This window comes from Bradyrhizobium sp. USDA 3397, from assembly GCF_054060965.1.
Map to the genome: position 1 here is coordinate 5471387 of NZ_JBSSDS010000001.1, position 55596 is coordinate 5526982.

General features: G+C 64.6%; 54 protein-coding genes (2 of these 54 only partly in view). 33 read left to right on the forward strand and 21 right to left on the reverse strand.

Going from position 1 to position 55596, the window contains the following annotated elements:
• The 7 genes from ACVWYQ_RS25210 to ACVWYQ_RS25240 all read left to right on the forward strand — a co-directional run.
• Positions 1-883, forward strand: the 3' portion of a protein-coding gene (locus ACVWYQ_RS25210; protein ID WP_456726502.1) for an ABC transporter permease. It extends 131 nt beyond the left edge of the window; the window shows 883 of its 1014 coding nt (coding positions 132-1014); its start codon lies off the left edge, out of view; its stop codon occupies positions 881-883.
• A 212-nt stretch (positions 884-1095) separates the two neighbouring features.
• Complete coding sequence (locus tag ACVWYQ_RS25215) at positions 1096-1995, forward strand: ABC transporter permease (RefSeq protein ID WP_036020304.1); 900 nt, start codon at positions 1096-1098, stop codon at positions 1993-1995.
• A gap of 94 nt (positions 1996-2089) precedes the next feature.
• Positions 2090-3940, forward strand: coding sequence for a dipeptide ABC transporter ATP-binding protein (locus tag ACVWYQ_RS25220; protein ID WP_456726503.1), 1851 nt, complete (start codon positions 2090-2092; stop codon positions 3938-3940).
• A gap of 26 nt (positions 3941-3966) precedes the next feature.
• On the forward strand, positions 3967-4146 hold the full coding sequence (locus tag ACVWYQ_RS25225; RefSeq protein ID WP_036001861.1) for a DUF4089 domain-containing protein: 180 nt from the start codon (positions 3967-3969) through the stop codon (positions 4144-4146).
• A gap of 7 nt (positions 4147-4153) precedes the next feature.
• Positions 4154-5548 carry an AtzE family amidohydrolase gene (locus tag ACVWYQ_RS25230; RefSeq protein WP_404654620.1) on the forward strand — a complete coding sequence of 465 codons (1395 nt, stop codon included), beginning with the start codon at positions 4154-4156 and terminating at the stop codon, positions 5546-5548.
• A gap of 1 nt (position 5549) precedes the next feature.
• On the forward strand, positions 5550-5945 hold the full coding sequence (gene hpxZ, locus ACVWYQ_RS25235; protein WP_157286601.1) for an oxalurate catabolism protein HpxZ: 396 nt from the start codon (positions 5550-5552) through the stop codon (positions 5943-5945).
• The gene (locus ACVWYQ_RS25240) at positions 5942-6664 is read left to right on the forward strand and encodes a GntR family transcriptional regulator (protein WP_271546426.1); all 723 of its coding nucleotides are present in this window, start codon (positions 5942-5944) and stop codon (positions 6662-6664) included. The genes hpxZ and ACVWYQ_RS25240 overlap by 4 nt, the downstream gene beginning before the upstream one ends.
• Before the next feature lie 111 nt (positions 6665-6775).
• Here ACVWYQ_RS25240 and atzF read toward each other — a convergent pair whose 3' ends face one another.
• Complete coding sequence (gene atzF, locus ACVWYQ_RS25245) at positions 6776-8584, reverse strand: allophanate hydrolase (protein ID WP_456726504.1); 1809 nt, start codon at positions 8582-8584, stop codon at positions 6776-6778.
• A gap of 185 nt (positions 8585-8769) precedes the next feature.
• A complete protein-coding gene (locus tag ACVWYQ_RS25250) occupies positions 8770-9276 on the reverse strand; it encodes a MarR family winged helix-turn-helix transcriptional regulator (RefSeq protein ID WP_456726505.1) in 507 nt (168 codons plus the stop codon).
• A 152-nt stretch (positions 9277-9428) separates the two neighbouring features.
• Between ACVWYQ_RS25250 and ACVWYQ_RS25255 the strand changes: the two genes are divergently transcribed.
• Positions 9429-11276: a feruloyl-CoA synthase gene (locus tag ACVWYQ_RS25255; protein WP_456726506.1), complete on the forward strand. Its 1848-nt coding sequence runs from the start codon at positions 9429-9431 to the stop codon at positions 11274-11276.
• Between the two features lie 338 nt (positions 11277-11614).
• Here ACVWYQ_RS25255 and ACVWYQ_RS25260 read toward each other — a convergent pair whose 3' ends face one another.
• Entirely contained in the window at positions 11615-12121 is a 507-nt protein-coding gene (locus ACVWYQ_RS25260; RefSeq protein WP_271546419.1) for a MarR family winged helix-turn-helix transcriptional regulator, read from the reverse strand.
• A gap of 83 nt (positions 12122-12204) precedes the next feature.
• Between ACVWYQ_RS25260 and ACVWYQ_RS25265 the strand changes: the two genes are divergently transcribed.
• Genes ACVWYQ_RS25265 through ACVWYQ_RS25275 form a run of 3 tightly spaced genes read left to right on the forward strand, consistent with a single transcriptional unit; the run spans position 12205 to position 15011 of the window.
• The gene (locus ACVWYQ_RS25265) at positions 12205-13413 is read left to right on the forward strand and encodes a cytochrome P450 (protein WP_456726507.1); all 1209 of its coding nucleotides are present in this window, start codon (positions 12205-12207) and stop codon (positions 13411-13413) included.
• A gap of 11 nt (positions 13414-13424) precedes the next feature.
• Positions 13425-13748 carry a 2Fe-2S iron-sulfur cluster-binding protein gene (locus ACVWYQ_RS25270; RefSeq protein ID WP_456726508.1) on the forward strand — a complete coding sequence of 108 codons (324 nt, stop codon included), beginning with the start codon at positions 13425-13427 and terminating at the stop codon, positions 13746-13748.
• A 51-nt stretch (positions 13749-13799) separates the two neighbouring features.
• A complete protein-coding gene (locus ACVWYQ_RS25275; RefSeq protein WP_456726509.1) occupies positions 13800-15011 on the forward strand; it encodes an ABC transporter substrate-binding protein in 1212 nt (403 codons plus the stop codon).
• A gap of 88 nt (positions 15012-15099) precedes the next feature.
• Here the strand turns inward: ACVWYQ_RS25275 and ACVWYQ_RS25280 are convergent, their stop codons facing one another.
• Positions 15100-16362: an NAD(P)/FAD-dependent oxidoreductase gene (locus ACVWYQ_RS25280; RefSeq protein ID WP_456726510.1), complete on the reverse strand. Its 1263-nt coding sequence runs from the start codon at positions 16360-16362 to the stop codon at positions 15100-15102.
• Between the two features lie 322 nt (positions 16363-16684).
• Here ACVWYQ_RS25280 and ACVWYQ_RS25285 point away from each other — a divergent pair, with 322 nt between their 5' ends.
• Positions 16685-17857, forward strand: coding sequence for an ABC transporter substrate-binding protein (locus ACVWYQ_RS25285; RefSeq protein WP_271546408.1), 1173 nt, complete (start codon positions 16685-16687; stop codon positions 17855-17857).
• Positions 17858-18140: 283 nt separating this feature from the next.
• Here ACVWYQ_RS25285 and ACVWYQ_RS25290 read toward each other — a convergent pair whose 3' ends face one another.
• From ACVWYQ_RS25290 to ACVWYQ_RS25335, 10 genes are all read right to left on the reverse strand, one after another.
• Complete coding sequence (locus ACVWYQ_RS25290) at positions 18141-20012, reverse strand: bifunctional sugar phosphate isomerase/epimerase/4-hydroxyphenylpyruvate dioxygenase family protein (protein ID WP_271546406.1); 1872 nt, start codon at positions 20010-20012, stop codon at positions 18141-18143.
• The gene (locus ACVWYQ_RS25295; RefSeq protein WP_456726511.1) at positions 20009-21067 is read right to left on the reverse strand and encodes a Gfo/Idh/MocA family protein; all 1059 of its coding nucleotides are present in this window, start codon (positions 21065-21067) and stop codon (positions 20009-20011) included. Before ACVWYQ_RS25295 ends, ACVWYQ_RS25290 begins: the two co-directional genes overlap by 4 nt.
• A complete protein-coding gene (locus tag ACVWYQ_RS25300) occupies positions 21064-21801 on the reverse strand; it encodes an ABC transporter ATP-binding protein (protein WP_271546402.1) in 738 nt (245 codons plus the stop codon). The genes ACVWYQ_RS25295 and ACVWYQ_RS25300 overlap by 4 nt, the downstream gene beginning before the upstream one ends.
• 9 nt (positions 21802-21810) lie before the next feature.
• A complete protein-coding gene (locus ACVWYQ_RS25305; RefSeq protein ID WP_036001814.1) occupies positions 21811-22554 on the reverse strand; it encodes an ABC transporter ATP-binding protein in 744 nt (247 codons plus the stop codon).
• On the reverse strand, positions 22551-23549 hold the full coding sequence (locus tag ACVWYQ_RS25310) for a branched-chain amino acid ABC transporter permease (protein ID WP_456726512.1): 999 nt from the start codon (positions 23547-23549) through the stop codon (positions 22551-22553). Before ACVWYQ_RS25310 ends, ACVWYQ_RS25305 begins: the two co-directional genes overlap by 4 nt.
• A complete protein-coding gene (locus ACVWYQ_RS25315) occupies positions 23546-24421 on the reverse strand; it encodes a branched-chain amino acid ABC transporter permease (protein ID WP_271546399.1) in 876 nt (291 codons plus the stop codon). The genes ACVWYQ_RS25310 and ACVWYQ_RS25315 overlap by 4 nt, the downstream gene beginning before the upstream one ends.
• Positions 24422-24638: 217 nt before the next feature.
• Positions 24639-25769, reverse strand: coding sequence for an ABC transporter substrate-binding protein (locus ACVWYQ_RS25320; RefSeq protein ID WP_456726513.1), 1131 nt, complete (start codon positions 25767-25769; stop codon positions 24639-24641).
• A gap of 56 nt (positions 25770-25825) precedes the next feature.
• Positions 25826-26701: a shikimate dehydrogenase gene (locus tag ACVWYQ_RS25325; protein ID WP_456726514.1), complete on the reverse strand. Its 876-nt coding sequence runs from the start codon at positions 26699-26701 to the stop codon at positions 25826-25828.
• Positions 26702-26833: 132 nt separating this feature from the next.
• Entirely contained in the window at positions 26834-27772 is a 939-nt protein-coding gene (locus ACVWYQ_RS25330; protein WP_036042797.1) for a LysR family transcriptional regulator, read from the reverse strand.
• Between the two features lie 799 nt (positions 27773-28571).
• Positions 28572-28748, reverse strand: a complete 177-nt coding sequence (locus tag ACVWYQ_RS25335; RefSeq protein ID WP_157286587.1) for a hypothetical protein — start codon at positions 28746-28748, stop codon at positions 28572-28574.
• Between the two features lie 165 nt (positions 28749-28913).
• On the opposite strand from ACVWYQ_RS25335, the gene ACVWYQ_RS25340 reads away from it, so the two are divergent.
• From ACVWYQ_RS25340 to ACVWYQ_RS25370, 7 genes are all read left to right on the forward strand, one after another.
• Positions 28914-29642, forward strand: coding sequence for a helix-turn-helix transcriptional regulator (locus tag ACVWYQ_RS25340; protein WP_456726515.1), 729 nt, complete (start codon positions 28914-28916; stop codon positions 29640-29642).
• Between the two features lie 83 nt (positions 29643-29725).
• Positions 29726-30385, forward strand: coding sequence for an acyl-homoserine-lactone synthase (locus tag ACVWYQ_RS25345; protein WP_275501391.1), 660 nt, complete (start codon positions 29726-29728; stop codon positions 30383-30385).
• A gap of 1 nt (position 30386) precedes the next feature.
• On the forward strand, positions 30387-30605 hold the full coding sequence (locus tag ACVWYQ_RS25350) for a hypothetical protein (RefSeq protein ID WP_271546392.1): 219 nt from the start codon (positions 30387-30389) through the stop codon (positions 30603-30605).
• 303 nt (positions 30606-30908) lie between these two features.
• Positions 30909-31826 carry a branched-chain amino acid ABC transporter permease gene (locus tag ACVWYQ_RS25355; RefSeq protein ID WP_036001780.1) on the forward strand — a complete coding sequence of 306 codons (918 nt, stop codon included), beginning with the start codon at positions 30909-30911 and terminating at the stop codon, positions 31824-31826.
• Positions 31823-32767, forward strand: a complete 945-nt coding sequence (locus ACVWYQ_RS25360; RefSeq protein ID WP_109142170.1) for a branched-chain amino acid ABC transporter permease — start codon at positions 31823-31825, stop codon at positions 32765-32767. The genes ACVWYQ_RS25355 and ACVWYQ_RS25360 overlap by 4 nt, the downstream gene beginning before the upstream one ends.
• Complete coding sequence (locus tag ACVWYQ_RS25365) at positions 32760-33527, forward strand: ABC transporter ATP-binding protein (RefSeq protein WP_036001772.1); 768 nt, start codon at positions 32760-32762, stop codon at positions 33525-33527. The genes ACVWYQ_RS25360 and ACVWYQ_RS25365 overlap by 8 nt, the downstream gene beginning before the upstream one ends.
• Positions 33520-34233, forward strand: coding sequence for an ABC transporter ATP-binding protein (locus ACVWYQ_RS25370; protein WP_275501390.1), 714 nt, complete (start codon positions 33520-33522; stop codon positions 34231-34233). The genes ACVWYQ_RS25365 and ACVWYQ_RS25370 overlap by 8 nt, the downstream gene beginning before the upstream one ends.
• A 117-nt stretch (positions 34234-34350) precedes the next feature.
• Here ACVWYQ_RS25370 and ACVWYQ_RS25375 read toward each other — a convergent pair whose 3' ends face one another.
• Positions 34351-34701 (reverse strand): hypothetical protein, encoded by a 351-nt coding sequence (locus ACVWYQ_RS25375; protein ID WP_404545385.1) that lies wholly within the window; start codon positions 34699-34701, stop codon positions 34351-34353.
• Between the two features lie 670 nt (positions 34702-35371).
• Here ACVWYQ_RS25375 and ACVWYQ_RS25380 point away from each other — a divergent pair.
• Entirely contained in the window at positions 35372-35704 is a 333-nt protein-coding gene (locus ACVWYQ_RS25380) for a PRC-barrel domain-containing protein (protein ID WP_271546387.1), read from the forward strand.
• Between the two features lie 47 nt (positions 35705-35751).
• On the opposite strand, the gene ACVWYQ_RS25385 is transcribed toward ACVWYQ_RS25380, so the two are convergent.
• From ACVWYQ_RS25385 to ACVWYQ_RS25400, 4 genes are all read right to left on the reverse strand, one after another.
• Complete coding sequence (locus tag ACVWYQ_RS25385; protein ID WP_404545387.1) at positions 35752-36186, reverse strand: VOC family protein; 435 nt, start codon at positions 36184-36186, stop codon at positions 35752-35754.
• 140 nt (positions 36187-36326) lie between these two features.
• Positions 36327-37154, reverse strand: a complete 828-nt coding sequence (locus ACVWYQ_RS25390; protein WP_404546417.1) for a helix-turn-helix domain-containing protein — start codon at positions 37152-37154, stop codon at positions 36327-36329.
• A 148-nt stretch (positions 37155-37302) separates the two neighbouring features.
• On the reverse strand, positions 37303-37698 hold the full coding sequence (locus ACVWYQ_RS25395) for a group II truncated hemoglobin (protein WP_404545389.1): 396 nt from the start codon (positions 37696-37698) through the stop codon (positions 37303-37305).
• 254 nt (positions 37699-37952) lie between these two features.
• Complete coding sequence (locus ACVWYQ_RS25400; RefSeq protein WP_157286579.1) at positions 37953-38861, reverse strand: helix-turn-helix transcriptional regulator; 909 nt, start codon at positions 38859-38861, stop codon at positions 37953-37955.
• A 121-nt stretch (positions 38862-38982) separates the two neighbouring features.
• Between ACVWYQ_RS25400 and ACVWYQ_RS25405 the strand changes: the two genes are divergently transcribed.
• The 10 genes from ACVWYQ_RS25405 (at position 38983) to ACVWYQ_RS25450 (ending at position 50772) form a co-directional block, all read left to right on the forward strand.
• Entirely contained in the window at positions 38983-40524 is a 1542-nt protein-coding gene (locus tag ACVWYQ_RS25405) for a benzoate-CoA ligase family protein (protein WP_404545391.1), read from the forward strand.
• Positions 40525-40773: 249 nt separating this feature from the next.
• On the forward strand, positions 40774-41586 hold the full coding sequence (locus ACVWYQ_RS25410; protein ID WP_404545393.1) for an alpha/beta fold hydrolase: 813 nt from the start codon (positions 40774-40776) through the stop codon (positions 41584-41586).
• Positions 41587-41712: 126 nt separating this feature from the next.
• Positions 41713-43401 (forward strand): 2,3-epoxybenzoyl-CoA dihydrolase, encoded by a 1689-nt coding sequence (gene boxC / locus ACVWYQ_RS25415; protein ID WP_404545394.1) that lies wholly within the window; start codon positions 41713-41715, stop codon positions 43399-43401.
• A 100-nt stretch (positions 43402-43501) separates the two neighbouring features.
• On the forward strand, positions 43502-44953 hold the full coding sequence (gene boxB / locus ACVWYQ_RS25420) for a benzoyl-CoA 2,3-epoxidase subunit BoxB (protein ID WP_157286575.1): 1452 nt from the start codon (positions 43502-43504) through the stop codon (positions 44951-44953).
• A 329-nt stretch (positions 44954-45282) separates the two neighbouring features.
• Complete coding sequence (locus ACVWYQ_RS25425) at positions 45283-45981, forward strand: GntR family transcriptional regulator (protein ID WP_271546369.1); 699 nt, start codon at positions 45283-45285, stop codon at positions 45979-45981.
• Between the two features lie 145 nt (positions 45982-46126).
• Positions 46127-46993 (forward strand): ABC transporter substrate-binding protein, encoded by an 867-nt coding sequence (locus ACVWYQ_RS25430; RefSeq protein ID WP_271546367.1) that lies wholly within the window; start codon positions 46127-46129, stop codon positions 46991-46993.
• A gap of 11 nt (positions 46994-47004) precedes the next feature.
• Positions 47005-47898, forward strand: coding sequence for an amino acid ABC transporter permease (locus ACVWYQ_RS25435; RefSeq protein ID WP_404545396.1), 894 nt, complete (start codon positions 47005-47007; stop codon positions 47896-47898).
• Complete coding sequence (locus ACVWYQ_RS25440) at positions 47895-48659, forward strand: amino acid ABC transporter ATP-binding protein (RefSeq protein WP_271546363.1); 765 nt, start codon at positions 47895-47897, stop codon at positions 48657-48659. Before ACVWYQ_RS25435 ends, ACVWYQ_RS25440 begins: the two co-directional genes overlap by 4 nt.
• 92 nt (positions 48660-48751) lie before the next feature.
• Complete coding sequence (locus ACVWYQ_RS25445) at positions 48752-49483, forward strand: HAD-IA family hydrolase (protein ID WP_271546361.1); 732 nt, start codon at positions 48752-48754, stop codon at positions 49481-49483.
• A 68-nt stretch (positions 49484-49551) separates the two neighbouring features.
• Complete coding sequence (locus tag ACVWYQ_RS25450) at positions 49552-50772, forward strand: pyridoxal phosphate-dependent aminotransferase (RefSeq protein WP_271546359.1); 1221 nt, start codon at positions 49552-49554, stop codon at positions 50770-50772.
• A gap of 473 nt (positions 50773-51245) precedes the next feature.
• On the opposite strand, the gene ACVWYQ_RS25455 is transcribed toward ACVWYQ_RS25450, so the two are convergent.
• Both ACVWYQ_RS25455 and ACVWYQ_RS25460 read right to left on the reverse strand, forming a co-directional pair.
• A complete protein-coding gene (locus ACVWYQ_RS25455; protein WP_271546357.1) occupies positions 51246-52058 on the reverse strand; it encodes an SDR family oxidoreductase in 813 nt (270 codons plus the stop codon).
• Between the two features lie 91 nt (positions 52059-52149).
• Complete coding sequence (locus ACVWYQ_RS25460) at positions 52150-53208, reverse strand: polysaccharide deacetylase family protein (protein WP_456726516.1); 1059 nt, start codon at positions 53206-53208, stop codon at positions 52150-52152.
• Positions 53209-53371: 163 nt separating this feature from the next.
• Here ACVWYQ_RS25460 and ACVWYQ_RS25465 point away from each other — a divergent pair, with 163 nt between their 5' ends.
• The 3 genes from ACVWYQ_RS25465 to ACVWYQ_RS25475 all read left to right on the forward strand — a co-directional run.
• The gene (locus ACVWYQ_RS25465) at positions 53372-54766 is read left to right on the forward strand and encodes an OmpA family protein (protein ID WP_456726517.1); all 1395 of its coding nucleotides are present in this window, start codon (positions 53372-53374) and stop codon (positions 54764-54766) included.
• 2 nt (positions 54767-54768) lie between these two features.
• Positions 54769-55071, forward strand: a complete 303-nt coding sequence (locus tag ACVWYQ_RS25470; protein WP_157285723.1) for a hypothetical protein — start codon at positions 54769-54771, stop codon at positions 55069-55071.
• A 447-nt stretch (positions 55072-55518) separates the two neighbouring features.
• A protein-coding gene (locus ACVWYQ_RS25475; protein ID WP_456726518.1) for a lysylphosphatidylglycerol synthase domain-containing protein crosses the window boundary here: on the forward strand, positions 55519-55596 show its beginning. 978 nt of this gene lie beyond the right edge of the window; only the first 78 of its 1056 coding nucleotides appear in the window; the start codon lies at positions 55519-55521; its stop codon lies beyond the right edge, outside the window.

A 55596-nucleotide genomic window follows, 5' to 3' on the forward strand; every position in this document is an offset into this window, starting at 1 on the left:
CAAGGAAGCCGTCGAGCAGATCCGGAAAAAACTCGGCTTCGACAAGCCGCTGATCGAACAGTTCTTCCGCTATGCTAACGATCTCGCGCACGGCGATTTCGGCAACTCGCTGACGACGGGCCAGCCGGTCGCCACCGAGATCCGCAACCGCCTGCCGGCGTCAGCCGAGCTGACGCTGCTCGGCCTGTTCGTGTCCGTTGCGATCGCCATTCCGCTCGGCGTGCTGGCGGCAACGCGTCCGGGATCGTGGATCGACCATCTCTGCCGGATCACGACCACGGCCGGCGTGTCGCTGCCGGTGTTCTTCACCGGCCTCGTGCTGGTCTATGTCTTCTACTTCCGGCTCGGCTGGTCGCCGGCGCCGCTCGGCCGTCTCGACGTGTTCTACAGCGCGCCGCCGACGGTAACAGGCTTCTATCTGATCGATACCCTGATCGCGCGCGATGTCGAGGCGTTCCGGTCGGCGTTGAGCCAGCTCATTCTTCCGGCAACGACGCTCGCGATCTTCTCGCTGGCACCGATCGCGCGCATGACGCGCGCCTCCATGCTCGCGGTGCTCGCATCCGATTTCGTCCGCACCGCGCGCGCCAGCGGCCTGTCGCCAGCAACCGTGATCGTCACCTACGCGTTCCGCAACGCGATGCTGCCGGTCATCACCACGCTCAGCATGGTGTTCTCGTTCCTGCTGGGCGCCAACGTGCTCGTCGAGAAAGTGTTCGCCTGGCCCGGCATCGGCTCCTACGCGGTGGAAGCGCTGATCTCCTCGGACTTCGCGCCGGTGCAGGGTTTCGTGCTGACCATGGCGGTGATGTACGTGCTGCTCAATCTGATCATCGACATCTTGTACGGCGTGATCGACCCGCGCGTGCGGTTGGAGGGGTAGATGATCGCATCCGAAGCCACGCGAACGGTCCGCTCCCTCCCCCGCTTGCGGGGGAGGGTTGGGGAGAGGGCTTCTTCAGCGGTCGAGAACCCCCAAGAGGAGAGAGCCCTCACCCGCGCTTTCAGCGCGACCTCTCCCGCAAGCGGGAGAGGTGAAGCGGGCTCCCGGCTAGCCGATTCGTCCCCACTGTCATGAAGCACCAGGAGTGAACAATGAGCTCCGTTGCGCCTGCTGTTGAACCTGTCGGCCCCGCCCGCACGTCAGGCCTCGTCGCGATCCTTGAACAGACCCGCTATGTCCTCGGCGAGAACAAGGTCACGGGCTTTGCCTTTGCGCTGCTCCTGATCATCGTGTTCGCCGCGCTGTTCGGCCCTTACGTGGTGCCGTACGACCCGCTCGCCTCGGATACGGCCGCCGCGCTGAAGCCGCCGTCGGCGGCGCACTGGTTCGGCACCGACCAGCTGGGGCGCGACATCTTCAGCCGCGTCATCGTCGCCACGCGCCTCGACTTCTTCATCGCGATCGCCTCGGTCGCGCTGGTGTTCCTGATGGGCGGCCTTGCCGGCATCGCGGCCGGCTATTTCGGCGGCTGGACCGACCGCATCGTCGGCCGCATCGCCGACACCATCATGGCGTTCCCGCTGTTCGTGCTCGCGATGGGCATCGTCGCCGCGCTCGGTAACACCGTGCAGAACATCATCCTGGCCACGGCGATTGTGAACTTCCCGCTCTATGCCCGCGTCGCGCGCGCCGAAGCCAATGTCCGCCGCAATGCCGGCTTCGTGCAGGCCGCGCGTCTGTCAGGCAATGGCGAGTTCCGCATCCTCCTGGTGCACATCCTGCCGAACATCATGCCGATCATGATCGTGCAGATGTCCCTGACCATGGGCTACGCCATCCTCAACGCCGCCGGCCTCTCCTTCATCGGCCTCGGCGTCCGTCCGCCGACCGCCGAATGGGGCATCATGGTCGCCGAAGGCGCGGGCTTCATGGTGTCGGGCGAATGGTGGATCGCGCTCTTCCCCGGCCTTGCCCTGATGATCGCCGTGTTCTGCTTCAATCTCCTCGGCGACGGCCTGCGCGACATCGTCGATCCCCAGCGGAGGACGTGATGGCAGACGTACGTCAGAAATTCTCCAATGATTTCAGTCGCCATTCTACTGTGCATGGGGTTGTTTTCGAACTTTTGAACGGCGGGAGATCGGCATGACCGCCCAGCCCCTGCTCGACGTCCAGGATCTCACGGTCGAATTCACCACCCGACGCGGCATCGTCAAGGCGGTGCAGCACGTCAACATCTCCGTGGCCAAGGGCGAGACGCTGGCCATCGTCGGCGAGTCCGGCTCCGGCAAGTCGGTGACATCCTACGCGGTGATGCGCATCCTCGATCGCGCCGGCAAGATCGCCGAGGGCTCGGTGATGTTCTCCGGCATCGACGTCAAGGCGGCGACCGAAGACCAGATGCGCGATCTGCGCGGCCGTGAAGTCTCGATGATCTTCCAGAACCCGCGCGCCGCGCTGAACCCGATCCGCAAAGTCGGCGACCAGATCGAGGACGTGCTGCGCACCCATGTGCAGCAGGCCCAGGTCGCCGATCACGGCGAGAAGGCGATCGAGGCGCTGGAGCAGGTCAAGATCGCCCGCCCGCGCGAGCGCTATCACGCCTATCCGTTCGAGCTGTCGGGCGGCATGTGCCAGCGCGTCGTCATCGCGCTCGCGCTGGCCTGCAATCCGCAGCTCCTCATCGCGGACGAGCCGAGCACCGGTTTGGATGTCACCACGCAGAAGGCGGTGATGGACCTGATCGTCGAGCTGACGAAACGCCGCGCGATGTCGACCATCCTGATCACGCACGATCTCGGGTTGGCTGCCGCCTATTGCGACCGCGTCGTCGTGATGGAGAAGGGCCGCGTCGTCGAGACTGCCACCGCCGCCGACATTTTTGCCAACCCTCAGCACCCCTACACCAAGAAGCTGATGCGCGCGACGCCGCGGCTGGGGGTGTCGCTGAGAGACTTGCTGCCGGAGGAGGAGACTCTTGCCTCTCCCCGCACGCGGGGAGAGGCCGACAGGCTCTGGAGCGCAGTTGCGCTCCAGAGCGTGGCGGGTGAGGGGAACTCTCCACGAGTCGAGCTCGCCGAGGCTGCCCCTCACCCCAGCCCTCTCCCCGTGAAGGACGGGGAGAGGGAGCAGAGCGGTGCAAGCGGGGAGAGGGAGAAGACGCTCCTCCTCCGCGTTGAAAAGCTCGTCAAGGAATATCCCCGCCAGGGCGCGACCGCCGTGCTCGGTAAACTGTTCGGCCGCAAGCCGGCTGTGGAGCCGGACGTGTTCCGCGCCGTCGACGGCATCAGCTTCGTGATCGGTCATGGCGAGAGCGTCGGCCTCGTCGGCGAGTCCGGCTGCGGCAAATCGACCACCTCGATGATGGTGATGCGTCTGCTCGACCAGACCTCCGGCCTGATCCAGTTCGACGGCGAGGACATCGGCGGCATTCAGCCTGCCGCCTTCGCCCGGCTGCCGCAGCGCAGCCGCATCCAGATGGTGTTCCAGGACCCCACCGACAGCCTCAACCCGCGCTTCACCGCCGCGCGCGCGATCGCCGACCCGATCATGCAGCTTGGCGATATCAAGGGTCGCGACGCGCTCCGCGCCCGCTGCGAGGAACTCGCCACCATGGTCGGCCTGCCGCACAATCTGCTCGACCGCTTCCCGCACCAATTGTCCGGCGGCCAGAAGGCCCGCGTCGGCATCGCCCGGGCGATCGCGCTGCATCCCAAGCTCGTCATCCTGGACGAGCCGACCGCGGCGCTGGACGTCTCCGTGCAGGCCGTCGTCCTCAACCTGCTGCAGGACCTCAAGGCGCGGCTAGGTATGAGTTATCTGTTCGTCTCGCATGATTTGAACGTGGTGCGCTTGTTGTGCGATCGTGTCATTGTGATGCGGACGGGACGGATCGTCGAGGAGGGCTCTTCCGAGCAGGTTCTCGGCGATCCCAAGGACGACTACACCAAGGAGCTGCTGACGGCGATCCCGCATCCGCCGTTGCCGACACACTAAGACTGCACTGATTGCTTGAGAGCGTGATGGCCGAACCCCTGGACGACTATATCGACGCCGTATCGAAGGCGCTGGCGCTGCCGATCGAGGAGGCCTGGCGGCCTGCGGTTCGCGCCAACCTCGAGGTCTCGCTGCGGCTTGGCCGTCTGGTCGACGAATTCGCGCTGCCGGACGAGACCGAGCCGGCGCCGATCTTCACGGCCTGATGCTGCCATGACCACCAAGCCAGAGATGACGGCCTCCGAGATCGCGAGTGCGGTTGCGGGGCGCAAGATGACCGCGCTCGCTGCCACCGAAGCTGCGCTCGCCCGCATCGCGCAGCATGACCGCATCCTCAATTCCTTCACCGACGTCACCGCCGAACGCGCCCGCGCCAAAGCGCGCGCGATCGATGCGGATATCGCGGCGGGCAGGACAATCGGTCCGCTCGCCGGCGTACCCTTCGCCGTCAAGAACCTGTTCGATGTTGCGGGCCTTTCAACGCGCGCCGGCTCGAAGATCAACCGGGACCTCGCGCCCGCCAGGCGCGATGCGACCTTGATCGAGCGGATGGAAGCGGCCGGCGCCGTTCTCGTCGGTGCGCTCAACATGGGCGAATACGCCTACGATTTCACGGGCGAGAACATCCATGACGGCCCCTCGCGCAATCCGCATGACACCACGCGGATGAGCGGCGGCTCCTCCGGCGGCTCGGGCAGCGCCGTCGGCGGCGCGCTGGTGCCGATCGCGCTCGGCTCCGACACCAACGGCTCGATCCGCGTGCCGTCCTCCTTCTGCGGCATCTTCGGCCTGAAGCCGACCTATGGCCGGCTGTCACGTGCGCGCTCGTTCCCGTTCGTGGCGAGCCTCGATCATCTCGGCCCGTTTGCGCGCTCCGTCGCCGATCTCGCGCTCGCCTATGACGCGATGCAGGGTCCGGACGCAGACGACGGCGCCTGCACCACGCGCGGGCCAGAGCCCGTCACGCCGCTGCTCGATGAGTCCATCTCCGGCTTGCGCGTTGCGATCGCCGGCGGCCACTTCCAGAAGAACGTGTTTCCGGAAGCGGTCGAAGCCGTCAGCCGCGTCGCCAAGGCGCTGGGCGCAACGCAAGTGGTGGATGTTCCCGAAGCCTCGCGCGCCCGCGCCGCCGCCTATGTCATCACCACCACCGAAGGCGCTTCGCTCCATCTCGATCGCCTGCGCAAGCGCCCGAACGACTTCGATCCGGCGGTGCGCGATCGGCTGATCGCGGGCGCCATGGTTCCGGCGCCGCTGGTCGATCGCGCCCAGAAATTCCGTCGCTGGTATCGTGCGCAACTCACCGAGATCTTCAAATCGGTCGATGTTCTGCTGGCACCCGCAACGCCCTGCACCGCGCCAAAACTCGGACAGGTCAATTTCAATCTCGACGGCGTCGAGCTGCCGGTGCGCGCCAATATCGGCATCCACACCCAGCCGATATCCTTCATCGGCTTGCCGGTGGTCGCGGTCCCCTTGCCGCTCGAGCCGCTGCCGATCGGCGTGCAGATCATTTGTGCGCCCTGGCGCGAGGACATCGCGCTGCGCGTCGCGCACGCATTGGAGAAGATGGGCGTCGTCGCTGCGCCCGCGCCGAGAGGGTTCTAAGATGCAGATCGATCTCCCCGACGTGATCGCGGAAGTCAAAGCCGCGTTCGAGCGCTATGAGCAAGCCCTCGTCAGCAACGACGTCGCCGTGCTCGGCGAGCTCTTCCGCAACGACCCGCGCACCTTGCGCTACGGCATCGGCGAGAACCTCTATGGCTACGAGGCAATCTCCGGTTTCCGCGCCGGCCGTTCGCCGGTCGGGCTGAACCGCCGCACCGCCAAAACCGTGATCACCAGCTATGGCCGCGACACGGCCGTGGCGTCCACCTTGTTCTATCGCGATACGGCTCCCGGCAAGGTCGGCCGGCAGATGCAGACGTGGATACGTTTCCCGGAGGGCTGGCGCGTCGTCGCCGCTCATGTCAGCATCATCGAGGAGCCGAAAGAGACCGTATGACGCTTGATGATCTTCCGCAGGGCGCATTGCCGGCCGAGCCGGTGGTGCCGCGCGTCGACCGTGCATCGCCGTCGCTGCTGAAGGTCACGCGCGCCGAGGAGCTGCGGCTGCAGCTTGCCGACGAGATCGTGCGCGGAACGCTGGCGCCGGGCTCGCCGCTGGACGAGACCGATATCGCGCGGCGCTTCAACGTCTCGCGCACGCCGGTGCGCGAAGCGCTGCGGCAATTGGTGGCGAGCGGCCTCGTCGAGGCGCGACCGCATCGCGGCGCCGTGGTGGCGCAGCCCTCGATCGAGCGGCTGAAAGGCATGTTCGAGGCGATGGCGGAGCTCGAGGCCTTGTGCGCGGGTCTTGCCGCCGAACGCATGTCGGCGACCGAGCGTCATGGCCTGGAAGCCGTCCACGAGGAGCTGCGGGTGCTGAGCTACACCGGCAATCCCGAGCGTTTCCACGAGGTCAACGAGCGCTTCCACAACGCGATCTATGCCGGCTCGCAGAACGGCTACATCGCCGAGATCACGCTCGCGACCCGCGTCCGCGTGCAGCCGTTCCGCCGCGCCCAGTTCCGCAACCTCGGCCGCCTCGCCAAGTCGCAAGCCGAGCACGACCGCGTCGTCGTCGCCATCATGCGCGGCGACAAGCAGGGCGCCGCCGCCGCCATGCGCGCGCATATCGAGCTGGTGCGCGGAGAGTATGAGATCTACGCGGTGTCGGTGTAGGACGACACGCTCGGTGTCGTAGGGTGGGCAAAGGCGCGAAGCGCCGTGCCCACCGTCTCTCCAAATTGACGATGATGGTGGGCACGCTTCGCTTTGCCCACCCTACGAGAGCTACGCCTTCGCAGCTTCCATCATAAATTTTCGCCATCCACCATACGCCGTGATGTCCCGCGCATCGCCCAGCACTTCCGGCTCGACGAGGAATCCCTTCACGCTGCGTCCGTCGGCGAGCCTGATTGTGCCGATCGCCATCGGCGCGGGGATCGCGTTGACGAACTTGCCGAAGGCGGACGACGACAGCGACCAGATCTCCAGCTCGATCGCCGCGCCCGTGCCGGTCTCGACGCGCAGCATGCCGGGCTTCGGCGGCGTCGTCTTGAGCGCATAGAGCTTGTAGTCGGGCGCGGTTTTCGTCGCCTCGACCAGCTTGCCATTCAGCGCGGTCAATTCCCCGTTCAGCGCCATGCCGGTGAGATGCGCGCCGACCACCGCAATCGGGATTTCATCGCCCTTGCTTGCGGGCAGTGGCGCGAGCGGGGCCTGTGCCACACCCTTCGCGCCGACCGTTAGTTTGGTAGCGGCATGGAACACCCGTCCGATGCTGGCCAGCATCGCATCGCGCCCTGCGGGCGCCAGCAGCGTGATGCCGAACGGAATGCCGTCGCTGCGCATCGCAGCTGGCACGGCGAGGCCGCAGAGGTCGAGCAGGTTGACGAAATTGGTGTAGGTGCCGAGCCGGCTGTTGAGCTCGATCGGATTGGCGAGCACCTGCGCGGTCGTATAGGCCGTCGGCGCCGTCGGCAGCACCAGCGCATCGATGTTGGCGAACGTGCGCTCTGCGATCTTGCGCAGACCCTGCAGGCGGTAGAGCGCGGAGAAGGTTTCCGCGGCCGTGAGCCGCGCGCCGGCCGCGGTGATCTCGCGGGTAACGGGGTGGATCGCGTCAGGCGCGGACGCCAGCAGGTTCTTGATCACGAGGTAACGCTCGGCGACCCAGGGACCCTCATAGAGCAGCCGCGCCGTCTCGTAGAACGGCTCGAGGTCGAACTCGACCAGCGTTGCCCCAAGCGCGGTCCATCGCTTCAGCGCATCGTTGTAGGCGGCTTCCGCTTTCTTGTCGCCGAAGAAGATCAGCTGGCCGTTGCGCGGCACACCCAGGCGCAGGTTTGCCGGCATCGGCGTGATGGCGCCGAGCGTCCGGTCGCGCGAGAATGGATCGGCTAGGTCGGGCCCGGCCATCACCGACAGCGCAAGCGCGGCATCGTCCACCGTCAGTGCGAACACCGAGATGCAGTCCAGCGTGCGACAGGCCGGCACCAGGCCTGCGGTCGAGATCATGCCGAGGCTCGGCTTCAGCCCGACGATGTTGTTGAGCATCGCCGGCACGCGGCCAGAGCCGGCGGTATCCGTGCCGAGCGACAGCGGCACGAGACCGGCGCCGACCGCGGTGGCCGAGCCCGAGCTCGAGCCGCCGGGAATGAGATCCTCGCGGATCGAATTCCTGGGGACGCCGTAGGGCGAGCGGACGCCGACGAGGCCGGTCGCGAACTGGTCGAGATTGGTCTTGCCGATGATGATCGCCCCCGCCGCGCGCAGGCGCTCGACGGCGGTCGAGTCGTGCGTGGGCGTGTAGGAGAAAGCCGGGCAGGCGGCTGTGGTAGGGAAGCCCAGCGCGTCGATATTGTCCTTCACCGCGACCGGCACGCCGTGAAGCGGCAGGCTGGCAGCATCCGCCCGGGCCGCGAGCTTCTCCGCTTCCGCGATCGCGTCCTTCTCTTCGCGCAGGCTGATGAACACGGCGGGATCGTCGTAATCGCGGATGCGCCGATAGGTCCGCGCGACGGTCTCTGCCGGCGAAAGCCGGCCCGCGCGGTGCGCGGCCACAATCGCGGCGATCGTTTCAGGCTGCTCGGCCCCCATGGCGGCAAAACTCCGGCAATTCGTTTTCGCCCGGAGTGAAGCAAGCGATGTGCCATTGTGTACAGAATCCGGGCAGGATGATCGTGCCGGATCTTTTCGTGCGATCAGTGGCTTGGAGGACATTTCGGCCGGCGCCCGGCCGGTCGCCTCAGTGACCTATCTGCCCAAATCATGGGCAGTCGGGATCAGGTGAAGCCGGAGAGGATCCGGAGCAGCTGTGCCCGGTTCTCCTTGCCGATCTTCGCCTCGACGTGCCGCTCGTGCTCGGCCGCGAGCCGCTTGAACTTCTCAAGCGCCGTCTCGCCCTGCGCAGTGAGGTGCAGCGCATGCGAGCGCCGGTCCTGCTTCGACTTGATCCGCTTCACCAGCTTGCGCTGTTCGAGGCTGTCGAGCAGGTGCACCAGCCGGGCACGCTCGATGCCGAGGCGCTTTGCCACCGCCATCTGCGAGAGGCCCGGATTGGCGCCGATCACGGTCAGCACCGAATATTGCGTCGGCCTGATGTCGACCTCGCCGAGCGTCTTGATGAAGTCCTGAAAGATCCAGATCTGGAAGCGCCGTACCGCATAGCCAGCATGGCCGACCAGCGCGTCGAGGCCGACGCCGTCGGCGCCATCGCGTGGTGCTGCGCCGTTGCCGGCGCGCTTGCGCGGGGCGTGGCGGCCGTCGGCCCGGGATGCTGTGGCTGTCACGTCGTGTCTCCTGTCGCGCAACCCTAGCGCCCTTGGGCCAAGAGCGAAAGATTGTTGTTGACGACAACAATTGGCGTGCCCAACATTATAGGCCAAAGCAGCCCGGAACGAGGCCGCCGCCGATCCTGTAACCGGGATGGAGGAGGAAGCACATGACAGCCGCCCCACATGGTGATGTTGCAGGCCTGTTCGCAACGCCAAGGACCGTCGCAGAGCATCGCCCCGACGGCAGCATCGTTCTGCGCTCGCCCGAGCCTCTCGGCGAGAGTGCGCGCTGCACCGGCGATTGGCTGGAGCAATGGGCGCAGCAAAGGCCGGATGCGATCTTCCTGGCCGAGCGCGGCAATGTCGAAATGCCCTGGACCACCGTCACCTATGCGCAGGCGCTGCGGAAGGTGCGCGCCGCCGCGTCCTGGATCCTGGCGCAAGGGCTCAGCGCGGATCGCCCCGTCGCGATCCTCTCGGACAACAGCATCGATCATGCGCTGCTCGCGCTCGCCGCCCAGCATGTCGGCGTGCCCTCGGCGGCGATCTCGCCGGCCTATTCGCTGATGTCGAAAGATTTCGACAAGCTCAAGAGCATGATTGCGCTGCTCGATCCCGGCGCGATCTACGTCTCTGCGCTCCAGCCGTTCGCGCCAGCGCTGGCCGCCATCAAGCCGCTGCACAACGCACACATCATCAGCGGCAATGCCGATGACGTCGACGTGCTCGCGTTCTACGCCATTGCGGCAACGCCCGAGACGCCTGACGTCGCAAGAGCCTTCGCCGCGGTGACGCCTGATACGATCGCAAAATTCCTGTTCACCTCGGGCTCGACGGGCACGCCGAAAGCCGTCATCAACACCCAGCGCATGCTGACGTCGAGCCAGCAGGCCAAGGCGCAGACCTGGACCTTCCTCGAACGGAGCCGCGATCTCGTCATTCTCGATTGGCTGCCCTGGAGCCACACCTTCGGCGCCAACCACAATTTCAACCTCGTGCTGCGCAACGGCGGCGCGCTCTACATCGATGGCGGCAAGCCCGCGCCCGGCCTGTTCGCGACCTCGCTCGCCAACCTCAGAAGCGTGATGCCGACAGTCTATTTCAACGTGCCGCGCGGCTTCGACATGCTGATCGCGGCACTGCGCAGCGACGAGGAATTGCGCCGCCGCTTTTTCGGCGAGGTGAAATTCGCCTTCTATGCCGGGGCCGCGCTGCCGCAGAATCTGTGGGATGCTCTCGAAGAGCTCTCACTCGAGACGGTCGGCCGCAAGCTGCCGATGGTCTCGGCCTGGGGCTCGACGGAAACCTCACCGCTCGCCACCGACTGTCATTTCCTCGCCGAGCGCTCCGGCAACATCGGCGTGCCCATTCCCGGCACCGAGCTGAAGCTCGTCACCTCCGGCGACAAGCTGGAGGTGCGGGTGCGCGGCCCCAACGTCACGCCCGGCTATTGGAAGGCACCCGAGCTGACCAGGCAAGCGTTCGACGAGGAGGGCTTTTACTTGATCGGAGATGCGGTGAAGCTTGCCGATAGCGCGCGCCCCGAGCGCGGCCTGTTCTTCGATGGCCGCGTTGCCGAAGACTTCAAGCTCAATTCCGGCACATGGGTCAGCGTCGGCGGCTTGCGCGTTGCCGGCATCGCCGCGCTGGCGCCGCTGGCTCAGGACATCGTCGTCGCCGGTCACGGCGGCGACGAGGTGCGTTTCCTGGTGTTCCCGAACATCGTGGCGTGCCGCGCCCATGCCGGTCTGCCCAAAACGGCGGCGGCCAGCGACGTGCTGGCGCACGACAAGGTCCGCAGCGCCATCGCGCAGGGTCTGGCGAAGCTGAAACAGCAGAGCGCCAACTCGTCCGGTCACGCCACCCGCGCGCTGCTGCTCGCCGAGCCACCGTCGGTCGACGGCGGCGAGATCACCGACAAGGGCTACATCAACCAGCGCGCCGTGCTGACGCGCCGCGCCGATGCGGTGGCGCGGCTGAACGATGATGCGTCGGGGGAGTGGATCGGATTGTAAGGCCGAGTTAGCGACGCCACATTCCGCTGTCATTTCGGGGCGCGCCTCTTGGCGCGAGCCCGGAATCCATTTCACCGCAAGGGTAGTGCACGATGGATTCCGGGTTCGCGCTAGGCGCGCCCGGGAATGACGAGTGGGATACCTCAGCAACCCTGCCGCATTATCTTGCCGATTCTTTTGTTGCCTAAGCAACCAATTTGTGCGAACCGTTCCAGACAGAGATGACGGCGGGCGAACCGCTGCGTCCGATCGTGGAGGAAACAATGCGCGGCAGGAATGGTGCCGTCGGCAAATGCCGACGCATGCCGGAAGACAGGGTGCTTCCGCGACACGACGCGTCAGCTGTAGCTGCTGTCCGTCACGGCACCGAGGTTCTCGTGCAGCCGGCGCAAGAGATCGATCAGCACCTCGCGCTCGTCCTTGCTGAGGCACGACAACAGCCGCCGCTCGCGTTCGAACGCAGCGACGATCACCTTGTCATGGGTGGCGCGGCCCCTTGCCGTCAACGAGATCGAGTGGGTGCGGCCGTCGTTCGGGTCGGTGCGGATCGACACCAGCCCACGCTTTTCCAGCCCTGCCAAGGTCCGGCTCACCGGCCCTTTGTCGAAGCCGATGACGTGGCAGATGCGCGAGGCCGGGATGCCGGGTTCGATCGCCAGCAGCGACATGATCCGCCATTCCGTGACGTTGACGCCGAATTGCTTCTGATAGAACGCGGTCGCGCTGTTCGACAGCTTGTTGGCGATGAAGGTGATGAACGCCGGGACGTAACGGTCGAGATCGAGCGTCGGCCCCGCATCACTGGGTGCGGGCTTCTGGCGGGCTCTGGTCGAAGACGGCGGCATATCGGGTTTCTGACTCGCGGCGGGCCCAAAGACCTAAGGGCATGCGCCGCCCTTTCACAAGATCAAAATGAGGGAGGTCTTCCATGACCGCATTCGGTGCTGCGGGATCGGGCGTCCCGCATCTCGACGTCGACCCCTTCGACATGAGCTTTTTTGCCGACCCCTATCCGGCGCATGAGCTGCTGCGGGAAGCCGGCCCCGTGGTCTATCTCGACAAGTGGAACGTCTATGGCGTGGCGCGCTATGCCGAGGTCCACGCCGTCTTGAACGATCCCGCGACCTTCTGCTCCAGCCGCGGCGTCGGCCTTTCCGACTTCAAGAAGGAGGCGCCGTGGCGACCGCCGAGCCTGATCCTCGAGGCCGATCCGCCGGCGCACACCCGCACCCGCGCCGTCCTGTCAAAAGTGTTGTCGCCGACCGTGATGAAGCAGGTGCGCGACCGTTTTGCCGCGGCGGCGGAGGAACGGGTCGACGCGCTGCTCGACCGGCGCAGCTTCGACGCGATCACCGACCTTGCCGAGGCCTATCCGCTGTCGATCTTTCCCGATGCGCTGGGCCTGAAACCGGAAGGGCGCGAGCATCTGATTCCCTACGCAAGCGTGGTATTCAACGCGTTTGGCCCGCCCAACCAGCTGCGCCAGGAGGCGATCGAACGATCGGCGCCGCATCAGGCCTATGTTGCCGAGCAGTGCCAGCGCGCGAACCTGGCACCCGGCGGCTTTGGGGCCTGCATTCATGCGCAGGTGGAAGAGGGCGCCATCACGGCCACTGAGGCGCCGCTCTTGGTGCGTTCGCTGCTGTCGGCCGGACTCGACACGACAGTCAACGGCATCGGCGCTGCGGTGTATTGCCTCGCGCGCTTTCCCGGCCAATGGCAGCGACTGCGCGACGACCTCACGCTCGCGCGCGGTGCCTTCGAGGAGGCAGTGCGCTTCGAGAGCCCGGTGCAGACCTTCTTCCGCACCACCACCCGTGAGGTCGAGCTCTCCGGTGCGCGAATCGGTGAGGGCGAGAAGGTGCTGATGTTCCTTGCCGCCGCCAACCGCGATCCGCGGCGCTGGGATGCCCCCGACAGGTACGACATCACCCGCCGCACCTCCGGCCATGTCGGTTTCGGCTCCGGCATCCACATGTGCGTCGGCCAGCTCGTCGCCCGCCTCGAAGGCGAGGTGATGCTGACGGCGCTGGCGCGCCGCATCGCGAGAATCGAGATCACGGGCGAGCCGAAGCGCCGTTTCAACAACACGCTGCGCGGGCTCGACAGCCTGCCTGTGACGATCACCCCGGCCTGACGAGGAGCTTGATGCCTGCCATTACCTTTATCCATCCCGACGGCAAGTCCGATCGCGTCGAGACCGCGGGCGGTGAGAGCGCCATGCAGGCCGCGACCCGTCACGGCCTCGACGGCATTCTGGCCGAATGCGGCGGCAACGCGATGTGCGCGACCTGCCATGTCTATGTCGACGAGAGCTGGCTCGCGCGCCTGCCCGTGATGGCCGACGAGGAGGACGCGCTGCTCGACGGCACCGCCGCCGAGCGGCGGCCGAACAGCCGTCTGTCCTGCCAGATCAAGATCACGCCCGAGCTCGACGGCCTCGTGCTGAGACTGCCCGAACGGCAGGTTTGACTTTCAAACGCGCCGGCAAAGACCGGCAACCAACACACAGGGGAGGGAATGATGAAGCATCTGAAGTGGGCGCTCGCGCTGGCTGCCAGCCTGATGACCGGCGCGGCCAATGCCGAGATATCGGACAATGTCGTGCGCATCGGCGTGCTCAACGACATCTCGGGCATCTTCCAGGACACCAACGGCATGGGCTCGGTCGAGGCCGCGCGGATGGCGGCGGAGGATTTCAACGGCGGCGGCAAGGGCATCAAGGTCGAGATCGTCTATGCCGATCACCAGAACAAGGCCGATGTCGGCAACGCCATCGCGCGCAAATGGCTGGACGTCGAGGGCGTCGACGCGATCGTCGACGTGCCGAACTCGGCCGTCGGTCTTTCCATCAACGCGCTTCTGCGCGACAGCCGCATGACCTTCCTGGCGTCATCGACGGCGAGCTCGGATCTGACCGGCAAAGCGTGCTCGCCCAACACCATCCAATGGGTCAACGATGCCTGGGCGACCGGCAACACCACCGCAGCCGCCATGGTGTCGCGCGGCGGCAAGGACTGGTATTTCCTCACGGTCGATTACGCACTCGGCAAGGGCATCGAGGCGGAGGCGCAGAAATACATCGAGGGCCACGGCGGCAAGGTGATCGGCTCGTCAAAGCATCCGCTCGGCACCTCCGATTTCGCCTCCTTCCTGCTGCAAGCCCAGAGTTCGAAAGCGCAGGTGATCGGCCTTGCCAATGCGGGTGGCGACACCATCAACGCGGTGAAGCAGGCTGCCGAATTCGGCATCCAGCAGAGCGGGCAGAAGCTCGTCGCCTTCCTGCTCTTCATCAACGACATTCACGGCATGGGCATCAAGGTGGCGCAGGGCCTGCAGCTCATGGAAGCCTTCTACTGGGACATGAACGACGATACCCGCGCGTTCGCCAAGCGTTTTGCCGCGCGGCCCGGCATGAACGGCAAGATGCCGAGCGGCAATCAAGCCGGGGTCTATGCTTCCACGCTCGCTTATCTCAACGCCGTCGCCGCCACCGGCAGCGACAATGCCAAGCAGGTCGTGCCCGAGATGAAAAAGTTCAAGGGCAAGGACAAGCTGTTCGGCGACACCACGATCCGCCAGGACGGTCGTGTCGTGCATCCGATGTACCTGTTCGAGGTGAAGAAGCCGGAGGAGTCGAAATATCCGTACGACTATTACAGGCTGGTCTCGACCATTCCCGCCGATCAGGCGTTCCGCCCGCTGGCGGAAGGCGGATGTGAGCTGGTGAAGTAGCTATACAAGTGCGCAACTGCACCCTCTCCCCTTGTGGGGAGGGTGGCTTCGCGCCACCTTCTCCCACAAGGGGAGAAGGGAAGAGGGCCTACACCACCTTGCTCGACCCCTGCGTGATCAACCGCGCCGCGCGCTGGTCTCGCGCGTAGATCCAGAGCCAGCTCAGCGCGACGCTGAGACGATGGCGCAGGCCGATCAGGAAGTAGATGTGGGCGATGCCCCAGATCCACCACGCGATCGTGCCGCGCAGCTTGATCCTGCCGAAATCGATGATCGCGAGCCGCTTGCCGATCTGCGCGAGGTTGCCGGAATGCTTGTAGCGGAACGGGCCGGTCGCAGCACCGCGCAGGCGCGCTTTGATGGTCTCGGCGACATGGCGGCCCTGCTGCTTGGCGGCCGGCGCGATGCCGGGCACCGGCTTGCCGTCCCAGGCGTTGATGCTGACGGTATCCCCGATCGCGAAGATCTCGGGATGGCCTGGAATGGTGAGGTCGGCCTCGACCAGCACGCGCCCGGCACGATCGCTCGGCGCGCCGAGCCATTCGGCGGCGGGCGAGGCGCGCACGCCGGCGGCCCAGATCCGCGTCTTGGCCTCGAGCAGCTTGCCGCCGAACACGACGCCCTCGCGGTTGATCTCGGTGACGGCCTGCCCGAGCACGACCTCGACGCCGATCTTTTCCAGCGAGGCCTGCGCATAGGCCGAGAGCTCGTCGGGAAAGCCGGCGAGCACGCGCGGACCCGCCTCGATCAGCACGACGCGGGCCTTGTGCGTGTCGATGTTGCGGAAATCGGCGGGCAGGGTGTGATGCGCCATCTCGGCGATGGTGCCGGCGAGCTCGACGCCGGTCGGGCCGGCGCCGACGATCACGAAGGTCAGCCGCGCCGCGCGCCGCTTCGGATCGGTCTCGCGCTCAGCGCGCTCGAACGCCACCAGGATGTGCCGGCGCAAGGTGGTCGCATCCTCCAGCGTCTTCAGGCCGGGCGCGAACTGCTCCCATTCATCGTGGCCGAAATAGGCGTGCCGCGCGCCGGTGGCCAGCACCAGCGTGTCGTAGGGCACCTCGCTGCCGTCGTCGATCAGCACGCAGCGGCGGGCCGTGTCGACGCCGCTCACGGTGGCGAACAGCGTCGTTACTTCGCGCCGGTCGCGCATGAGATGACGGATCGGCCAGGCGATCTCGCTGGTTGCGAGCGAGGCGGTCGCGACCTGGTAGAGCAGGGGCTGGAATAGATGATGATTGCGGCGGTCGATCAGCGTGATCTCGACGGGAGCGCCTGCAAGCCGGTAAGTCGCCTCCAGTCCGCCGAAGCCGGCGCCAACGATGACGACGCGATGGGGATTTGCGGCCATGATTTAACCCTCGAATCTCGCTGCTGCTCGCCTTCATTTAAGTGCGGATTGGGCGCCGCGGTCCAATAGAGGTCATCAATCGTCGCATAGGCCTGCTGTATCGATCCGGCGCGAAAAAGCGCCGCGGCCTCCCGGACCGGCCCTGGGCCGGCCTCGGCCGAAGTGAGTAGAATTATAATTCTTGCCATCTCCAATCGGGGCGAAATATGGTGCAGGGCGGGCGCTGAGCCATTGGCGGCGCGACAGATTTTGCGTTCAATAGAGACAGGCCTGGAGCGGCGATCACCCTGCTTCCAGGACCGATAATTAAGGAGGGAGTGTTATGAGGACGGCATTCTGGCTGGCGGGCGCAGCGGCGCTGGTGCTGGCAAATCAGGCATTCGCCGGAGACACCATCAAGATCGGCTTCGTCTCGACCTTCAGCGGCCCGACCGCCGTGATCGGCAACGACATGCGCAATTCCTTCGAGCTCGCGCTCGATCATCTCGGCCGCAAGATGGCCGGCAAGCCGGTCGAGGTGCTCTACGAGGACGACGGGCAGAAGCCCGACGTCGGCAAGCAGAAGACCGAGAAGCTGGTGCAGTCGGACAAGGTCGACTTCATCGTCGGCTATATCTGGTCGAACGTGCTGCTCGCCTCGCTCAAGACCGCGGTCGATTCGAAGACCTTCCTGATCTCGGCCAATGCCGGGCCGTCGCAGCTCGCGGGCGAGCTGTGCTCGCCTTATGTGTTCTCGACCTCCTGGCAGAACGACCAGACCCCGCAGGCGGTCGGCACCTATATGAACCAGAAGGGCGTCAAGTCGGTGTTCCTGATCGGCCCGAACTACGCCGCCGGCAAGGACATGCTGGCCGGCGTCAAGAGCACCTTCAAGGGGCAGGTCGTGGGTGAGGAATACACGGTGTGGCCGAGCCAGCTCGACTTCTCCGCCGAGCTCTCCAAAGCGCGCGCCTCCGGCGCCGAGTCGATCTTCGTGTTCTACCCCGGTGCCGCCGGCGTGCAATTCCTCAATCAATATGCGCAGGCCGGACTGAAGAGCACGATGCCGCTCTACACCGCCTTCACCATCGACGAGCTCTCGCTGCCGCTCCAGAAGGAGAATGCGCTCGGGGTGCCCGGTGCGCAGCAATGGGTCAATGACCTCCCCAACGAGCAGAACAAGCGCTTCGTCGCCGACTACCGCAAGAAGTATCCCGGCCTGCGCCCGACCTTCTACGGTGCGCAATCCTATGACGCCGTGAACCTGATCAACAGCGCCGTCGTCGCCGTGAAGGGTGACACCTCCAAGAAGGACGAGATGAAGGCCGAGATGGAGAAGGCCAACTTCAAGTCGGTGCGCGGCGCGTTCAAGTTCGGCAACAACCACATCCCGATCCAGAACTTCTACCTGCAGGATGTGGTCAAGGATTCCGAAGGCCAGCTCGCCCTGAAGACCGTCGCCACCATCGTCGAGAACGACCAGGATCGCTTCCACGAGAAGTGCAAGATGAAGTGAGATCTCTCCTCTCCCTCTCCCCGTTCTTACCGGGAGAGGGGTGGGGTGAGGGGCTCTCTCCCCGAGGACGGAGTTGCTCGAATTCCTCGCCAGTCCCACACCGTCATTGCGAGCGCGCAGCGAAGCAATCCAGAGTCTTTCCGCGGAGGGATTCTGGATTGCTTCGCTGCGCTCGCAATGACGTGTTGAGAGACCGTCGTCCCAGCGGATATGTGTCTCGCGGAGGCCGCTCACCCGCGCTACGCGCGTCGGCCTCTTCCCGCAGATTGGGAGAGGCGAAGACCTACACCCTCGGCATGCTTGCCGGGCGTACCTCGCGCGCTTGCGCTGCGAGCCTGATGCCGGCGTTGGCCGCGCCAAAACCTTGATAATTCCTGCGCTCGACGATCTCGAAGAAGAAGCGCTCGTCGAAGATGTGGGTGTAGACCTGGAAGAACTCGCCGTCGCCCTCGCGGTCGTAGAGGATGTGGTTGGCGCGCAGCTGCGCCATCAGTTCGGGCGCAAGATCGTATTTGGCTTCGATGTCGTCGTAGTAATTGTCGGGGATGTCCAGGAAACCCGCGCCGCGCTGGCGCATCGCGGCGACGGTCGCAAAAATATCCTGACACGCGAAGGCGACATGCTGTACGCCCGAGCCGAAGAACTCCGAGATGAAGCGCGCCGGCAGGGTGCGGTTGGCAGAGGAGCCGTTGAGCACGAAGCGCAGGCTCTGGTCGGCGTTGATGACGGCCTGGCTCTGCACGAGGCCCCTGGGGTCGGCGATCTCCATCTGCGGCAGGCGCTTCAGATCGAGAATGCCGGTGTAGAACAACAGCCAGGTCAGCATCTCGTCATAGGGCATCGACTGCGCGATGTGGTCGACGGCGACCAGCGCATCGGTGCTGGCGTCGCTTGCAACAGGCTCGAAATCGGTGTCCCAATTCTTGCCGGCCTGGTCGAGAAAATAGAGCAGGCTGCCGCCGACGCCGTGGATCGCGGGAATCTCGAGTTCGCCCGGCCCGACCGGCTGGTAGAAGGTGCGCGCCTTCAGCGTCTCGGCGCGCTGCATGGCGCGGCCGGCATCGTCGACGTCGAGCGCGATGGCGCAGACGCCGGGCCCGTGGGTGACATAGTGCGAATGCGCGAAGCCGTCGGTCTCGCAATTGACGACGAGCTCGACCTTGCCCTGCGACCAGCGCTCCACCGCCTTGCTGCGGTGCTGGCCGGTCTTGCGAAAGCCGAGCTGCGAGAACAGGCGGGCAAGCTCGGCGGCCTTGCTCTCGTTGACGGCAAATTCGATGAAGCCGGTGCCGCGGCTCTTCGCCTTCGGGGCCAGCGCCTTGCCGGCGAAATTCGGCCAGTCCGGTGCGAGCTGGTCCTCCAGCAGGATCAGCGAGCGCAGGCCGTCGACGGCGGTCTGTGCGGCCGAGCCGGCGCGGAACTGGTCGTTGAAGATTTCCAGCGACAGCGGTCCGGCATAGCCGGTCGCTGCGATCGCCGCCATGAACGCGCCGACCGGAAGGTCGCCCTGGCCGGGGAAGGAGCGGAAGTGCCGGCTCAATGACAGGATGTCGAGCTCGAGCCTTGGCGCGTCGGAGAGCTGCACCAGAAAGATCTTGTCGCCGGGGATCGAGGCCATGGCGCGGTTCGGAAAGCCAGGTGCCAGCGCATGAAAGCTGTCGAGGATGACGCCAATCGCGGGATGATCGGCGCGACGCACGATCTCCCAGGCGTCGCGATAATCGTTGACGTGGCGGCCCCAGGCCAGCGCCTCATAGCCGACGCGCAAACGACGTTTCGCGGCGCGCTCGCCGAGCTCGCGAAAATCGTCAGCCGCGCGGTCGATGCCGCCGAGCGCGGCGGGTGAGACGTTGGAGCAGATCAGCAACAGATCGGTGCCGAGCTCCTGCATCAGATCGAACTTCCGCTCCGCGCGGGCGAAGTTGCGCGCGCGCTGCGGCTCCGGCATGCCCTCGAAATCGCGGAACGGCTGGAACGCACAGATCTCGAGATTGAGGTCCGTGCACATCTTCGCGATGTCGCGTGGGCCGGCGCCGAACGACAGCAGGTCGTTCTCGAAGATTTCGACCGCATCGAAGCCCGCGGCGGCGATGGCGCGGAGCTTTTCGTCGAGGCTGCCTGAGAGGGAGACGGTGGCGATCGAGCGCTTGTTCATGCGGCCTGCTCCATAATCTGCCCCGGCGAGATCGTTTGCCCGGTACGCGCGGCCGCGCTGACGGCTTCGACGACGGCAAGCGTTCCCATTGCGTCCTTGACCGAGATCAGCGGCTGTTCGTGGCCGGCAATCATTGCGCAGAAATGCCGGAGCTGCTCGACCAGCGGATCGAACGCGGGCGGCGCGATGGTCGCGCGCGACAGCGGCGCGTACCAGCCGGGCTGCTCCATGTATGACCACAGCTCCATGTTCGGCACGGAGAGCGAACCCGCAGTCCCTGCGAAGATGTAGCAGGGCTGATCCTGCCTGGGATAGGCCGGGTTCTCGCCCGAGGAGAGCTCCCAGCTCCACGGCGCCGGCGTCGCATCCGACACGGTCACCGTGCCCAGCGCGCCGTTGGCAAAGCGCAGCAGCAGCGCGGCAGTATCCTCGACCGCGAAGCCGCGCACCTTGTTCGAGGTCAGCGCCTGCACCTCGACGATCTCACCGCAGATGAAGCGGAGATTGTCGATGTCGTGGATGAGATTGATCAGCAGTGGCCCGCCGCCTGCCTCGCGCCGCCAGGCGACCTCGAAATAATCGTCGGGCTTCTTGAGGAGCCACAGCCCGACCACGGCCGTGAGCTGGCCGAGCTTTCCGTTCGTCACGGCCTCTCGGGCCGACTTGATGATCGGATTGTGCCGCCGGTGGTGGCCGACCAGCATCGGCACGCCGGTGCGTCTCACCGCCGCGCACAGGCGTTGCGCGGTGGCAACCGTCTCGGTCACCGGCTTCTCGATCAGAGCCGGTATGCCGGATTCGGCGCAGTCGAGCGCCATCGGCAAGTGCAGCGTGTTGGGCGAGGCAATGATGAGGCCGTCGGGCTTCTCTTCTGCCAGCAGGGCGCGATGGTCCGCGTAGCAGGGCACGCCATGCGCCAGCGCATACTCCTTGGCGGCGGGCGAGGGGTCCGCAATGCCGGCGAGCACGCAATCCCCGGAGGACTCGATCAACTCGATATGCCGACGGCCGATCAGGCCGGCGCCTGCCACGGCGATCCGCATCTTCGCGCTCATGCCGCGCTCTCCTCCATGGCGCCGCCGAGGAAGAGCTGCCCGATGCGCGGATCGTTCAGAATGCGCTTGGCGTCATCGACCATGCGGGTCTGGCCAAGCTCGAGCACGATGCCGATGTCGGAGATCTCCAGCGCCGAGCGCGCGTTCTGTTCGATCATCAGGATGGTGACGCCGCGATCGCGCAAGCTCTTGAGGATGTCGAAGGTCTGCTGCACCATCAGCGGCGACAGGCCGATCGAAGGCTCGTCGACCAGCACCAGCTTCGGCTCGAGCAGCAGCGAGCGGGCGATCTCGAGCTGCTTCTGCTCGCCGCCTGACAGCGTGGAGGCCTGCTGCGCGGACTTGCGCCGCAATGCCGGAAACAGGTCGAGCGCCGCCTCGATCCGTTTGGGCAAGTCGAGGCCCTTGTCGGCGGCGACGCCGCCGAGCTCGATATTGTGGCGCACCGACAGCTCGGGAAAGATGTTGCGGCCTTGCGGCACGTAGCAGATGCCGGCGTTGAGCAGCGCGCGCTGGCTCAGATTGGTGACGTCGCGGCCGGCGAAGCTGATCTTGCCTTCACGCAGCTTGAGCAGGCCGAAGATGGCCTTGAACACCGTCGATTTGCCGGCGCCGTTCGGACCGATGATCGTCGTGATCGTGGCTGAAGGAACGGCAAACGTCGTGCCGTTCAAGATCGTCATCTTGCCGTAGCCGCCGACGAGATTGTGGACTGAGAGAATGGGATCGCTCATTACGCGCTCCTAATGTCCGAGATAGGCTTCGATCACGGCGGGGTTCTTCCGCACCTCGTCGGGCCGGCCCATCGCCAGCACCTTGCCTTCCGCCATCACCATCACGCGCGAGCACAGCGACATCACGAACTCCATATTGTGCTCGATCACGACGAAGGTGGCGTTCTTCTCGCGGTTGATCGCGACCAGGCGCTCCTTGAGGTCCGCCAGCATCGACGGGTTGACGCCGCCGGCTGGCTCGTCGAGCAGCACCAGGCGCGAGCCCCCCATGAAGGCCATGGCGGCATCGAGCAGTTTTTGCTGACCATAGGACAGGCCCCCGGCCGGCTCGTCGGCGAGATGGTCGAGCTTGAAGAAGCCGATCATCTGGTTGGCGGCCTCGGTCAGCCCGGCATCGGAGCGGCCGACCAGGCGCGAGGCCATGTTGCCCTGGTGCTCCTGTCCGGCGAGGATCAGGTTCTCGCGCACCGAGAGCTTTGGGAACACCTGCAACAGCTGGAAGGTGCGGCTGACCCCGAGCTTGTTGAGCTCGGAGGGGCGCAGGCCCGTGACGACCTGTCCGTCGAGCTTGACTTCGCCGCCGGTCGGCGTGAGCTGGCCGAGGATGCAGTTGAACAATGTGGACTTGCCGCAGCCGTTCGGCCCGATCAGGCCGAGGATCTCGCCCTCGCGCACGTCGAACGAGACCCCGTTGACGGCGTGGATGCCGCCAAAGCTCTTCTTGATGTCGGTGACTTCGAGGACCGCACTCATTGTGCCGTCTCCAGGCGCGACTTTGCGACGGCGCGCAGCGCGGACGCCGCCTTGGTGCGGCGTTCGGCAAGATATCGGTCGAGGATTCCGAGAATGCCGGTCGGCGACCAGATCAGCAGCAGCATCACGGCCACCGCGTAGAGCATCAGGTAGTAGCCTTCCGTGAAGCGCAGCCATTCCGGCAGCAGCACCGCGATCATCGCGCCGAGGAAGGGGCCGAAATAGAAGCCGGCGCCGCCGACGATCACCATCAAGAGGAGGTCGAGCGAGAGCGACAGGTTGAACGGCACCGGATCGATATATTGCGTCAGCGGCGCATAGAGCGTTCCGGCGACGCCGCCGAGCGCCGAGCCGATCGCGAAGGCCATCAGCGTGTAGCGGCGGGTGTCGACGCCGAGGGATTGCGCGCGCAACGGATTCTCGCGCAACGCCATGAAGGCACGGCCCCAGGGCGAACGGATCAGCCACCACACCGCAAGCGAGACGATCGCGAGCGAGCCGAGGCAGACATAGTAGAACGGCAGCGGCTTGGCGGTCGCGATGCCGAAGATGTGCGGACGTGGGATGTTGGAGATGCCGTAGATGCCGCCGGTCAGCCAGCTCTCGTTGCGGAACACCAGGAAGGCGAGGGTGGAAAAGGCGAGGGTGACGAAGGCGAGGTAATGGTGCTGCACGCGCAGTGCGGGATAGCCGAGCACCCAGCCGATCGCAAAGCTCAAGACGATCGCCACCAGGATCGCCGCCGGCAGCGGCCAGCCATGTGTGGTCATGATCGCGGCGGCATAGGCGCCGATGCCGACGAAGGCGCCTTGCGCCAGCGAGACCTGGCCGGCATAGCCGAGCGTGAGGTTGAGCCCCATCGCGGCGATGCTCATCACCGCCCATTGGCTCAGGATGAACAGGCCGTAGCGGTTGAAGTTCATGGGGACGATGATCAGCGCGGCGATGACGGCAAGGCCGAGCGCGATCTTCAGGGGTTTGGCGATGCCGCTCATACGGTGCGCTCCTCGGCACGGCCGAGCAAGCCCTGCGGCCGGAACAGGATGACGGCGATCAGGAACATCATCGGCACGGCGGCGCGATACTGCGTCGAGACATAGGCCGCCGCGAGATTGTCGAGTACGCCGATCAGCAGGCCGCCGGCGATGGCGCCGCGCACCTGGTTGAAGCCGCCGACGATCGCGGCGATGAAGGCGGCTTGGCCCAGCACCTCGCCGGACGAGAATTTTGCGAGATAGATCGGCGTGATCAGCAGCGAGGCCAGCGCCACCAGGAAGGCGTTGATCAGAAAGGTCAGCAGGATCATGCGCTCGACCGGGACGCCGATGATGCGGGCCACCGTCGGGTTCTGCGCCGCCGCCTGCATCTGGTGGCCGAGCGAGGTACGGCTCAGCAGCGTGGTCAGGCCGAGAACGGCGAGGATGGCAACAGTGAGCACGCCGATGCTCTGCAGCGACACGGCATAGCCGAGGATGGAGATGTCGCCGGTCGGCACGATCGAGGGGAAGGGTGAAGCCTCCGCGCTGTAGAACTGCTTGACCGATTCCTTGATGCCGATCGCGAGCGCCATGGTCGCGATCGCCAGCGGTAGCACACCGTGACGCATCATCGGGTCCACCAGCAGCATCTTGAAGGCGAGCCCGAGCAGGATCAGCGAGAGCAGGATGCCGAGGATGATCGCGAGCCAGAACGGCGCGCCCACATGCATCGCGGCCAGCATCAGGAACGCCGGCAGCATCACGAACTCGCCTTGCGCGAAATTGATGGTCTGCGAGGTCTGCCACAGCAGCGTGAAGCCGACCGCGACCAGCGCGTAGATGGCGCCGGTGGCGAGTCCCGCGACCAGTAGATCGAATAGGTTGGACATGTTCCCCTCTTTCCTTCCCTCTCCCCGCTCTCTTTCCTCTCCCTCTCCCCGGACTTACGGGGAGAGGGTTGGGGTGAGGGGCTGTCTCCGCGTACTCGATTGTCACCGTCGTCGCGGAAGCAGCCCCTCACCCCGCCCTCTCCCCGCGAAGGGGCGGGGAGAGGGAGATGAAAGATCTCTCCCCGCGAAGAGCGGGGCGAGGGAGAACGGCCACGCTTCACTTCACCTTCGGCAGCACCTGCTTCACCACCTGCTTGCCTTCGACCACCTCGACCAGGAAGCTCTGGCGGTCGATGTCGCCGGTGTCGCTGAAGGTGACGTCCATCAAGATGCCCGGCTCGTCCGCGGCCTTGATGGTGAGGCCGTGCAGCGTGTCGGCGAACTTCTTCGGATCGACCTTGCCCATCTTTTCCGTGGTGGCCTTCACCATGTAGACGGCGAGGTAGCCTTTCAGGCCGTTATGGTCAGGGACGTAATTGTACTTCTTGGAGAACTTCTCGCGGAACGCCTTGACCAGGTCGACCGGCGCGTCGGTGGTGAGGCCGACATGGCCGCGCGCGCCGTTGGCGGCATCGCCGGCGAGCTCGATCACCTTCTGGCCGATCAGCGTGGTCTCGCCCATTAGCGGCGCGGTGACGCCCTGGCGCTTCAGCTCTTTCAGGATGCGCGCGCTCTCTTCCTCGTTCAGGTAGACGAACACGGCGTCGGGATTGGCGGCCTTGATCTTGCCGACGTCGGCGGCGAAGTCGGCCTGGCCCGCTTCGGTGGAGAGATCGGCGACGACCTTGGAGCCGAGCCGATCGAGCTCCTTGACCACGACGTCGCGGCCACCGCGGCCGAAATCGTTGTTGACCCAGACCACCGCAACGGTCTTCGCCTTCATCTCGTCGTGGATGTACTTTGCGACCTTCGGCATTGAGGATTGCTGGCCGAAGGAGGTGCGGAACAGGAACTTGTTACCGGTCTGCGTCAGCTCGGCGGCCTCGCCGCCCATGATCTGCGCGATGCCGGCTTCGGCCGCGAGCGGCGCGGTCACCTTCACCGAGCCGGAATAGCCGGGCCCGAGCAGCACATAGGGTTCGGCGTCGAGCGCCTTCTGCACCTGGGCGCGCGCCACCCCGGGGTTGGACTGCGAGTCCGCGTGGCTGACCTCGAGCTTGCGGCCGAGCACGCCGCCCTTGGCGTTGATCTCCTCGATCGCGAGGTCGATGCCGTTCTTCCAGTTCGTGCCGACGGTGGCACCGCCGCCCGAGAGCTCCGCGACGTTGGCGAGCTTGATCGCCTGGGCAAGGGCGCCCGTTGCGGTCATGACGGTGAGCAATGCGCCCACCAGTAGCGTTGATTTCATCGTCCTCTCCTCCCGTTTCAAATCTTGCAAGCGGCCTTGTATCCGGCCGCTTCGCCTCAAGCTGCCTGATAGGCGGCGCTGCGCGCTGCCATCACGGCGTCGAAAGCCTCTCCCATGATCTCGGTGGATGGGGCAAGGCCTGTGAACAGTTCGAAGGCGTCGGCGGCCTGGTAGATCGCGAGGTCGCGGCCGGTCATGATCTTCGCGCCTTTGTCTCGCGCTGCGGCCAGCAGCGGCGTGATCAGCGGCGAGTAGACGGCGTCGGCGACCCAAAGGTCCGCCCTGAGCAGTTCCGCCGGCACCGGCGTGTCACGGTTCGGCAGCATGCCGACCGGCGTGCCGTTGACGAGACCGGTCGCGCCGTCGAGCGCATCCTCGACGCTGGCGGCGACGCGGGCGCCGCGCGGGGCGAGCATGGCGGCCAGTTTCTCGGCGCGCGCCGGCTCGCTGTCGAAAATGCGGATGTCGGCCACGTTCGGGCTCGCCAGCGCAAACGCGATGGCCTTGCCGACGCCGCCGGCGCCGATCAGGGCGATGGCGTTGCCGGAGGGCGCCAGCAATGGCGTCACCGCGCGCGCGAAACCCGTGGTGTCGGTGTTGTGGCCGGTCAGCCGGCCCTCCCTGACGACGACGGTGTTGACCGCGCCCATGCTGGCTGCGCCCGGCGCCAGCGCGTCGAGCAGCGGCACCACCGCTTCCTTGTAGGGATAGGTGACATTGACGCCGGCAAAGCCGAGCCGCCGGACGCCCTCGAGCATCATGCGCAGCCCGGCCGCATCGGCCCCGGCGACCTCGATAAGCTGGTAATGGCCGCGCAGGCCGAGCGCCTCGGCGGCGCGCTCATGCATGGCGGGCGAGGCGGAATGCGCGATCGGGGCGCCGATCAGGCCGATCAGGAGCTTCTTGCTGGCGGCGTATCCGCGTTTCGACATGGTTCGCTATCGTCTCAAAGGGAGCGTCCGGCCCCGGCCATTAGCGGGGAAATCCGTGCAATTCCAGCTGCGACGATAGCCTTTCCCCCGCCTAACACAATTACCCTTTTATCTGGCAAACCTAACATCATGTTATTTCTTCCGCCCGCGGGCAGGGGCGGTCTTGCCACTGCCGCGGGACGGCTCGACCGCGCGCATCTCGGTGCGCAGAGATTCGATGAAGTACTCCGCATGCAGCGACAACGGCGTGCCGCGCTTGACTGCGATGTAGGTGTCGAACCGCGTCGGCTCGGCGATCTTCAGAAGCTCGATGCCGGGATAGCCGCCATGGGCGACGGTGAACTGGTCGATGATGGCGATGCCGAGCCCCGCCTTCACCAGCGCGCAGACGGTGGTGCCGAAGCGCGCGCGGATCGTGATGTTGTAGTCGAGCCGGTGGCGCGCGAAGATCCCGGCCATGATCCGCCCGTAGGGATCGTTGGGATCGATGCCGATCAGCGGATAGCGCGTGATCTCGGCGGCGGAGACCTGCTTGCGGCCGGAGAGCTCGTGGCCCGGCGGCACGATGCAATAGAGCTCGCCCGAAGCGAGCGGCATGAAGTCGAGCCCGGAATGCTCGAGCCGATAGCTCATCGCCACGCACTCGCCGCGGCCGAGCATCAGGTAGTCGATGGCTTCCTCGAGCTTGAGGATGTTGATGTCGATGCCGAGATCGGGATAGCGGCGGCGGACGCGCTCGATGGCGCGCGGCACCATCACCTGCGAGATGCTCGGCACCGAGCCGATGCGCAGCTCCGACAGGCCGCCGCGACCGATCTTGGAGATGATCTCGGAGAGGTCGTCGACCTTCTTGTAGACGCCGTTGATCTGCTCGAAGATGTTCTCGGCTTCCGGCGTCGGGAAGTAGCGCCCGTTCTGGCGCTGGAAGAAGCGGATGCCGAGCGAGCGCTCGGTGTATTTGACGAGGCGGCTGATCCCCGGCGCCGAGACGTTGAGCAGCTTCGCCGCACCGCCGATGGTGCCCGTCACCATCACGGCACGGATCACTTCGACCTGGCGCAGCGTCATCATGGCCTTGAACTGTCCCTGGCATCGACAAGAGATCGCGGCGGCGATCATCTCACGAGAGATGCGCTGTCATCCAGCGGCAAGTGTGCGCCGATGTGGCCGGAGGCGCGCTGCCTTACCCTCCCCTGGAGGGGCAGGGCAATCGCATATGAGAGTGATATCGCTTGTGGCCATCCTTCGAGACGCCCGCCGTTGGCGGGCCCTCAGGATGAGGACCGAGTGTGGCGCTAGTTTCAGCGGGCTCCGATGCCGCTTAGCCTCATCCTGAGGAGGCGCCTAAGCGCCGTCTCGAAGGACGAGGCGCGCGCTCAGCTCGCGCAAAGAGCCATATGTAATAGGCTGGCTGCGAGGAGGGCTATCGCATTTGCACCCTCACCAGAGGTCGTCATGCCCGGGCTTGTCCCGGGCATCCACGTTCTTTGTGCTGCGTGGCAAGGCGTGGATGGCCGGGACAAGCCCGGCCATGACGATGTGGAGACTTTCGTGCCCGAAGGTGTACTGCTCATATGCGATAGCCCTGCCTGGAGGGGGAGGGTCGATCGCGCGCAGCGCGAGCGGGGTGGGGTGACAGTCTATCCATTGAAGCGGTGCCCGAGTGGAGAGATCACCCCACCCCGTCACGCAACGCTTCGCTCGACCGCGTGCCGACCTTCCCCCTCCAGGGGAGGGTAAGGGCGCAGCAGGCGTTACGGATAATGGCGGAGTAATTTCGCAGTCAGAGTGTTTCGACTAAAATCCGCGCGGTCAGATGGAGAGGCGCTCTCGTGGCGCGATCTGTTGCTTCGGCTGTTGCAACGGCGTTCTAGCTCGCCGGCCCTTCCGGCGACACGCTCTCGGCCAGCTCCGCGCGCTCGCTCTGCAGCACCTCGCGCGCAAACTCGATGATCTTCTGCTTGTTCGACGTTTCGCGGACGGCAAAAAACACGCGGTTCAATTCCAGGCCGAGCACGCTGTTGAGGGCGATGTCCTCGTCTTCCATCGTTGGTTTCCCGCTTCGACGTTCTCAGGTGTATCGTGGCGTCAATTCTGCCACAAGTAGTTAAATGTTCAGAGCGGATGAGCACCGGGAAACTACGGCCACAGCGAATTGAGGCAGTCTGCGAATACGTGCTATACGAAAGCGGCGAGGGTCAGGAAACGTACGATGTCCGCCGTAGACTATGGCCGGGAGGCGCTCGACTTCATTGAAGGCCTGCAGACCTACCGCAAGGTACCAGAGGCCATGAATGCGCTCGAAGCGGCGTTCGGTCGCTTCGGCTTCGAAACCATCATCGTGACGGGGTTGCCCAATCCCGATCAGCAGTTTGCACAGATGGTGCTCGCCAAGCGCTGGCCCGCGGGGTGGTTCAGCCTCTACACCGAGAACAATTACGATCGGTTCGATCCCGTGGTGCGGTTGTGCCGTCAGTCGGTCAATCCGTTCGAGTGGTCGGAAGCGCCCTATGATGCGGAACTCGAGCCGAATGCGGCCGAGGTGATGAACCGCGCCAGCGAGTTCCGCATGTCGCGCGGCTTCATCGTGCCGATCCACGGGCTCACCGGCTACGAGGCTGCGGTCTCGCTCGGCGGTGTCCATCTCGACCTCAACGCCCGCAGCAAGCCGGCGCTGCATCTGATGGCGATGTATGGCTTCGACCACATTCGCCGTCTGCTCGAGCCGGTGCCGCATCCGTCCACGCGTCTTACCCCCCGCGAGCGCGAGGTGATCGCCTGGGCCTCGCAAGGGAAGTCTGCCTGGGAAATCGGCGAGATCCTGCACATCACGCAACGCACCGCCGAAGAGCATCTTGCAACTGCTGCGCGCAAGCTCGGCGCCGTCAACCGGACGCATGCGGTCGCGCTGGCGATTCGGAACAAGATCATCGCTCCGTAAGCCGCCTTACTGGGAAATTTCCCAATACCGAAGCTGCGTCTTTTCGCGGACTCTGCCTCCATTGAGAATGAATGGGGGTTTTCATGATTCACGCAATTTCCGTGGCAAATCGCCACCTTTATGAAGACGTCATCGAGCAGCATTTCCGGCTGCGTCACGACATCTTCGTCGAGGAGCGGCGTTGGGAGACGCTGCGCCGGCCGGACGGCCGCGAGATCGATTCCTACGACGACGAGGACACCATCTATCTGCTGGCGCTGGAGGGCCGCCGCGTCGTGGGCGGTCATCGGCTCTATCCGACCACCAAGCCGTCGATGATGAGTGAGGTGTTTCCGCATCTGGCGGCGGTTCGCGGCTGGCCGGCCGATCCGCTGGTGTGGGAATGGTCGCGCTACTTCGTCGTGCGCGATCGTCGCGACGGCGCGCTCAACCTGCAACTGATGGCTGCGGTGCAGGAGTTCTGCCTCGATCAGGGTATCGCGCGGGTCAGCGCGATCATGGAGACCTGGTGGTTGCCGCGCTTCCATGAAGCCGGCTTCGTCGTGACGCCGCTCGGTCTGCCGGCTCTGGTCGAGAACGCATGGACCATGGCGGCGACCATCGACATTCGTCGGGAGACGCTCGATGTCCTGCATCGTCGGATCGGCACGGCTTCGGTCGTGCAGCAGGACGGCCCTCGTCTCAATGCCGTCGCCCGTGCCAACCTCTGCGGTCATGTTGCCGCGCAACGAAAGAGCGCCTGAGATGTCGAACGTGATGCGGGACAGCCAGATCATGGCGCAAATGGAAGACGAGAATCTCGGCTACATGTCCGACATGGCGCTCGAGCTGGCGCAAATGGCGGAGGACACCGGATTGACGACGCTCGCCTATCTGTTTCGGATGGCGGCCCTGGAGGCGTCGACGGCCAACAGTGTTCTCGCCGAGCCGGACGAGCTCCCCCGGCAGATGACGTCGCACTAGACGCAGCCCTGCTCGATTTTACGACGATCGTACCCTCTCACCGCCAGCCGGTGAGAGGGTGATGTCGTCTGGCTGCGGCAGGTTGCCTCATGCCGCGCGGCAGCTTTTTTGCATTGCGGGGCGCGTCCGGGCCGCACGTGCCGAGATGCAACAAAGTGCATGTTTGATGTCGAATCGCTCTTGCCTCGGAACGATACTGCCATTACCCATTTTTCGGCCTTGAAGAGGCAGGGGGAGCTCTTTCACTGATGGCGACTGTGTTCGAACATCGGCGCGCGTCTGTATGCGCCTGAAAGAGTCCTGATGCTGCTCGTCGTCGAACAATTCTTGAATGGGCTGCAGTTCGGTCTGCTGCTGTTCCTGCTCGCCGCCGGCCTGACGCTGGTGTTCGGGATCATGGATCTCGTCAACCTCGCGCACGGCTCGCTCTATATGATGGGCGCCTATTTCGCCGCGACCTTCGCGGCCTGGACCGGCAGCTTCCTGCTCGGCGCGCTGATGGCGCTCGGGGCCACTCTCGTGCTCGGCATCGTGCTGGAGGTGAGCGCGCTGCGGCATCTCTACGGCCGCGACCATCTCGACCACGTGCTCGCGACCTTCGGCCTGATCCTGTTCTTCAACGAAGCCGTGCGGCTGATCTGGGGCCCGGCGGGCCTGGCGCTGCCGCTGCCGGCCTGGCTCACCGTGCCGGTGCCGATCCTGCCCGGTATTCATTATCCCGCCTATCGCCTCGCCATCATTGGGGTGGCGCTGCTGGTCGCGCTGTTGCTCTATCTCGGCGTGATGCGCACCCGCATCGGCATGCTGATCCGGGCCGGCGCATCCAACCGCGAGATGATCGGCGCGCTCGGCATCAACATCAAACTGCTCTACACGCTCGTGTTCGGCCTGGGCGCCGCGCTCGCGGGCCTTGCCGGGCTGATGCAGGCGCCGATCCTGACTGTGCAGATCGGCATGGGCGAGAACATCCTGATCCTCGCTTTCGTCATCATCGTGATCGGCGGCATCGGCTCGATCCGCGGCGCTTTCCTCGCTGCGATCTTCGTCGGCATGATCGACACGCTCGGCCGCGCCTTCCTTCCGAACCTGCTCCGCCAGGTGCTGAGCGGCGCCGCCGCATCCACCGCCGCGCCCGCGCTGTCCTCCATGCTGATCTATCTGCTGATGGCGATCGTGCTGGTGGTGCGGCCGGAGGGGCTGTTTCCGGCCAACCGTCGATGAAGAGTTTGAGCGTGAGCAAGGCCGTCACGGCCCTGATGCTGGCGGGCCTCGTGCTGCTGCCGCTCTACTCGCATCTGACCGGCAACATCTTCATCCTGACGCTGTTCACCCGCATCATCATCCTGGCGCTGGCGGCCGCGAGCCTCAACCTCATCATGGGATTTGCGGGCCTGATGAGCTTTGGCCATGCCGCCTATCTCGGCATCGGCGGCTATGCCGTCGGCATGCTCGCGCAGGAAGGCGTTGGGTCCGGCTTCATCCAGTTTCCGGTCGCGATCGCGGCGTCGGCGATCTATGCGCTGGTGATCGGCGCGCTGTCGCTGCGCACCCGTGGCGTCTACTTCATCATGATCACGCTGGCCTTCGCCCAGATGGCCTACTATGTCGCCTCGGGTCTGGCCCGTTACGGCGGCGACGACGGCCTGACCATCTACACGCGCAGCGACTTCTCGGGCCTGATCGATCTCGGCAACCGCACGCAGTTCTACTATCTCTGCCTCGCCTGCCTTTTCGGCGTCATGCTCCTGATATGGCGCATCGTCAACTCGCGCTTCGGTCTTGTCGTGCAGGGCCTGCGTTCCAACGAGCAGCGCATGCAGGCCATCGGCTTCCCGGCCAAGCGCTACCAACTGGTCTGCTTCGTCATATCAGGCACGATGTGCGGCCTTGCCGGCGCGCTGCTCGCCAACAACACCGATTTCGTAAGCCCGGCCGTGATGTACTGGACCCGTTCCGGCGACCTCATGGTGATGGTGATCCTGGGCGGCATGGGCACGCTGTTCGGCCCGGTCATGGGCGCGGTGGTGTTCCTGCTGCTGGAAGAGCTGCTGTCGCAGATCACCGAATATTGGGCGCTGATCCTGGGCCCGCTGCTGCTGCTCATCGTCCTGTTCGGCCGCGGCGGCATCATGGGCGCACTCGGGAGGGCTGGCCGTGGCTGAACCCTTGCTCCGCGTCGAAAAGCTGGTGCGCCGCTTCGGCGGCATCATCGCCACCGACAACGTCTCGCTCGACGTCGCATCCGGCGAGCTGCACGCCATCATCGGCCCGAACGGCGCCGGCAAGACCACGCTGATCAGCCAGCTCACCGGGCATCTCGAACCGCATTCCGGCAGCGTCTCGCTGGCGGGGCGCGACATCACCTATCTGCCGGCCTATCGCCGCTGCGCGTTGGGTCTGGCGCGTTCGTTCCAGATCACCTCGCTGCTGCTCGACTTCACCGCCGCCGACAATGTCGCGCTGGCGGCGCAGGCGCATGCCGGCACCTCGTTCCGATTCTTCGCCAATGCGCGGAAAGAGAAGGGTCTGCGCGATGCCGCGCAGGCGGCGCTCGATCGCGTCGGCCTCGGTCACCGTGCCGATATCGTGGTGTCCAGGCTCAGCCATGGCGAGCGGCGCGAGCTCGAGCTCGCGGTCGCGCTCGCGAGCAAGCCGAAATTGCTGCTGCTGGACGAGCCGATGGCCGGCCTCGGCGTGACCGAATCCCAGCGCATGGTGAAGCTGCTCCAGGAGCTGCGGAAAGAGGTCTCGATCGTGCTGGTCGAGCACGACATGCCGGCGGTGTTTGCGCTCGCCGACCGCATCACGGTGCTGGTCTATGGCCGCGTCATCGCCTCCGGCGATCCGGCCGCGATCCGCGCCAACGAGGACGTCAAGCGCGCCTATCTCGGCGATCAGCATGTGGTGACGCATCATGGCTGACACGCTGCTCGAGGTCGACGGCATCGAGACCTGCTACGGCCTGTCCCAGGTGCTGTTCGGTCTGTCGCTGTCGATCAAGCCGGGCGAGATGGTCTCGCTGATGGGCCGCAACGGCATGGGCAAGACCACCACCATCCGCTCCATCATGGGCCTGACGCCAGCGCGCGCAGGCACCATTCGCTTCGCGGGCGCGGAGGTGCGGCAGCTTCCGTCCTACAGAATTGCCAAGCTCGGCGTCGGTCTCGTTCCCGAGGGCCGGCAGATCTTCCCGAACCTCACCGTGCGCGAAAACCTGGTCGCTGCTGCCGCGGACCGTTTCGGCAGTCCCAATCCCTGGACGCTGGCCGCGATCTACGTGATGTTTCCGCGCCTCGCCGAACGCGCGTCCAATATGGGCAACCAGCTTTCCGGCGGCGAGCAGCAGATGCTCGCGATCGGCCGCGCGCTGATGACGAATCCAAAGCTCCTGATCCTGGACGAGGCGACCGAAGGCCTCGCGCCGCTGATCCGGCAGGAGATCTGGAATTGCCTGTCGCTGCTCAAGAGCCGCGGACAGTCGATCCTGGTCGTCGACAAGAACGTCGACCATCTCGCCCGCATCTGCGATCGCCACTACATCATCGAGCGCGGCAAGACGGTGTGGAGCGGCACCTCCGACGAGCTGATGGCCGCACCGGATCTGCAGCACAAATATCTGGGAATTTGAGCCCCGCTCCAGCCGCGTCGTCGTTGCGAGCACAGCAAAGCAATCCAGACTGCCGCTGCGGAAAGATCCTGGATTGCTTCGCTGCGCTCGCAATGATGGAAGAGATAACGTGAGCTCTCACCAATAAATTCCGTGCCGATGCAGCTCGCGGATCACGCGCGCCTCGGTGGACGGCTGCCGGCGCTTCGGTTTGGCGGTTTCGGCCCTCGACGCCGTTGCGGACCGGGCCGACGTTGTGGCGGCCGGAATTGCCGAGGCAGGCGCCGTCGATGCAGCTGGTGCGGTCGCCGTCGGCACATTCGTTGTTGGCGGGGCTTGAGGCGTCTGCGCCGGAACTGGCGTCGCGGTGGCCGGCTGTTCCGCCTGCTGGCTTGCATTGCTGGCCGCCAGGCTGAGGCTCCGCGAGCCTCCGGCATGGGCCTGGCTTGCCACCAGCGACATCGCGGCGATCAGGATCAGCTTGCGCATGGCAATCCCCGTCATCTGGTCAATCGATCTTACCCAATTCTCACGGGCTTCATGGACCTAACGCGCGAGGCGGTGCGCGCCGATCTCCATCAGTGTGGTCCGGCAGGACAGGCGATAGATCAGGCTGAAAAGTTGACCCCACATGACCGAACTCCGTTGTTGATCAATGCGGAGAATTCTAGACCGCCTGCCTTTCCGGCGTTTTTCGCCGGGTGAGGAAAATGGCTTCGTCCGGGGGCGGCGCGATGTCGTCGCAACAGTCCGGAAGAAGTCGCCTCACGCGGGCGTGAAGCAGCGCGCCGAGCGGGACCGATCGGATTCCGATCAAGGCCGGTAGTTCTCCCGGGATGAAGCGCGCGCAGCGCGGCAGTAACGTGCGGGCGGCCTTCAGCCCCGGTTATTGTATGAGTTCCGATCGCCAAGACGATCCGCCGATCCTCATCTGCTCAAAATGCAGGCGGCCAATGAAGTTCCTGGCGACACTACCTGGAATAGTCACGCTGCCTGCGGAGCACGTTTATCATTGCGTCCAGTGCCGTCGCGTCGACACGATTCGGCTGAAGTGACGCTCTGGTGGTCGGGGCGGGCCGCTTACAGCAGTTGTAGCTGCTCCCGCCGCCGCGAAACCGGTGCTATAATATCGTGAACAGACGAGAACAGGGAGGACACCATGAACCACACCATGGTTCCCAGTGATCGCGTGGAGCACGTCGCCGTCTACGGACGCGACGGCACGAAGCTCGGCACGATCGAGCGGTTGATGCTCGACAAGATGAGCGGAACGGTTGCCTATGCCGTGATCAAGACCGGCGGGCTGCTCGGTACGCGTCACCATTATCCGCTGCAGTGGGGCGCGCTGAAATACGATCCAGCACGGCAGGCGTTCCAGACCGAGCAGACGCTGGACGAACTCAGCAGCGGCCCGTGCGAGTTCGATGGCGACGCGTTCGACTGGGGCGACCGCTCGCGGCCCTACCCGCATCCGCACTACTGGTCGGTCTAGCGAGCAAGACGGTTCGGCCGCGGAGCAGTATTTGACGCGAGCGCCCGCTATCCCGCGAGCGGCTGCTCGCCGACCTTGGGCCAGTAGGTGCCAAAGCTCCAGAGCCCGCCCTCCGGATCGCGTGCGGCGAAATCGCGGCTGCCATAATCGGTCGTGTAGGGCTCCATCTCGATCTCTGCACCAGCGGATTTCACCTTCGCATAGAGCGCGTCGGGATCATCGACAGCGAGATAGACGGCATCCGTCCGCCGGCCGCCGATGTCGCCAACCAATTTGCCGTAAGCATCGTCGCGATGCGCGCCCAGCATGAGGATCGACGATCCGAACGCCAGCTCGGCGTGAACGACCGTGCCCTCCTTGCGGTACACCACCCGTTCGGTGAAGCCGAGAACGGTCTTCAGCCAGGCGATCATCGCCTCGGCATCCTTGCAGCGCATGGTGTGGTAGAGGCGCGGCGCTTCATAAAGGTTCGGCGGGTTCATGACACTCTCCAAGCTCGTTGCGAGACGTCCGGTGCAAGTCCTTGTCTGTTGCGAAGCCGACCATAATTCGGATCACGGCGGCCGGCTTGAACAAATGGGACTTGGCCCAAGTCTCGCGCTGTCTTCGCGCTGCCTTGGCGCTAGCCTCCGCCGTCGCGCATCAGTCGTGGATCGACGACATCGAGCCGCGCGGCCCATCCGGTCGGCGTCTCTCCGCTGAACATCCGGAAATCGCGAGCAAGATGTGCCTGGTCGGCATAGCCGGCGTCTGCGGCAATGGCCGCCCAGCCGCCTGCGCCGTCCGTCCGGGCGAGGACGCAAGCACGATGAAAGCGCAGCATCTGCGCCAGCACCTTTGGAGGAACGCCGATCTCGTGGTGGAAGCGGCGCGTGAGATGCTTGCGGCTCCAGCCGATGTCGGTGGCAATGTCGGCGATCCTGACCGCGCCCGCGCCTCGCCACAGCGTCTCCAGCGCGAAAGCGACCTCAGGCGAGGGCTCGTGAACGGCGCGGCGAAGCACGAAGTCTTCCACGATCTCGAATCGTCGCTGCCAGCTGGCTGCCTCGGCCACCCTTGCGCGGAGCTCCCTGCCGTGCCGCCCCAAAATGTCGTCGAGGCCGACGATCCGCGCGGTCAGATCGGGCACGGCGCCCCCGAAGAAGCGATACGCCCCGAGCGGCGTGAAATCGACCTGAACGCATTCGGCGCGCCCGTCGGATTCGATCACGACCGGCCCGGGAAAGAGACCCGCCGCGAAACTCGGCCGCGCATCGGCGGTGTCCGGTCGGTGTCCGAGCCCAATGCGGAAGGGCGTCCCCAAATTCACCAGCAGAGGCAGCGAAAGCGGCGCGGCATGCCGGAAGGCGGCCAAGCCGATCCCGCGCTCGCGGTAGAAGGAAATGCTGGAGACCAGCCGCGCAAGGCGCGGCGAGGGCGGTCGACGGATGACATCGGGAGGTGCGTCCATCACGCGCTAACGCTCCGTCGCTTCGCGCTCCGTGCGAATGGTGTCGGGGAGCATGTCGGTCATGCCTGGAGCTTAGCAGGCGATCACCGCGGAACTCAAATGACCCGGTGCGTGGCACGCCGCCGATGCCAAAGGCACTGCCGTCCTGTCACGGCTGGTTGCGCATCCAATCGGCGAGCCCGGACAGCGCCTTGTCGAGATCCTGCCGCGCGGCGGCATCGGTGATCGTCTCCTCCAGCGCGCCGCGCATGCAGAGCATCCAGGCGTCGCGCTCGGCGTCCCCAATGGTAAAGCCGAAATGGCGTTGGCGCAGCCGCGGATGGCCTTTCTCGGGGGTATAGAGCCGCGGGCCGCCGGTCCATTCGGTGAGATAGCGCTTCAGCACGTCCCTGATCAGGCCGAGGTCGTCCGCATGCATGGCGCGGATGATCTTCGCTTCCGGCAGGGTGTCCATGCGGTCGTAGAAGCGGTCGACGAGGGCGTCGATCGTGGCACGACCGCCGATCCGCTCGAACATGGAGGTGGTGATGTCGGTGGACGTCATCATTGATTCCAAGGCTTGCTGTTCGGCGTCGATATAGTGTTGCCGGAGGTCGTCCCAAACCCTCGCTGTCGTCCCGGACAAGCGCGCCCTAAGCGCGCGCAGATCCGGGACCCATAACCACAGGGAGTTGTTTTGCGAAGACTCGTGGTTGCCAGCTTGCGCAACAACTTCTCCCTGGGGGTATGGGTCCCGGATCTGCGCTTACGCTTGTCCGGGACGACAGCCGAGTGTGTCGCTTAGCGAGGTCCAACCACCTACAGCGCCACGCTGCGCAGGCCGAAGCTGCGGGCTTCGTTCTGCAGCACCGGCCGTACCGCATCGATCAGGCGCACGGCGGCGGCGTCGACCGACAGCCCGGCGGTATCCACCACCGCGGTCGCGCGCGAATACAGCGGCTCGCGGCTGAGCAGGATGTTGCGCAGCTCCGTCATCGCCGAGCGATCATCCGCCATCGGCCGCAGATCGCCCTGGCGACGCACGCGCGCCATGTGCTCCTCGGGCTCGGCCTTCAGCCAGATCGTGTAGAACGAGCTCAGGACCTGGTCGAAGGTCAAAGGCTCCGAGACGATGCCGCCGCCGGTTGCCAGCACCATCAGCTCGTTGCGCGCGAGCAGCTGTTGCAGCGCCGCCTGCTCCATGCGACGAAAGCCTTCCTGGCCGTACAGCGCAATGATCTCGGCGACCGAGAGCCCGTTCTGCTGCTCGACCTCCTTGTTGAGCTCGACGAAACTCCAGCCGATCCTCTTCGCCAGCATCCGCCCAAGTGTGGACTTGCCGGCGCCGCGCAGGCCGATCAGCGCGATGCCGCAGAACGGCGCGCGCCGCGGCGCGGTTGCGCTGCCGCCGGAGAGCAGATCCTTGGCTTGAGCAATCTGCGCGGGCGTTGCCTTGCGCAGGAGATCGCGAAACATCTGCCAGTCCGGCGTCGGATCGGGCGAGGGGAGCAAGTCTTCGAGATGCGCGCCCATCGCGTCGGAGACGCGGCGCAGCAGCACGATCGAGACATTGCCCTTGCCGCTCTCGAGCTGCGCGATGTAGCGCTCCGAAATTCCCGACACCTTGGCGAGCACTTTGCGCGACATGCCGCGCAGCGCGCGCATGGTGCGCACACGCTGGCCGAGTTGTTCGAGGAAGCGGGATTCGGCGTCGGGACTTTCGGTCATGAGTCTTCTTTACAAGGGTCCTGCGGCGCGTTTTAATGAAACATAGTGCCTGCTGGCATTGACAGCAAGCCGCCGTGGTGTCTTTCTATGAATTATAATTCTAAATTCCGGGGAGATGTCCGTGAGCGAGGGATCCTATAACGCGGTGACCTGGCTGCTCGACCGTAATGTCAGGGAGGGCAGGGGCAGCAAGCTCGCCTTCGACGACACCGTCTCGCGGCTCACCTATGGCGAGCTCCAGCAACAGACCCGGCGCGCCGCCAACATGCTGCGCCGGCTCGGCGTCCGCCGCGAGGAGCGCGTGGCGATGATCATGCTGGATACGGTCGATTTCCCGATCGTGTTCCTGGGCGCGATCCGCGCCGGCATCGTGCCGGTGCCGCTCAACACGCTGCTGACCGCGGACCAATACGCCTACATCCTCGCCGACTGCCGCGCGCGCGTGCTGTTCGTGTCCGAAGCGCTCTATCCCGTCATCAAGGACGTCGTCGGCCGCATGCCGGATCTCGAGCATGTCGTGGTCTCCGGCGCCAAGCAGAACGGTCACAAGCAGCTTGCCGAAGAGCTCGCCGGCGAGAGCGACCAGTTCACCACCGCCGCGACGCATCCGGACGAGCCGGCGTTCTGGCTGTACTCGTCGGGGTCGACGGGCATGCCGAAGGGCGTGCGCCATTTGCATTCGAATTTGCAGGCGACCGCCGACACCTATGCCAAGCACGTTCTCGGCATTCGCGAGAGCGATGTGTGCCTGTCGGCGGCGAAATTGTTCTTCGCCTATGGCCTCGGCAATGCGCTGACCTTCCCGATGTCGGTCGGCGCCAGCGTGATCCTCAACAGCGAGCGGCCGACGCCGGCGCGCATGTTCGAGCTGATGAACCGCTACAATCCCTCGATCTTCTATGGCGTGCCGACCTTGTTCGCGGCGATGCTCAACGACGAGACCATGAAGAACGAGCGCGGCGGCAAGGCCTTGCGCATCTGCACCTCCGCCGGCGAAGCGCTTCCGGAATCCGTCGGCCACAGCTGGAAGGCGCGGTTCGGTGTCGACATCCTCGATGGCGTCGGCTCGACCGAGCTGTTGCACATTTTTCTGTCGAACGCGCCCGGCGACATCAAATACGGCTCGTCCGGCAAGCCGGTGCCGGGCTATGCGGTGCGGCTCGTCAACGAGGCCGGGCAGGACGTCGCCGACGGCGAGGTCGGCGAGCTCTTGGTCGATGCGCCCTCGGCCGGCGAGGGCTACTGGAACCAGCGCCACAAGAGTCGCCGCACCTTCGAGGGGCCGTGGACCCGCACCGGCGACAAATACATTCGTGACGCCGAGGGCCGCTATACCTTCTGCGGCCGCGCCGACGACATGTTCAAGGTCTCCGGCATCTGGGTCTCGCCGTTCGAAGTGGAGAGCGCGCTGATCACGCATCCGGCCGTGCTGGAAGCTGCCGTCGTGCCCGAGGCCGATCCGGAAGGACTCCTAAAGCCGAAAGCCTTCGTCGTGCTGCGCCCGGGCGCCAAGGCGACGGATTTGCAGGAGATGCTCAAGGAGCACGTCAAGCAGAAGATCGGCCCCTGGAAATATCCGCGCTGGATCGATGTGGTGGACTCGCTGCCGAAGACCGCGACCGGAAAGATCCAGCGGTTCAAGCTGCGCGAGGGCGCGCATTGAGCTTGCGGACTGCACTTGCTTACCCTCCCCTGGAGGGGTCCGGGACGAGCGTAGCTCGCCCGTGGGTCGCTTCGCATGGAGCGAATCGCAATGTGAAGCGGGGTGGGGTGATCTATCCACGGGCACCGCATCCGCGGAGAGACCGTCACCCCGCCCCGATTCACATCTCGCTGCGCTCGCTGTGAATCGACCCTCCCCCTCCAGGGGAGAGTGGGCATCTCGGCATTGGCTAGGAATGGGAATTCGACCATGACCAATCTCACCCCCAGCGGCTTCCTCGACATCGATGGCGCCAGCCTCGAATACAAATGGCTCGCGCCTGTCGTCCCCGATGCCCCCACCATCGTGATGCTGCATGAAGGCCTCGGCTGTGTCGGCCTCTGGGGTGATTTCCCGGAGAAGCTCCAGCAGGCCACGGGCGCCGGCATCTTCGTCTATTCGCGCGCAGGCTACGGCCAGTCCAGCCCGGTCGCGCTGCCGCGGCCGCTTGACTACATGCATCGCGAGGCGCTGGACGTGCTGCCGAAGCTGCTCGACATGATTGGCTTCAAGCGCGGCCTCCTGCTCGGCCACTCCGATGGGGCTTCGATCGCGACCATCTATACCGGGGCGCATCAGGATCATCGCCTCAATGGGCTCGTGCTGATCGCGCCGCATTTCGTCGTCGAGGACATCTCGGTCAAATCGATCGCCGCGATCAAGACGACGTTCGAAACTTTGGACCTCAGGTCGAAGCTCACGCGCTGGCACAAGGACGTCGACAACGCCTTCTACGGCTGGAACAGCGCCTGGCTCGATCCGAAATTCCGCAATTGGGATATCTCCGAATACCTTGCCTACATCCGCGTGCCCGTGATGATCGTGCAGGGCGCGGACGATCAATATGGGACCCTGCGCCAGGCGGAGATCGCGCAGGAAGAATGTTACTGCCCGGTCGACCTGAAAATCATTGCCGGCGCGGCGCATTCCCCACATCGCGAGGCCCCGGGGCCGACCCTTGATGCCATCGTGCAGTTTGCGCAGGCCGCCTTGCGGGACGATCCGGGGCTTCAGGCCGCATGAAACCCATGCGCGCCCTAGATGAAGCAAAGTGCATATGGCGCCGCGATTCGGGCTAGACTAATCTAATAAGATGCACTATTGTGCATCTAACGTTCCAGAATGCATAACCAAGCTCAAGGGTGGCTCATGGCCGGGGAAGATCGGCGCCTCGCAGGCGGCGCGACATTCATCGATTTCCAGACCGAACCGTCCCGCTACAAGCATTGGAAGCTCGCGGTCGACGGCGACGTCGCGACGTTGACCATGGATGTCGACGAGAATGGCGGCCTGTTCGAGGGCTACCAGCTCAAGCTCAATTCCTACGACCTGGGCGTTGACATCGAGCTCGCCGACGCGATCCAGCGCCTGCGCTTCGAGCATCCCGAGGTGAAGGTCGTGGTGCTGCGCTCGGCCAAGAACCGCGTGTTCTGCGCGGGCGCCAACATCCGCATGCTCGCGGGCTCGACCCATGCCCACAAGGTGAACTTCTGCAAGTTCACCAACGAGACCCGCAACGGCATGGAAGATTCGTCGGAGAATTCCGGCCAGCGCTTCATCACCGTCGTGAACGGCTCAGCCGCCGGCGGCGGCTACGAGCTGGCGCTCGCGACCGATCACATCATCCTCGCCGACGACGGCTCGTCCGCCGTCGCGCTGCCCGAAGTGCCGCTGCTCGCGGTGCTGCCGGGCACCGGCGGTCTCACGCGGGTGGTCGACAAGCGCAAGGTGCGGCGCGACCACGCCGATGTCTTCTGCACCATCGAGGAAGGCGTGAAGGGCAAGCGCGCCGTGCAATGGCGCCTCGTCGACGAGATCGCGCCGAACTCCAAGCTCGAGGCCAAGATCGCCGAGCGCGCCAAGGAATTCGCAGGCCAATCGACGCGCAAGGGCAGCGGCAAGGGCATCGCGCTGACGCCGCTCAGGCGCCTGATCGACGAGAACAGCATCCGCTACGGCTTCGTCACCGTCGACATCGATCGCACCGCGCGCATCGCCACCATCTCGATCAAGGCGCCGGAGACCGCGCCGCCCGCCGACATCGACGGCATGATGGCGCAAGGCGCCTCGTTCTGGCCGCTGCAAGTGGCGCGCGAGCTCGACGACGCCATCCTTCACTTACGCATCAACGAGCTCGAGATTGCGATGCTGGTGTTCAAGAGCCATGGCGACCGCGCTCATGTGCTCGCCAGCGATGCGTTCCTCGAAGCCAACAAGGCGCATTGGCTGGTCAACGAAATCAGGCATTACTGGAAGCGCGTGCTCAAGCGCGTCGACGTCACTTCGCGCACACTGGTGACGCTGGTTGAGCCCGGCTCCTGCTTTGCCGGCACGCTCGCCGAGCTCGTCTTCGCCGCCGACCGCTCCTACATGCTGATCGGCACCCGCCAGGGTGACAATCGTCCGCCGCCGTCGATCGAGCTGTCCGCCATGAATTTCGGTCCCTATCCGATGAGTCATGGCCTGACACGGCTGGAGTCGCGCTTCCAGGCCGATCCGTCCGATCTGGAGCGCGTGGAAGCAACGCTCGGCACCAGCCTCGACGCCGAGCAGGCCGAAGAGCTTGGCCTCGTTACCTTCGCCCTCGACGACATCGACTGGGACGACGAGGTCCGCGTGTTCCTCGAGGAGCGCGCCAGCTTCTCGCCCGACAGCCTCACCGGCATGGAAGCCAGCCTGCGCTTCGTCGGCCCCGAGACGATGGAATCGAAGATATTCGCGCGCCTTACCGCGTGGCAGAACTGGATCTTCCAGCGCCCGAACGCCGTCGGCGAAGAAGGCGCGCTGCGCCGCTACGGAAGCGGCCAGAAACCGAAGTTCGATATGACGAGAGTCTAGCGAGTAGGGAGTGGCGAATGGCGAATAGGGAATGCCCATTCGCTACTCGCCATTCGCCATTCGCCCCTTCAAACGAGCTAGTCCCACACGGGAGGTCCACATGAACATGAACATCATGAACGTCGACTACTCGACCAAGATTCCGAACAACGTCAACCTCGCCGAAGACCGCCAGGTGCTCAAAGCGCTGGAGGGCTGGCATCCCGGTTACATGGACTGGTGGAGCGACATGGGCCCCGAGGGCTTCCAGGAATCGCTGGTCTATTTGCGCACCGCTTACTCCGTCGATCCGCGCGGCTGGGCCAAGTTCGACTATGTCCGCATGCCCGAATATCGCTGGGGCATCCTGCTTGCGCCGCAGGAAGAGAACCGCGTCGTGCCGTTCGGCGAGCATTATGGCGAGCCGGCCTGGCAGGAAGTGCCGGGCGAGCATCGCGCCATGCTGCGCCGCTTGATCGTGATCCAGGGCGACACCGAGCCGGCCTCGGTCGAGCAGCAGCGCCATCTCGGCAAGACCGCGCCCTCGCTGTACGACATGCGCAATCTGTTCCAGGTCAACGTCGAGGAAGGCCGTCATCTCTGGGCGATGGTCTATCTGCTCCAGAAATATTTCGGCCGCGACGGCCGTGAGGAGGCCGACGATCTCCTGCGCCGCCGCTCCGGCGATGCCGACGCGCCGCGCATGCTGGGCGCGTTCAACGAAGCGACGCCGGACTGGCTGTCCTTCTTTATGTTCACCTACTTCACCGACCGCGACGGCAAGATGCAGCTGCACTCGCTCGCGCAGTCCGGCTTCGATCCCCTGTCGCGCACCTGCCGCTTCATGCTGACGGAGGAAGCGCACCACATGTTCGTCGGCGAGACCGGCATCACCCGCGTCGTGCAGCGCACCTGCGATGCGATGAAGGCGGCTGGCATCACCGATCCCACCGACATCGCTAGGGTCCGCGCGCTCGGCGTGATCGATCTTCCGACCATCCAGAAGAAGCTGAACCTGCACTACACGCTGTCGCTCGACCTGTTCGGCTCGGAAGTCTCGACCAACGCGGCCAACGCGTTCAACGCAGGCATCAAGGGCCGCTACCACGAGACCCAGATCGACGACGATCACCAGCTCAAGAATTCGACCTATCCGGTGCTCAAGCTGATCAACGGCGAAGTCAAGCTGGTCGATGAGCCGGCGCTGACCGCGCTCAACATGCGCCTGCGCGACGATTACAGCCAGGATTGCGTCAAGGGCATGCTGCGCTGGAACAAGGTAATCTCGACCGCCGGCTACGACTTCAAGCTGACGCTGCCCAACGTCGCCTTCCACCGCCACATCGGCGAGTTCAAGGACGTGCACGCGACGCCCGACGGCATCCTGATCGACGATGCGACCTGGGCCAAGCGCAAGGACGAATGGCTGCCGTCGGCGAGCGACGGCGACTTCATCACATCCCTGATGCAGCCCGTCACCGAGATCGGCCAGTTCGCCTCCTGGATCTCGCCGCCCAAGGTCGGCATCGACAACAAGCCCGGCGATTTCGAGTACGTGAAGATCGAGTCGTAAGGGCTGCTGGCGGGACGAAGCGCTCTTCGCAAGAGGCGGCGATCTCGCCACACATCCCGCTGTCATCGCCCGGCTTGGCCGGGCGATCCCGCATTCCAGCGACGGTGGAGGCGCCGCGGCGTACTCGTAACGAATGGAGGGGACATCTCCGCCACTGCGATTGTCTACTAGTCTTTTTTAGGCCGCATCCCAATGGCCTGCATGAGGCTTTCCACTAAACAGCCATCAAGCCATTGAAAACACTGAATTTTGTAGCCCTTCTACCAAAGGATTGACTCACCCCCTAAAATGAATACATTCGACAATATTCATTTTAGGTGCACTTCTTCATGCCCGACCTCCTCGCCGATTTGGCTGCTCGTCATATTGCCGGCCGTGACGGCCTGCCTGACGCGATCGCAAGGGCGTTGCGGGAAGCCATCTTCGAAGGCGCCTTCGCTCCGAACGAGCGGTTGAACCAAGACGAAATCGCTCAGCGATTTGGCGTCTCCCGCGTCCCGGTTCGTGAAGCGCTGGCAAAGCTAGTCACGGAAGGCTTGGCGGTGCAGCGCTTCAATAGGGGCATTAGGGTCGCGCCCCTGAGCCGAGCCGATTTCCAAGACATCATGGAAATGCGGAAGCTGCTCGAGCCGCACGCGCTTCGGCTATCGGCGCCGCACCTGCGGGCCGCTGACTACGATCAAGCCGAAGAGATTCTCGCACAGGTGCGGCCATCAAGACTGGGAGCAGAGGCCGCCGTCCTCCATTGGGCGTTCCATAATCGATTGTACGGTCGCTCGGGTCGCCCCCGGCTGCTCTCGCAAATTTCGGCACTGCAGATCGCAATCAATCGATATGTGCTCCCCGTCTGGCGCACGGTCGGTCTGTCGGCCGATTGGGATGACAGTCATCGCGATATCGTGAACGCGCTACGGGCGGGCGATGTCGAGCAGGCGGCCCGGCTGACCGGCGATCAGATCCAGCAGGCGATGCTTCGCATGCTGGATCAGCTACCGGCCACCGTCTCCACGGCGGACGAACTCGAATGATTTCCCAGCCGCGCGCCACGAGCGGCGTCGCGCCAACTCCGGTCAGGGCGTCAACTTGAGCGCCAACAACCAGCAACCGTTTGCCATGAAGAGGATTAGGAAAATGAGACACTCAGTGGCCTACCGCTCCCTGTGCCGAGGCTTCATGGTTGCGATCGCGACGGGGACTATCGGCGCCGCCACTTGGAACGCAAGCGCATCAGCAGCTTCGGAAGCGCCAGCCCTGAGCACGACCGACGCCAACGACTTCGCCGACGTTCAGCCCGTGAAGGAAGTCGCCGCGCTGTTGCCGGCAAGCACGAAGAGCCTGAAGGTGGCCATGAATCTGTCGACGCCGCCGAACAAGTTTCTGGCTACGGATGGTCGAACGCCACTCGGCACGAATCCGGATCTCGCCAGATTGATGGGCCGCGTCTTCGGGGTGCAGGTGCAGTTCGCGAACGTAGGATTCGACAACATCATCCCCGGATTGCTCAGCGGGCAATTCGATCTGTCCATCGCAAGCATGGGGGTAACGCCGGAACGCACCAAAGTTCTCGACATGATCGACTATGCGAAGTGGGGCTCCGAGGCCGTCACCCTTAGGAGCAGCAATGCCGACGTCTCGAACCTCTGCGGCCTGAACGTCGGCGCTCAACTCGGTTCTCTTCAACTCGCGAAGCTGTTGCCGGAACTCTCGGACGAGTGTGCCGCAAGCGGCAAAAAACCTGTCAACATCGTGGGCCTTCCGAGCCAGCAGGATGCGTTGACCCAGCTTTTGTCCGGTCGTCTTGACGCCGCGTTCGGCGATACGCCGGTCATGAGTTACGCGGTTCTCAAGCAGCCGATTTTTCGCGTCGCCGGCGCGGAGATCCGCCCGCTCCCCATAACGCTCTCCACGAAGAAAGGCAGCGCGCTGACTCCCGCTTTGGTCGCGGCCATGAAGCACATCGTGACCATGCCGCAGTACAAGGAGATATTCCGGGCGTGGGGCCTGCCTAATGCCACGCTCGAAACGATCGAACTCCACTGAGAGCCGCCGAGATGTTGGATCCGAATATGGCGGGGGTCGCCCCTAAAATTCTCGTGGACGTCAGAAAGCCACATCGTTCCCGCTGGGAGTATGCCGGCTGGATCGTCGCCATCCTAGTGACGTTGTCGTTGACGCGTTCGGTCGTGACCAATCCCAATTTCCACTGGGATATCGCCGCCGAATATCTTATGGCGCCGATCATCCTCAGGGGCGTCGGAATGACGCTGGTGCTCACCGCGATCAGCATCGTTCTCGGAGTACTGATCGGAGCGGTGCTGGCCGTGATGATGCGGTCTCAATCGCCCGTGGTCGCAAAGCTGGGGTCTGGCTATGTCTGGTTCTTCCGAGGAACGCCGCTGCTCGTGCAACTGATCTTCTGGTTCAACCTTGCCGCCCTTTATCCGACGCTCGGCTTCTTCGGATACGAGGTGAATGCCACGCAGATAGTCACGCCCTTCCTCGCAGCGATCATCGGGTTGACCACGAACGAAGCCGCCTACATGGCGGAGATCGTCCGCGGGGGCTTCGAGAGCGTCAATCGCGGTCAGACGGAGGCGGCCACCAGCCTGGGGCTCCGGCCGCGGCAGGTAACTTTCCGCATCCTCCTGCCGCAGGCGATGAAGGTCATCGTTCCTGTCATCGGGAATCAGACGATTGCGATGCTGAAGAACAGCTCGCTGGTATCGGTACTAGGCGTGTCCGAGCTCCTGCACAGTGCCGAAATCATTTACGGGACCAATTATCAGACCATTCCCCTCCTCATCGTCGCTTCGCTTTGGTACCTCGCCTTGTCGACCGTCTTTTCGGTCGTCCAGCATGGAGTCGAACGGGCATATGGCCGATCGACAAGTCGCAAGTCGGACGCGACGTGGAAGGAGCTGCTTCGAAGAGGACGCGATCGATGAGCGATCTGGCTGTTTCCGTCCGCGGTCTTGTCAAGCGATTCGGCGGTCGCACCGTGTTGAGGAACGTCGATTTCTCCGTCGAGCCCGGTCGAGTATCCTGCATCATCGGCCCGAGCGGGTCCGGCAAGTCCACCCTGTTGCGCTGCCTGAACAGCCTGGAGGAGATTCAGGGAGGTGAGGTGCGGATCTTCGGAGAACTTCAGGGCTACGTCCTATCCGGTCGAGCCTATAGGAGACTTTCGCCTGGTCGTTTGGCGCAGCAGCGCGAACACGTCGGCATGGTGTTCCAGAATTTCAATCTCTTTCCGCACATGACCGTTGCGCAGAATCTGACCTGCGCTCCTACCTTGTTGCGCAAGGAAGCCGCGGCGGACGCGCGCGAGCGGGCCGCCGAGCTTCTGTCGACGGTCGGACTGGCCGGCTACGAATCGTCATATCCGGCGCACCTGTCCGGCGGGCAACAGCAGCGCGTTGCTATTGCCCGCGCGCTCATGATGAACCCCCGCGTCCTGTTGTTCGACGAGCCCACGTCGGCCCTGGACGCGGAACGGGTCAGCGAAGTGCTCGACGTCATGAAGGCGCTGGCTAAAGCCGGAAAGACCATGGTCGTGGTCACGCACGAACTGGGATTTGCACGCGAAGTGGCCGACATCGTGGCCTTCATGGACGAAGGCGAAGTCGTCGAAACGGGAACGCCGGAGCAAGTGCTCGGAAGACCGGGCCGCGACCGGACCAGAGCTTTCCTTTCGAAGGTTCTGTGACCCGGCCCAGCGATTCTGGCGGCATCGCATTTTAAAACCGAGATCGGCGGCTCTAGCTCGTCAGGCGCCGCCAACAGACCAGGAGGCCTCGAGTGATCGATTTCGACAAGTTCAAGGTTGTTACGTTCGACTGTTATGGCACGCTCATCGATTGGGAGACCGGCATTGCCCGGGTCGTCCGTCCATGGATCGACGCCATCAACCCGGCGATTCCGACCGATCTCGTCGTCACGTCCTTCGCGCTTCACCAGGCCAAGCATCAACAGACGAGACCTGCATTGCTCTACCCCGAAGTGCTCGCCAGGACATGGAAGGATATCGAGCGCACCTTTGGCTGGACCGCGGACGGAGGTCATGCCGCAAATTTCTCGGCTTCGGTTCCGGAATGGCCAGCTTTCCCCGACACGGTGGATAGCCTGCGGTATCTGTCGCGCTTCTACAAGCTAGTCATCCTGTCAAATGTTGACAACACGTCGCTTACGGGAACGCTGCGCCACCTCGAAGTGCCCTTCGAATTAACGGTGACGGCGGAGGATGTCGGCTCGTACAAGCCTGCACTGCCGCACTTCACACGCGCCATCGAGGCGCTGGCCGCGAAAGGCATGGCAAAAAACGAAATCCTGCATGTCGCGCAGAGCAAGCATCACGACGTCGCTCCTGGGCGCGAACTTGGGCTGACCACCGTGTGGGTCAATCGTCGCCACGACCGGGCCGGAAGCGGGGCCACCTTGGCGACGGAGGCCGAGCCGCATCTGACCGTCAATTCGCTTGCCGAACTCGTGGCGTTGCACAAAGGACGGTCCAGATCAGCTTCGGCAAGCTGAGCGTCACAAACCGCATCGCTGATCAGGCAATTGGCTCGGTGCATCAAAGGAGCACCGAGGAAGGAAACATGATGACTTCGTTGCTAGAGAAATTCGGAAGACTTGCTACCGACGATGCGCCAGGCCAGGAGGTACGTCAGGCTTCGACTCATCATGCAAATTTGCTGAAGGGGAGAACTCTCGACGGTATGCCAGTTGACTTTTCCCATGGTGACGTGGATGCCTTCGAGCCTGCACCGGGTACCCTGGAAGCATTCGTCCAAGGCGTCCGTGTCGGCGGCAAGAGAGCCTACACAGAATACAGGGGCGATGCCGAGATTCGTCATGGGCTCGCGGCGAAGCTCGAGCGTTTCACCGGTGCACCGGTTTCAGCCTCCGAGGGTCTGATGGTCACGCCAGGAACCCAGGGCGCACTCTTTCTGGCCATCGCGTCAACGGTGTCAGCAGGCGATAAGGTCGCGATCGTCCGACCGGACTACTTCGCAAACCGAAAACTTGTCGAGTTCTTCGGCGGCGAAATCGTTCCCGTCAGCCTGGACTATCTCGGAACGACCACTTCAAGTGGAATCGACCTCTCCGGTCTCGAAGATGCCCTCAGAGCCGGAGCGAAGGTCTTCGTCTTCTCCAACCCGAACAATCCGACTGGCGTCATCTACTGTCGGGAGGACGTCGAGAGCATATCGCGGCTCGCCGTACGTTACGGTGTGACCGTGATCGTCGATCAATTATACGCACGACAGATATTCGATGGAGCGGACTATTGGCACCTGCGCGCCGGCGACGTCGACCCTGACCGGATCATCACGATCATGGGACCTTCCAAGACGGAATCACTGAGTGGGTATCGTCTTGGGGTGGCGTTCGGATCTCCAGCGATCATCTCGCGCATGGAAAAGCTGCAGGCGATCGTCTCGCTGCGGGCCGCGGGCTATAGCCAATCGGTGCTGCAAAGCTGGTTTGACGAGCCGACAGGATGGATGGAGGAGCGTATACGCCTGCATCAGATCATTCGGGATGATCTGATCGAATCGTTCGATTCGGTGGAGGGTGTCAGAGTCCGTCGACCACAAGGCGGCAGCTACCTGTTCCCACGCCTGCCGAAGCTGTCGGTATCCATGAGGGATTTCGTTCGCATACTCCGACATCAGGCCGCCGTGACGGTGACCCCTGGCACGGAATTTAGCCCTCACTCCGACGACAGTGTCCGTCTCAATTTTTCGCAGGCCCGACAGCCCGCCGCGCGTGCCGTCGAACGGGTCGTCCAACTCGTCGAGCGATACCGCGCATGATGATCCCGCAACAACGTGGAAGGCCAATACCGCAGGGAAACTACGTCCCTGCCAAACGACACGGCGATCTGGTGTTCACTTCGGGGGATGACGCCCCGAGAGAAGGGAAAACTCTTATTCTCAGGCCCGATAAGCGCTGACGTCCCACTTGTCGACTACCGGAATGCGGTGGTCCTGGCGTGTTGCAACGCTCTCGATTGTGGCCTTGGCGGACATGCACATCTGGGACCGCCAATGCACCTTTTCGAGCGGAAAGCAGACGTCGCTGTGCCTGCATCGCCCCTGATGGATTTTGACTACATGCCCCAGCTCGGCAGTGTTTTGCCCGACGTGTCAACATCATCGCGGCGGCAAGGGTCGTTTCCGCGCGGCAAGAAAAGCCCCTTGTCGATCAAGGGGCTTCCTACTGTGCATGGGGTTGTTTTCAACGTTTTGGTTTTGAGCCCCGCTGTGCGTGACGGGAGATCGCCAGATCAATCGCTGTCCCACCCGCTGCCCTTGATCCCGGGGTTCGCATAGACGATGCCGCCATCCACCGCGATGGTCGCTCCAACGACGTAATCGCCCGCGCGCGAGGCGAGGTAGATCGCGGCGCCTGCCATGTCCTCGTCGGTGCCGATGCGGCCCACGGGGACGCGCGTTGCAACCTCGTCGGCGTGGTCGCGTGCGGCGCGGTTCATGTCCGATTTGAACGGGCCCGGCGCGATCGCGGTGACCACGATGTGGTTCGGGATGAGCTTCACCGCCATGCGCCGCGTCAGGTGGATCAGCCCGGCCTTGCTCGCGGCATAGGAATAGGTCTCGCCGGGATTGACGAAGATGCCGTCGATCGAGGCGATGTTGATCACCTTCGCCGGCCGTTCCGCGCTTGCCGAGGCGCGCAACGTCGGCGCCAGCGCCTTGGTCAGGAAGAACGGCGCCTTGACGTTGAGGTTCATCACCTTGTCCCAGCCGTTCTCGGGGAATTCGTCGAACTCCGCGCCCCAGGCCGCGCCCGCATTGTTGACGAGGATGTCGAGCCGGGACTCGCGCTTCTTGAATTCGCTCGCGAGCAGCTCGCAGCCGGCGACCGTGGACATGTCGATCGGCAGCGCGATGCATTCGCCGTCATATTGCGCGCTGAGCGCCTTGGCGGTCTCCTCGCACGGTCCGGCCTTGCGCGCGGTGATGTAGACCTTCGCCGCGCCGGCACTGAGAAATCCCGCCGCGATCATCTTGCCGATGCCGCGCGAGCCGCCGGTTACCAGCGCGATGCGGCCCTTGAGCGAGAACAGATCGTTGAACATGCGTTCCTCCCTTTGTTGCCGCCGGTTGTGGGCGGAGCAGGGAGGGGAGTCAAGAAAGGCGCGCTTGTCCTCGACCAGTGCAGATTGAGGCCTACGCCGCCGCGATGCGGCGGAAGCCGTTCCACATCGCGGTCGCGGCGCCCGAGGTCAGCACCGGAAGGATCCGCGCGTCCTGATAATTGCCATTGAGCGAGACGCGGGGCAGCGCGGTCATGTGGCCGGCGTTCTCCGCGAACAGCATGCCGGGCCGCGTCGTCACCGCGGTCTTGAAACCGGCGGATGCGGCAAGGGCGAATTCGCGCGCGCCCGCGGCGTCACGGTCGCCATAGGGATAGGCGAGGTGCAGCACGGGGCGCTCCAACACCTGCTCGATCCGCGCGCGGCTTGCGGCCATCTCCTGCGCGGCGATGTCTTCCGTCTGCTTGGCGAGGTTGCAATGGCTGACGCTGTGCGCGCCGATCGTGACCAGCGGATCGGCGGCAAAGGTCTTGAGCTCGGCCCAGGACAGGCACAGGCCGCGGCACAGCGCTTCCATGTCGACGCCGTAAGTCCTGCACAGCGCGCCGATCTCGCGCGCAAGATCCTGCTCGCTCGGCAGCGCGCGAAGCCAGTCGTGCAGGCGGTCGAACGCCGCCTGCTTCGCCGCGACACTGGTCGCATCGAGCCGCAGCGCGGAATTGCCGATCTGAATGTCGATCTGCTCGGCCTTGGCGATCACGGCCTCCAGCGCCGTCCACCACAATCGTCCGGTGCCGTCGGCAAAATCGCTCGCGACATAGACTGCCAGCGGCGCGTCAAATTCGCGCAGCACCGGCAGCGCGTAATCCAGATTGTCGCGGTAACCGTCGTCGAGGGTGAAGGCGGCGAAGCGGCGGTCGAACCGGCCCCGCACCAGCCGCTCATGCAGCTCGTCCATGCTGACGATGTCAATGTCGCGCGTGCGCAAATGGCACAGCGTGGCGCGCAGGAAGTCGGGGGTGACTTCGAGATGCCGGTTCGGCTGGAACGCGGCCTCGCGCGCCGGCCGCACGTGGTGCAGCATGAAAATGGCGCCGACGCCCGACAAAATCGGGCGCAACAGGTGGTGCGCCCCGCTGAGATAGAGTGCTCCCAGCCCGGCGCGGATGACGTTGTTACGCAGTTGTTTCATGACCGGGTGGGGACTTTGGCATTCCGGCCTCAACTTACGGAAGAACTCTTGAAGAAAAAGTTATTCCGATTGTCCCACCCGGGCCTTGGGACCAGGGCCATTTCCGGTTTGACAGCCTGCCAAGGGTTTGTTTTGTCTCCGTTTCCAGAGGTCGGGTCGTCGAATGCAGAAGCTTTTCTCGTGGGCCAGCAAATGGTGGCCGGGGTTGATCCCCCTTGCCGTCATGTGGGGATTTGCGGCCTGGAATAATACCTTACCGGTGGAGGCCGATCTGTCGGCCCGCAGCTCGGCTGCGCTCAAGGACACCGTTCTGGACAAGACCCGGATCGCGGTCGACGGCCGCGACGTCAGCCTGGCCGCGGACGCCTTCTCCGAGGAGGGGCGCCGCGACGCCGTGATGGCGGTCGAAACCGTGCCCGGCGTGCGGCTGGTCGACGACCGGACCCGCCTCGTTCCCGAGGCCAAGCCCTTCGTCTGGAATGCCGAGCGCGACGTGGTGCGGGTGACGCTGTCGGGCTCCGCGCCGCTGCCATCGATGAGGGCCCGGCTGACCGAGGCGGCCCGCAAGGAAGTCGGCGGCGTCGAGGTCGCCGACCAGATGGGGCTGGCGCGCGGGGCGCCGCCTCGGTTCGAAGCCGCCGCGGTGCTGCTGCTGGATCAGATCGGCAAGCTGAAGGACGGCAAGATCACGATCACCGACACCAAGGTCAATCTGTCGGGCATGGCGCGCGAGCTCGGCGGCCGTGAGGCGATCGCAGCTGCGCTGAAGAACCTGCCCGAGGGTTTTTCGATTGCGTCCAACGAGATCAAGGCGCCGCCCTACATCTTCCAGGCCTACAAGGATCCGGTGGCTGCGACGGTGACGCTGACCGGCTATGTTCCGGACAACAACGTCCACGCCACGATCGGCACCAGCGCCTCGCGAAAGTTCTTCACCGAAAAGGTCGTCGACAATCTCAAGGCCAGCATCGGCGCCCCCGGCTCCTTCAGCACGGCTGTTATCGCCGCGCTCGGCGCGCTGTCGCGGCTGTCGACCGGCACGCTGGTCGTCTCCGACCGCGAGGTGAAGCTCTCGGGCGATGCGCTCTACGAGGGCGCCGCCAACGAGATCCGCGCAGGCCTCGGCAAGGACTTCCCGAAGCACTGGCAGTACAAGCCGGAGATCACGGTGAAGCCCGCCGCAGGCCCGGTCGACGGCACCGTGTGCCAGCAATTGTTCTCGGAGCTTCTGACCAAGGGCAAGATCCGCTTCGCGAACAGGCGCGCGGACATCGATCCCGACTCGGCCGGCATTCTCGATCGCCTCATCGAGACCGCGCTGCGCTGCCCCACCACCAATATTGAGGTCGTCGGACACACCGACGCCGATGGCGAGGATGCCTTCAACCAGGCCCTTTCGGAAAAGCGCGCGCAGGCGGTGATCGACTATCTCGTCAAGGCGGGCCTTCCTGCCAGCCGCTTCACCGCGGTCGGCCATGGCAGCACGCAGCCCGTCGCCGGCAACGACACCGATGAAGGCAAGGCGCAGAACCGCCGCATCGAATTTCTGGTGAGGTGACGATGCCCTATCTCGTCTCGTTCCATCTCGGCTGGCTGATCGGCTCGCTGCTGTTGGGCTTCTGCATGGGCTGGATCTCGGTGGTCCAGCGCGGCAACGGCACCTCGAAGGTGACGGCGCGGTGGCTCGCAGTGTTTGCCGCCGCCCTGGTCGCGGCCTCTCTCACCCATGTGGTCCCCGGTCGCTTCGGCTACTGGCTCGACCTCGGCCTGATCATGTTCGCCTGCTATCTCGTCGGCGGCACGATCGGCGCGTGGCTGCGCGATCGGGTGGTCTCGCGTACCGCGCCGCCAGCCGCTGTGTGATGTTGCTATGCACCCTCAGCGAGGGACGGGTGTGCCTCCGCCGCGGCCTTTCGGCGCATTGGAAAACCGGGACCTGGCCGCTCCAGTCACCCCTCTTTCAACAGGCAGGCCGGCTCCATAGATTGACGTCGGCTTAAGGCGTGACGGAACATTGTGCGGCCGAAATCATCAAAACTTCATGGCCCCTGCGCAGGATCGCCTGGAGATTCGCGCCAAGCCTTGCCGACGAAAGCGCCAAACCCTGCACTGGGAGCTGCAACCCTGCCTAAAATATTGAAGGCACGTGTTTTTGTTCGAATTGGCGAATTCCACTTCGGCCGAAAACGCGCTAGTGGAGGGGCAGGGGGCATGCGCGATTCCGGCGCCGGCGGCGAGGGTTCGTTGAATGCCTGCGCGTCCGCCTGTCCGCCGGCCACCCTGGCCGCTGAAGCGTTGTTCGAGGTCTAGATGCTGGAAGCCATACGCAGGGCGACGACGTTTCTGCGCCAGAAGCAAGTCCTGCATAAGCTTGGAGTCGTGATCAGC

What these genes read in the sequence shown, in the direction of transcription:
- ACVWYQ_RS25215 (WP_036020304.1), top strand. Translation starts at nt 1,096, where the DNA reads ATGAGCTCCGTTGCGCCTGCTGTTGAACCTGTCGGCCCCGCCCGCACG.
- ACVWYQ_RS25220 (WP_456726503.1), top strand. Translation starts at nt 2,090, where the DNA reads ATGACCGCCCAGCCCCTGCTCGACGTCCAGGATCTCACGGTCGAATTC.
- ACVWYQ_RS25225 (WP_036001861.1), top strand. Translation starts at nt 3,967, where the DNA reads ATGGCCGAACCCCTGGACGACTATATCGACGCCGTATCGAAGGCGCTG.
- ACVWYQ_RS25230 (WP_404654620.1), top strand. Translation starts at nt 4,154, where the DNA reads ATGACCACCAAGCCAGAGATGACGGCCTCCGAGATCGCGAGTGCGGTT.
- hpxZ (WP_157286601.1), top strand. Translation starts at nt 5,550, where the DNA reads ATGCAGATCGATCTCCCCGACGTGATCGCGGAAGTCAAAGCCGCGTTC.
- ACVWYQ_RS25240 (WP_271546426.1), top strand. Translation starts at nt 5,942, where the DNA reads ATGACGCTTGATGATCTTCCGCAGGGCGCATTGCCGGCCGAGCCGGTG.
- atzF (WP_456726504.1), bottom strand. Translation starts at nt 8,584, where the DNA reads ATGGGGGCCGAGCAGCCTGAAACGATCGCCGCGATTGTGGCCGCGCAC.
- ACVWYQ_RS25255 (WP_456726506.1), top strand. Translation starts at nt 9,429, where the DNA reads ATGACAGCCGCCCCACATGGTGATGTTGCAGGCCTGTTCGCAACGCCA.
- ACVWYQ_RS25260 (WP_271546419.1), bottom strand. Translation starts at nt 12,121, where the DNA reads ATGCCGCCGTCTTCGACCAGAGCCCGCCAGAAGCCCGCACCCAGTGAT.
- ACVWYQ_RS25265 (WP_456726507.1), top strand. Translation starts at nt 12,205, where the DNA reads ATGACCGCATTCGGTGCTGCGGGATCGGGCGTCCCGCATCTCGACGTC.
- ACVWYQ_RS25270 (WP_456726508.1), top strand. Translation starts at nt 13,425, where the DNA reads ATGCCTGCCATTACCTTTATCCATCCCGACGGCAAGTCCGATCGCGTC.
- ACVWYQ_RS25275 (WP_456726509.1), top strand. Translation starts at nt 13,800, where the DNA reads ATGAAGCATCTGAAGTGGGCGCTCGCGCTGGCTGCCAGCCTGATGACC.
- ACVWYQ_RS25280 (WP_456726510.1), bottom strand. Translation starts at nt 16,362, where the DNA reads ATGGCCGCAAATCCCCATCGCGTCGTCATCGTTGGCGCCGGCTTCGGC.
- ACVWYQ_RS25285 (WP_271546408.1), top strand. Translation starts at nt 16,685, where the DNA reads ATGAGGACGGCATTCTGGCTGGCGGGCGCAGCGGCGCTGGTGCTGGCA.
- ACVWYQ_RS25290 (WP_271546406.1), bottom strand. Translation starts at nt 20,012, where the DNA reads ATGAACAAGCGCTCGATCGCCACCGTCTCCCTCTCAGGCAGCCTCGAC.
- ACVWYQ_RS25295 (WP_456726511.1), bottom strand. Translation starts at nt 21,067, where the DNA reads ATGAGCGCGAAGATGCGGATCGCCGTGGCAGGCGCCGGCCTGATCGGC.
- ACVWYQ_RS25300 (WP_271546402.1), bottom strand. Translation starts at nt 21,801, where the DNA reads ATGAGCGATCCCATTCTCTCAGTCCACAATCTCGTCGGCGGCTACGGC.
- ACVWYQ_RS25305 (WP_036001814.1), bottom strand. Translation starts at nt 22,554, where the DNA reads ATGAGTGCGGTCCTCGAAGTCACCGACATCAAGAAGAGCTTTGGCGGC.
- ACVWYQ_RS25310 (WP_456726512.1), bottom strand. Translation starts at nt 23,549, where the DNA reads ATGAGCGGCATCGCCAAACCCCTGAAGATCGCGCTCGGCCTTGCCGTC.
- ACVWYQ_RS25315 (WP_271546399.1), bottom strand. Translation starts at nt 24,421, where the DNA reads ATGTCCAACCTATTCGATCTACTGGTCGCGGGACTCGCCACCGGCGCC.
- ACVWYQ_RS25320 (WP_456726513.1), bottom strand. Translation starts at nt 25,769, where the DNA reads ATGAAATCAACGCTACTGGTGGGCGCATTGCTCACCGTCATGACCGCA.
- ACVWYQ_RS25325 (WP_456726514.1), bottom strand. Translation starts at nt 26,701, where the DNA reads ATGTCGAAACGCGGATACGCCGCCAGCAAGAAGCTCCTGATCGGCCTG.
- ACVWYQ_RS25330 (WP_036042797.1), bottom strand. Translation starts at nt 27,772, where the DNA reads ATGATGACGCTGCGCCAGGTCGAAGTGATCCGTGCCGTGATGGTGACG.
- ACVWYQ_RS25335 (WP_157286587.1), bottom strand. Translation starts at nt 28,748, where the DNA reads ATGGAAGACGAGGACATCGCCCTCAACAGCGTGCTCGGCCTGGAATTG.
- ACVWYQ_RS25340 (WP_456726515.1), top strand. Translation starts at nt 28,914, where the DNA reads ATGTCCGCCGTAGACTATGGCCGGGAGGCGCTCGACTTCATTGAAGGC.
- ACVWYQ_RS25345 (WP_275501391.1), top strand. Translation starts at nt 29,726, where the DNA reads ATGATTCACGCAATTTCCGTGGCAAATCGCCACCTTTATGAAGACGTC.
- ACVWYQ_RS25350 (WP_271546392.1), top strand. Translation starts at nt 30,387, where the DNA reads ATGTCGAACGTGATGCGGGACAGCCAGATCATGGCGCAAATGGAAGAC.
- ACVWYQ_RS25355 (WP_036001780.1), top strand. Translation starts at nt 30,909, where the DNA reads ATGCTGCTCGTCGTCGAACAATTCTTGAATGGGCTGCAGTTCGGTCTG.
- ACVWYQ_RS25360 (WP_109142170.1), top strand. Translation starts at nt 31,823, where the DNA reads ATGAAGAGTTTGAGCGTGAGCAAGGCCGTCACGGCCCTGATGCTGGCG.
- ACVWYQ_RS25370 (WP_275501390.1), top strand. Translation starts at nt 33,520, where the DNA reads ATGGCTGACACGCTGCTCGAGGTCGACGGCATCGAGACCTGCTACGGC.
- ACVWYQ_RS25375 (WP_404545385.1), bottom strand. Translation starts at nt 34,701, where the DNA reads ATGCGCAAGCTGATCCTGATCGCCGCGATGTCGCTGGTGGCAAGCCAG.
- ACVWYQ_RS25380 (WP_271546387.1), top strand. Translation starts at nt 35,372, where the DNA reads ATGAACCACACCATGGTTCCCAGTGATCGCGTGGAGCACGTCGCCGTC.
- ACVWYQ_RS25385 (WP_404545387.1), bottom strand. Translation starts at nt 36,186, where the DNA reads ATGAACCCGCCGAACCTTTATGAAGCGCCGCGCCTCTACCACACCATG.
- ACVWYQ_RS25390 (WP_404546417.1), bottom strand. Translation starts at nt 37,154, where the DNA reads ATGGACGCACCTCCCGATGTCATCCGTCGACCGCCCTCGCCGCGCCTT.
- ACVWYQ_RS25395 (WP_404545389.1), bottom strand. Translation starts at nt 37,698, where the DNA reads ATGACGTCCACCGACATCACCACCTCCATGTTCGAGCGGATCGGCGGT.
- ACVWYQ_RS25400 (WP_157286579.1), bottom strand. Translation starts at nt 38,861, where the DNA reads ATGACCGAAAGTCCCGACGCCGAATCCCGCTTCCTCGAACAACTCGGC.
- ACVWYQ_RS25410 (WP_404545393.1), top strand. Translation starts at nt 40,774, where the DNA reads ATGACCAATCTCACCCCCAGCGGCTTCCTCGACATCGATGGCGCCAGC.
- boxC (WP_404545394.1), top strand. Translation starts at nt 41,713, where the DNA reads ATGGCCGGGGAAGATCGGCGCCTCGCAGGCGGCGCGACATTCATCGAT.
- boxB (WP_157286575.1), top strand. Translation starts at nt 43,502, where the DNA reads ATGAACATGAACATCATGAACGTCGACTACTCGACCAAGATTCCGAAC.
- ACVWYQ_RS25425 (WP_271546369.1), top strand. Translation starts at nt 45,283, where the DNA reads ATGCCCGACCTCCTCGCCGATTTGGCTGCTCGTCATATTGCCGGCCGT.
- ACVWYQ_RS25430 (WP_271546367.1), top strand. Translation starts at nt 46,127, where the DNA reads ATGGTTGCGATCGCGACGGGGACTATCGGCGCCGCCACTTGGAACGCA.
- ACVWYQ_RS25435 (WP_404545396.1), top strand. Translation starts at nt 47,005, where the DNA reads ATGTTGGATCCGAATATGGCGGGGGTCGCCCCTAAAATTCTCGTGGAC.
- ACVWYQ_RS25440 (WP_271546363.1), top strand. Translation starts at nt 47,895, where the DNA reads ATGAGCGATCTGGCTGTTTCCGTCCGCGGTCTTGTCAAGCGATTCGGC.
- ACVWYQ_RS25450 (WP_271546359.1), top strand. Translation starts at nt 49,552, where the DNA reads ATGATGACTTCGTTGCTAGAGAAATTCGGAAGACTTGCTACCGACGAT.
- ACVWYQ_RS25455 (WP_271546357.1), bottom strand. Translation starts at nt 52,058, where the DNA reads ATGTTCAACGATCTGTTCTCGCTCAAGGGCCGCATCGCGCTGGTAACC.
- ACVWYQ_RS25460 (WP_456726516.1), bottom strand. Translation starts at nt 53,208, where the DNA reads ATGAAACAACTGCGTAACAACGTCATCCGCGCCGGGCTGGGAGCACTC.
- ACVWYQ_RS25465 (WP_456726517.1), top strand. Translation starts at nt 53,372, where the DNA reads ATGCAGAAGCTTTTCTCGTGGGCCAGCAAATGGTGGCCGGGGTTGATC.
- ACVWYQ_RS25470 (WP_157285723.1), top strand. Translation starts at nt 54,769, where the DNA reads ATGCCCTATCTCGTCTCGTTCCATCTCGGCTGGCTGATCGGCTCGCTG.